Here is a 55,371-nt window from a genome sequence, read left to right on the forward strand (position 1 = left end):
TGCTTGGGCAAACAATGTTCGATAAGGGCGAATTGCTCGGGTGTGATCTCCATGGTCAGCAGTGTCATTCATCCGAACCATTCATTCAATTAGTGTTAATACTCCCTAGTTCGAACTTTCCGTCACATCCGCGCCGCCGTCTCCGGCAGCTCGATCTTGACCTGCAGCACTTCCAGTTCGTCCTGGCGCTCGAAGTGCACCTTGAGGTCGTCGGGGTTGATGTGCACGTACTTGGAGATCACCGCCACCAACTCGCGCTGCAGCGCCGGCAGGTAGTCGGGCTGGCCGGGATTGCGTCCGCTTCTCTCGTGCGCAAGGATGATCTGCAGCCGCTCTTTCGCGACCGAGGCGGTCTTCTTCTTTTCACCCAACAGGAAGGAAAGCAGGGACATGGCAGCTTACCTCCCGCCAAACATGCGCTTGAAAAAGCCCGGCTTCACGGCATCGGTGAAGCGCATCGGCTTGTCCTCGCCGAGGAAGCGCGCGATCACGTCCTTGTAGGCTTCCGACACTTCGGTGCCAGTCAGGTGAATCGCAGGCAAGCCCTGGTTGGAGGCCTGCAGCACGTTCTCGGATTCGGGGATCACGCCGATGAGCTTGATGCGCAGGATGTCCTGGATGTCGGTGAGGCTCAGCATCTGCCCGTCTTCCACGCGATTGGGGTTGTAGCGCGTGATGAGCAGATGCTCCTTGATTGGTTCGCTGCCTTCGATGGCACGTCGGGTCTTGGAAGACAGCATGCCGAGGATGCGGTCCGAATCACGCACGCTGGAGACTTCCGGGTTGGTCACCAGCAGCGCCTCGTCGGCAAAGTGCATCGCCGCAAGCGCGCCGCTTTCAATCCCGGCGGGCGAATCGCAGACGATGTATTCGAAGCCCATTTCGGAGAGGTCCTTCAGCACCTTCTCCACGCCTTCCATCGTCAGCGCCTCTTTGTCGCGCGTCTGGCTGGCGGCGAGGATGAAGAGGTTCTCGAGTTGCTTGTCCTTGATCAGCGCCTGGTTGAGATTGGCCTCGCCCTGGATCACGTTGACGAAGTCATACACCACGCGGCGCTCGCAGCCCATGATGAGGTCCAGGTTGCGCAGGCCGACGTCAAAGTCGATCACGGCCGTCTTGTGTCCGGCGAGCGCCAGGCCGGCGGCGAATGCGGCGCTGGTGGTGGTCTTGCCCACGCCCCCCTTGCCGGAGGTCACGACGACGATTTTGGCCATGGGTATGGTTTCCTTGGATGGTTCAGAGGGGTTCGAAGATCAGCTTTTCGCCGTCAAGGCGCACCTGCGCTGCCTTGCCGCGCACGTCTTCGGGCAATTCGTTCTCGGTCGTGCGGTACATACCGGCAATCGACACCAGCTGCGGCTCCAGGCAGGTGGTGTAGATGCGTGCATTGACGTCGCCACGCGCGCCCGCCATGGCGCGACCGCGCAGCGGGGCATACACGTGGATGCTGCCGTCGGCGATGACCTCGGCGCCAAAGCTCACGATGGCCAGCACCACCAGGTCGCCACGGGCATAGATGCGCTGACCCGAGCGCACGGGCTTGTCGATCACCATGGCGGGCGCGGCAGCGACGGGCACCTCGCGCACGACTTCCACTTCATGCACCACTTCCTGCGCAGCCGGCGTGGCGCGGCGCAGGACTTCAGGGGGCGCCTGCACCAGCCCGCACTCCAGCGCCGCCTGCATCTGCGCCGGATTGCCGCCACGCACGGCCACCGGCCGGGTGCGGTGTTCGCGCAGCAGGGCGAGGAGAGAGGCGAAGTCGATCGGCTGCTCATCCTGCGCCACGGCAGCGAGGTCTATCAGCACCAGGTCGTCGTCGAAAAACGATTGGTCGTCCTTGCGCTGGCGTTCCAGCTCGGCGGCCAGCTGGGCGCCGTCCGTGCTCTTGAGCACCACCGCGACGACGGAGAGCTGGGCACTCTTGAGCTCAAAGCTGGTGCGGGTAGGGCCCGCGGATTCGACGGCCATGTAGCAGGGGGAACTGGGTGCAAAAAGCAAACCCGTGAAGTGTACTGTGCAGCCGTACGGCTGCTGCCTTGGAGACCGGCAACGGGCGGCATGCACACGCATAATCACCCGATGCCTGTTGCACGCAAAGAAAATCTGGACACCCTTGCCACCACGCTGCTGCTCGGTTGCTGTCTCTACTGGGGATTTCAGCAGGTGCTCTCCAAGGCAACGATCACCGAGGTGGCGCCGCTGTACCAGGCGTTCTGGCGCTTCGGGTTGGGAACGGTTGTGCTGCTGCTGTGGTGCCGCGTGCGCGGCATCTCGCTTTCGGGGGCACAAGAGCCTGCGGGCGCGGCGCGCGCCGGGTTGCTGGCCGGCCTGCTGTTCGCCACGGAGTTCGCCGCGCTGTTCCTCGCGTTCAAGTACACCACCGCCTCGCGCGCCACGATCTTTTTGTATTGCTCGCCGTTCTGGGTGGCGCTGGTGCTGCCGCATTTCGTCAAGAGCGAGCGGCTCAACCGCGTGCAATGGCTGGGGCTGGTCTGCGCCTTCTTCGGTGTGCTGCTGGCGCTGAGCGATGGCTGGCGCACCGATGACGCGGCGCATGCCAACGCCTGGTGGGGCGATGGGCTGGCCTTGCTTGCGGGTCTGGGCTGGGGGTTGACTACCTGCGTGCTGCGCGCCTCTCCGCTGCAGCATGTGCGGCCCGAGAAGCAACTGCTGTGGCAGATGGGCGTGACCACGCTGATGCTGCCCGTGTTGTCGCTGCTGCTGGGCGAGCGCTGGCAGCTGGATTTCAGCGCCTTTGCCTGGAGCTCGCTCCTGATCCAGGGCTTGATCGGCGCGTTTGCGAGCTATCTGGTGTGGATGTGGCTGCTCACGCGCTATCCGGCCACGCGCATGTCGGTATTCGTGTTTCTCACGCCGGTGTTCACGCTGGTCGTCGGCGCTCTCTGGCTGCGCGAGCCGGTGACAGCCACCTTGCTGGCGGCGCTGGCACTGGTGGCGGGCGGCATCGTGCTGGTGAACCGCAAGAGTGGCCCTGTCAAAGCAGCCGCATGAACCGCCACCTGCTGCTGCTCACGCTGTGCCAGGGCCTGTTCCTGGTCAACAACGTCACCTTCATCGCGATCAACGGGCTGGTGGGCTTGCAGCTGGCGCCCCACGGCTGGATGGCGACGCTGCCCATCATGGGCTACGTGGTGGGCGGGGCGCTGGCCACGCCTCTCGTGGCGCGCACGCAAATGCGCTGGGGGCGGGGCGGCTCGTTTCAGATCGGCCTGGTGGTGGCGCTGGGCTCGGCGCTGCTGGCAGCGTATGCAGCGCAGACACGGCACTTCTGGCTGCTCAATCTGGCGACCGTGATCGCTGGCTACTACAACGCCAACGGCCAGCTCTACCGCTTTGCCGCCGCCGAGCTGACGCGCCCCGACTGGCACGAAAAAGCCGTCTCGCTGGTGCTCGCGGGCGGGCTGCTGGGCGCGGTGGTCGGGCCCAACATGGCGGCCTGGACGCGCACGCTGCTGCCTACGCCCTTCGTCGCCGCCTATCTGACGCTGGCGTTGGTGGCCGTGGTGGCGATGGGCGTGATGGCGCTGATCGAATTTCCGCCTGCGCCGGTGGTGCAACGCCACGCGCCGCAGGGTCGGCTGCTCGCCGAGATCATGCGCCAGCCGGTGTTCATCGTCGCCACGCTGGGCGCGGCCATAGGCTATGGCGTGATGAACCTCCTTATGGCTGCGACGCCGCTGGCCATGCAGGTCTGCGGTTTTGAGTTTGCCGCCACAGCCTCGGTGCTGCAGTGGCATGTGATCGGCATGTACGCGCCGGGTTTTTTCACCGGCCACCTGATCCGGCGCTTTGGCACGCTGAATGTCATGGGCGCGGGCGTGCTGTTGAATGCGCTGTGCGTGGCGATTGCACTGTCCGGCGTCGAGCTGCAGCACTTCATGAGCGCGCTGATCCTGCTGGGCGTGGGCTGGAATTTTCTCTTCACCGCCTCGACCACGCTGGCGCTCTCGGCCTATCGCCCCGAGGAAAAAGATCGTGCGCAGGCGGCGATCAATTTCTGTGTATTTGCCACGATGGCAGTGACCTCATTCAGCTCGGGTGCGCTGGTGACGACCCAGGGCTGGGGCTGGCTCAACGTCGGCTCGATACCGGCGCTGGTGCTGATGGCAGTGGCGCTGGCGTGGCTGAAATGGGGACGCGCGGACAGGGCCTGAACGCACGCAGCCAACGGCGCAGTGGGGCAGCCTGAAGTCCGAACCGTTGGCCAGACAGATCGGAAACTCTCGCGGAGCCTGCACCATGATGCGAATCCTGATCTCCCTGCTGCTGTGGATGCAGCTGCCAATGCCCGCCCAGGCGGAGCTTGTCCTCGTGCCCCGCTCGGCCTTGGGCGCATACATGATTGGCCAGCAGATGGGCGACGGCGTGTCGCAGCTGGCGGGTGGGGTCATGGATCTGCAGCGCTATTCGGGCGATTCGCTGGCCGGGTACGCCCAACTTGATGCCTGGCGCAAGGAGCTCGAATCCTGTGGCAACTGCGCCGAGCGAGCCAGCCTGCTGGCCAGGATGCGGCAGTTGCAGGCGCATCTGATCGGTGAGAACGGTCCGTTGTGCACGACCATCGACGTGATGAAAGAGTCGCCCATCACCAAGGACGCCTCTGCCCTGACCGCGATCGGCAATGTGGGCGGCGTGTCGCAGGTGTGCGAGCGCTACAAGCGGGAGCTCGAGATCAACGAGATGCAGGAGGCAACGAAAAAGGCGCGGCAGGATTTCGACCGCAAGATCAAGGCGGGAGATCTGTCCGCCTACGCCGCAATGGGTGACTGGATCGGCGTCGCGTTCGAGAAGAGCCGCGTCATGTCCGATGAAGACCGGCGGTATTTTTCCTGCTGGTATTTTTTCGAGGGGGCGCGCAAGGGCGATGTCGGATCGCTGGTTTCCTTGTCCGGGAAATGTACGTTGGATCGGCAAGAGCACCAGGAAGTGGCGCGCATGCTCGTCGCCTGCGTGCAGAAGGCGGCGACGGACGATCGCTGCGCGGACACGCTCGATACATTCGCCCGCGCGTATGCGAGTGCCCGGCCGGCCCGGCTGCGCTATCCCGTCGACGCCGATGACAAGGAGGCGCTCAGACTGAGGGAGGAGGTGCTGCGCCATTGGGAGCGGCGCGCCGCCGCCCATCCGCAGGATGCCCGCGTGCAGGCAAGTCTGGCAAGCGCACGCCAGCAGGTGCAGGCGCTCAAGAGCGATCGTGCGCCGGCGCCCGCTGCCGGAACACCTGAGCGGGCAGAGATCCATGCGTTCATGCGGCAATGGTGCACGGGCATTGCCGAGCGGGCCGGGCGCAGCGACATGCTGGTCTACGACTGCAGCTGCTTCGTGCGCGAGACCGACAGACACATCACCGAAGGGCGCATCGTCTGGGCCCGGACTCAGCGCGAGGGCATCTTCGACATGGACCTCGTCGACGCCTGCGTCGATCGCGCGGCGACCGCGAGCGCTTGGGTGGGCCAACTCGCGAACTCGTCGCCGGCCGCTGCCGCAGGGCAGGATTACCTCGCGTGCGCGCACCGTGCGATCGCGCAGGACATCCCGCTCGACCGCCTCAAGCAGCGCTACGCGGCCGGCTGGAAAGGCTTTGTCGACCCGCTGTGCAACGCTGCGACACCGGCCGCGACACGGGCGGGGCCCGCCGCGAGCCGGTCGCTGCAGTCACCACCAGGCCAGAGCGCGACGGGCCGCATGCGCCAACCATTGCCCGAGGTTGCCGCGGCGCAGCCACGGACGCCGCGGATCGATCCCGCGCAGCGCAGGTGCGAGATCCTGCTGCACTCGGTGCAGCGCATGGAGGAGGCGAGCGCGGCCCAATCCGCGCGCCGTGCCGGGCGTCTGGAGAGCGCCCGGGCCCAGTATCAGCGTAGCTGCGGGGGGTAGGGAGCCGCCCGCCCCGGGCTTTGGCGTTGCGTTTGCTGCAGCATGCTGATGCGGGCGCGTGCGGCAGGCGGAAGGTTCTTGCAAGCTATTGTTCAAGTAGCTGTCAACGCACACTGGTCAAGCGTCGGAGCCAATTTTCGCTATCAATTCCCCGGCCTGCACTACGCCCCCCACCTGGGCGATGCAGCGCAGCCGCCCGGCGCAAGGGGCGAGCACAGCCGTCTCCATCTTCATCGCTTCCATGGTGGCGATCTGCTCGCCCTGCTGAACCTGATCGCCCTCGGCGCGGTGCCAGCGCACCAGGTTGCCGGTGAGGGGGGCGAGCACGTCGCCAGGCGCGTGTGTTGGCACGGCGACGGCCATGGGTGCGACGGGCGGCATGGCGGCACCCGCGAGCGCCAGCCCCACCGGCAGGCCCAGGCGCATACGCTTGCCGTCCAGCTCGATCCAGGTGCGCGTGAGTGGCGCGTAGTCCTCCGGCTCCGGGCGCGCGGCGGGCTCGAATGGCGCGGCCATTTCGGTTTCTATCCAGCGCGTGTGCACCGCAAAGCCGTGCTCGGCGGTGAAGGCCGGGTCTTCGACAACCGCGCGGTGAAACGGCAGCACGCTGGCGATGCCCTCGATCTGGAACTCGGCCAGCGCCCGGCGCGCGCGCACGAGCGCCTGCTCACGCGTCGCGCCGGTCACGATGAGCTTGGCGATCAGTGAATCGAAGCTGCCGGGCACGGTGCAGCCCTCATGTACACCGCTATCGAGGCGCACCCCCGGGCCACTGGGCGCATCAAAGCGCGTGATGCGCCCGGGCGTCGGCAGGTAGCCGCGGCCGGGGTCTTCGGCGTTGATGCGAAATTCGATCGCGTGGCCGCGCGCGGGCGGGGTGTCGGTGAACGAGAGCGGCAGGCCGTCGGCCACGCGCAGTTGCTCCAGCACCAAATCGATGCCAGTGGTTTCTTCCGTCACCGGGTGCTCGACCTGCAGACGGGTGTTGACTTCGAGGAAGGAGAGTTGCCCGTTCTGGCCGAGCAGGAATTCCACCGTGCCTGCGCTCTCGTAGCCCGCAGCCTGGCAGATGTCGCGCGCAGCGCGGCAGACGGCGGCGTGCTGCGCGTCGGTGAGGAAGGGCGCGGGGGCTTCTTCGACCAGCTTCTGGTTGCGCCGCTGCAGCGAGCAGTCGCGCGTGCCGACGACGACGACGTGGCCATGGCGGTCGGCGAGGATCTGCGCCTCGATGTGGCGCGGCTGATGCAGGAACTGCTCGACGAAACACTCGCCACGGCCAAACGCGGCGGTGGCCTCGCGCACGGCGGAGTCGTAGAGTTCGGCCACTTCTTCGATGCGCCACGCGACTTTCAGCCCGCGCCCGCCGCCGCCAAAAGCCGCCTTGATCGCGATCGGCAGGCCGTGTTGCCGGGCAAAGGCCAGCACCTCGGCGGCGTCCTTGACCGGGCCAGCGGTGCCCGCGACCAGCGGCGCACCCACTTTGAGCGCGATGGCGCGCGCTGCCACCTTGTCGCCGAGCTGGGCCATGGTGACCGGGCGCGGGCCTATCCACGCCAGGCCCGCATCCAGCACCGCCTGGGCGAAGTCGGCGCGCTCGGAGAGGAAGCCGTAGCCGGGGTGCAGCGCATCTGCGCCGCTGCGCCGGGCGATGGCGAGCAGCTTGGCAATGTCGAGATACGTATCCGCCGCGCGCGTGCCTTCGAGTGCCCAGGCTTGATCCGCCGCCTGCACGTGCAGCGCGTCGGCATCGGGGTCGGCATAAACGGCGACTGAGCGTACGCCGTAGTCGCGGCAGGCGCGGGCGATGCGGATGGCTACTTCCCCGCGGTTGGCAATCAAAACCTTGGTGATCATGGGTCAACCCTCTTTAAAAGATGCGATGACGCGAAAACGCAGCAGGCAGCCGACGGGAATTTGCGCGGCCAACGAGCGGTGGTGGCGGGCGAGCACCGCGATGACGGGATAGCCGCCCGTCAACGGGTGATCGGCCAGGAAAAGCACCGGCTGGCCGCTGGCCGGCACCTGGATCGCGCCGATGACCGTGCCTTCGCTGGGCAGCTCGTCGTGGCGGGCGCGGGTGAGCGGCGCTGCGCCCTGCAACCGCATGCCGACGCGGTTGGATTGCGGGGTGACCTGCCAGGGCTGGATTGGCAGCAAGGCGATCGCCTCGGGCGTGAACCAGTCGGTGCGGGGGCCGAGCAGCACGTCGAGCAGCACTTCATCGCCCGCACGCGGGAGCGCAGGGTGCGGCGCTTCGGGCGGCGCGCAGGCGGCGAGGGCGTGGGCAGCGATCGCGTGGCCTGCGAACAGGCGCTGACCGGTGTGCAGCGCGGCAGGGCCGACATGCGCCAGGGTATCGGTGGCGCAACTGCCGAGCACCGCATCGACCTGCCAGCCACCACGCACCGCGAGGTAGCAGCGCACACCCGCGACGGGCGCGCCGATGCGCAGCACGTCGCCCGCATCCAGCGCGATGGCGGCGTGATTCGGCACGGGCCAGGCGCGGCCGTCGAGGGCAGTCAGGTGGAGCGGCGCATCGGCTCCTGCAACGGCCAGCGTGGCGCGGCCCAAGGCGCGCAGCTGCAGGCCGCCGAGCAGGTTTTCCAGCACCGGCGCATCGGGCGGGTTGCCGACAAGGCGGTTGGCCTGGTGCATCGCGGGCCGGTCGAGCGTGCCCGATGCGGAGATGCCCAGGCCCGCGAGGCCGTGGCGGCCCTCGTCCTGGATCAGGGTTTGCAGACCGGGGTTGATAATTTCGATAGCTGACAGCGATTGTTGGGTAAGCTCTGGAGACCGATTTCGCTTGTAAATTTCGGCATCCAACTCCTTCCCCCTCTGGGGGAAGGTCGGGATGGGGGCTGCTGGCGCATCCACAGCCGCGTGCCCATCCAGGCGCTGCTGGCCCTCACCCCTGCCCTCTCCCAGAGGGAGAGGGGGAGAGACCCGGGAGGCGCTTGAGCCGGGGACTCCCTCGCCCCTTTGGGGAGAGGGTTGGGGTGAGGGGTTGCCCCCCGCCACCACCATGCGCCCCGTCTCCACAAACCGCACCTGAAACCCCGGCTGCACCAGCGCGGGTTCGGCGCGCGCCAGGTCCCACAGCGCGCACTCGGTGGTGCCGATCAACTGCCAGCCGCCCGGGCTGGCGCTGGGGTAGATGGCGCTGAAATCCCCCGCCAGCGCGACCGAGCCCGCAGGCACGCGCGTGCGCGGCGTCTTGCGCCGGGGGATCTGGGTGAAGAGCGCATCGCCCCCGGCGAGGTAGACAAAACCCGGCGCAAAACCGGCGAATGCGGCCTGCCAGGGCTGGCCGGTGTGGCGCGCCACCAGTTCACGCGCGCTCACGCCCAGGTGTTCGGCGAGTTCTGCCAGGTCTTCGCCGTCGTAGCGCACGGGAATTTCGACGATGCGCCCGGGCGGCGGCGGCTCGGCGGCGTGCGCGGCAAGCGCACTTGCGGTGCGGCGCAGCGTGGCGATGAGCGCGGGGGGCGCAAGCAGCTCGGGATGGAAATGCACCAGCAACGTGCGCGCGGCGGGCACGAGCTCATGCACATCTGCGATCGGCTGCGTCTGCAGCGCGCGGTAAAGCGCCAGCGTGTGCGCCAGATCCGCCAGCTCCACGAGCAGCGCGGCATCACCTGCAGGCAGAATGCGCATCACCGCCCCGCAGCCGATGCAGAGGCCACGAACGGCGCGAGCGGCACCCCCGCGGCGGTCAGGTGCGCGCGGATGCGCTGGGCCATCGCCACTGCGCCTGGGCTGTCGCCGTGCACGCAGATCGAGTCGGCCTGCAGCCGGATGCGCTTGCCGCTGATGGACGTGATCTCGCCCGTCTGCACCCACTGCAGCATGCGCTCGGCCACCGCATCCGCATCGTGCAGCACCGCGCCGTCCAGTCGGCGCGAGACCAGCGTGCCGTCGTCGTTGTAGGCGCGGTCGGCAAAGGCCTCGGCCACCACGGTGAGGCCGCGCTCACGCGCCCGCTCTATCAAGGGCGAGCCGGCCAGTCCCAGCAACGTGAGCGTGGGGTCGGTCGCCAGCAGCGCGGTGATCACGTCGCCACCCTGGCGCTCGTCGTGCGCAATGGTGTTGTACAGCGCTCCGTGCGGCTTGACATAGGTGATGCGCGTGCCTGCCGCCGCAGCCAGCCCCTGCAGCGCGCCGACCTGGTAGATCACGTCGGCCACCAACTCGGCGCTTGTCGGATCCATATTCCTGCGCCCGAACCCCACCAGATCCGGGTAGGCCACATGCGCGCCAACGCTCACGCCGTGCGCGGCGGCGTTTTTCAAGGTCTGCAGGATGCCCGCCGGATCGCCCGCATGAAAGCCGCAGGCCACGTTGGCGCTGGTGACGATGGCCAGCATCGCCGCATCGTCGCCCATGCGCCAGGCGCCGTAGCTCTCGCCGAGATCGCTGTTGATGTCCATGGTTTTCCCCAATGCGTGTGTCGCGCATTTTTACCCGTTTGCGCCGCCGCACCGCTACCATCGGTCATCTTTCAACGACAACCGGGAGACAACGATGAAACGTCGCGACTTTTGCACCACCGGCGCTGCACTGGCTGCCGCTGGGCTTGGCTTGCCCACGCTGGCGCAGGCCGAAACCAAATGGGATTTCGCCACCGCCTACCCGGCGATCAATTTCCACTCCAAGAACAACCAGCAGTTCGTCGATGACGTTGCCGCCGCAACCAAGGGCGCGCTCAAGATTCAGCCGCACTTTGGCGCGTCGCTGTTCAAGATGCCCGAGATCAAGCGCGCGGTGCAGACCGGCAACGCGCAGATGGGCGAGTTCTTCCTCGTGAGTTTCCAGAACGAGTCACAGATCTTCGGCGCCGACGGCCTGCCCTTTCTCGCCAAGGATTACGACGATGCCTTCAAGCTCTACCAGGCCCAAAAGCCGTTTCTCGAAGCCGCGCTGGACAAGGCCAACCAGGTACTGCTGTACTCGGTGGCCTGGCCGCCGCAAAACATCTACAGCACCAAGCCGATCAACTCCGCCGCTGACCTCAAGGGCCTGAAGTGGCGCGTGTATTCGCCCACCACCGCACGCATCGGCGAACTGGTGGGCGCAACGCCGGTCACGATCCAGGAGGCGGAACTGGCGCAGGCGCTGGCTACCGGCGTGATCGAGGGCTTGATCACGTCCAGCGCCACCGGCGCGGACAACAAGCTCTACGAGCACCTGAAGTACTTCTACGAGGTGCAGGCCTGGATCCCGAAGAACGCCGTCACGGTGAACAAGAAGGCCTTCAGTGCCTTGCCCAAGGCTGAGCAGGACGCGGTGCGCCAGGCGGCCGCGGCAGCGGAAAAGCGCGGCTGGGAGTCGTCGCGCGAAGTCAACACGCGCTCCATCGAAACGCTGAAAAAGGGCGGCATGCAGGTGCTCGCGCCGTCCGACCAGCTCAAGGCCGATCTGGTCAAGGTGGGCGAGGTCGTGACCAAGGAGTGGGTGGAGAAGGCCGGCGCCGACGGCAAGGCACTGCTGGACGCCTACAACAAGAGCAAGTAAAGCCGCGGGCGGGCGCGCACCCACGGCCCGCCACTGCGCCCTGCCCCTGAATTGGAAAGCTGCCGATGCGCAAATGGCTTGATCGCCTCTACCTGGCCAGCGCCTGGCTTGCGGGGCTGTGCATGGTTGGCGTGCTGGCAATGGTGGCGCTCACCATCGCCAGCCGCTTCTTCGGCTTTTCCGCCGCGGGCAGCGACGCCTATGCGGGCTATGCCACGGCGGGCGCGGGTTTCATGGCGCTCGCCAGCACGCTGAAAAAAGGCGAACACATCCGCGTGACGCTGCTGCTGGGCGCGCTCAGGGGCGGGGCGCACAAGGCGCTCGAAGTGCTGGCACTCGCGATCGCCACGCTGCTCGCGGGCTTTCTCGCGTGGTATTCGGCCTACCTCGTCTGGCAGTCGTGGGAGATCAACGACATCTCGGTCGGCATCGACGCCACGCCGCTGTGGATCCCGCAGATTCCGATGGCGCTGGGCACGCTGATCTTCTTCATCGCCTTCTGCGACGAGCTGGTGCTGGAGTTGCGGGGCAAGCGCGTGGCGGCAAGCCAGGAGGATGCGCACCATGAGTGAAATCGCCGCCAGCGCCACGCTGCTCGCGGTGCTGTTCGCGCTGCTCGCGGGCGGCGTCTGGGTGGGCCTGACGCTGGCAGGCGTGGCCTGGTTCGGCATGGCCTTCTTCACCGCGCGCGCGGCGGGCGACGCGATGGCCGTGACCATCTGGGGCTCGAGCAGCAGCTGGACGCTCACCGCGCTGCCGCTGTTCGTCTGGATGGGCGAGATCCTCTACCGCACCAACCTCTCGGCCAACATGTTTCGCGGCCTGGCGCCCTGGGTCAACAAGCTGCCCGGGCGGCTGCTGCACGCCAACGTGGCCGGCTGCACCATCTTCGCGGCGGTCTCGGGCTCGTCGGCCGCGACCTGCGTGACGGTGGGCAAGATGAACCTGCCCGAGCTGCTCAGGCGCGGCTACCCCGAGGCGCAGGTCATAGGCACGCTGGGCGGTCCGGCCACGCTGGGGCTGCTCATTCCGCCATCGATCATCCTCATCATCTACGGCGTCTCGGCCGAGCTCTCGATCGCCAAGCTGTTCATGGCCGGCGTGCTGCCGGGGCTGCTGCTGGCGGCCCTGTTCAGCGGCTGGATCATGCTCTGGGCGCTGCGCCACCCCGATCAGGTGCCCAAGGCGGATGCGGAACTCACGTTCATGCAAAAGCTGGCCGAGGCGCGCCACCTGATTCCGGTGGTGCTGCTCATCGTTGCGGTGATCGCGTCGATGTACACCGGCATCGCCACCGCCACCGAGGCGGCCGCGATCGGCGTGCTGGGCGCGCTCGCGCTCTCGGCGTGGCAGCGCTCGCTCACCTGGCAGAACTTCCGCGATGCGCTCATGGGCGCAACGCGCCTGTACTGCATGATTGCGCTGATCCTGGCGGGCGCGGCGTTTCTGACGCTCGCCATGGGCTACATGGGCCTGCCGCGCCAGCTCGCCGAGTACGTCGGCAGCCTGCACCTCTCGCCCGCGATGCTGATCGTCGCGCTGGCCATCTTCTACATCGTGCTGGGCTGTTTTCTCGACGGCATCTCCACCATCGTGCTGACCATGGGCGTGGTGCTGCCTATCATCCAGGCCGCAGGAATCGACCCGCTGTGGTTCGGCATCTTCCTCGTGATCACGGTGGAGTCGGCGCAGATCACGCCGCCGGTGGGCTTCAACCTCTTCGTGCTGCAGGGCATGACCGGCAAGCAGATCACCTGGATCGCGCGCGTATGCCTGCCCTACTTCTTCCTGATGGTGCTGATGCTCGTCATCCTGTGGTACTTCCCGAGCCTGGCGACGGCGCTTCCGGGCAAGATGTAGCCCGCCTGCGCCACTTGCGGGCGACAGCGCCATCCGCCCGCCTGGCCCACAATCGCGGCCTTTCCTCGCACCTTGCCCGATGCTGCGCTACCTGAACACCATACGCCTGCGCGCCACGCGCATGTTCCTCACCGTCGCCGCCATCATGGTGCCGGTGATGGTGCTCGTGTATGTGGCCGAGCGCCTGGGGCTGGTGCGGCTGGCGGGCGAGCTGCTGGCCCCGGCCATGGCGCTGATGCAACTGCCGGCCGAGGCGGGCATCGTCTGGGCCACCACGGTCATCACCAATATTTACGGCGGCATCGCCGTGCTGGCGGCGCTTTCGGGCGAGCTGCAATTGAACGGCGCGCAGATGAGCGCGCTGGGCTCGATGATGCTGTTCGCGCACAACCTGCCGACCGAACAGGCGGTGGTGCGCGGCGCCGGGGCCAGCGCCTTGTTCACGGGCGGTCTGCGCCTGCTGGTGGGCGCGGCCTATGGCGCGGCGGTGGCCTGGGTCTGCCACCTTGGCGGCTGGCTGCAGGAGCCCGTCTCGCTCGCCTGGCTGGCCAGCGACGGCGCGGTGCGCTCCGGCCCGCCCGATGTGCTGCCCTGGGTGCTCTCCACCGCGCGCTCGCTGCTCTTGATCTGGCTCATCATCTGTGTGCTGGTGGTGATGCTGGATGCGCTGGAGCGTCTGGGGGTCACGCGCTGGCTCACGCGCAAGCTTGCGCCGGTGCTGCGCCTCACCGGCCTGAGCGAGGCGGCGGCGCCGCTCACCACCATAGGCATGCTGATGGGTCTGGCCTACGGCGGGGCGCTGCTCATCGAGGCGAGCGAACGCGAAGGGCACGACCGGCGCACGCTGCTGCTGGCGCTGTGCTGGCTGTCACTCTTTCACGCGGTGCTGGAAGACACGATCCTGATCGCCGCGCTGGGCGCCAATCTGTGGGTCATCCTGGTGCTGCGCGGGCTGGTGGTGCTGGCCATCATGATGGCGCTGGCGTTTGCGACGCGCCCCGGCACGCGCTGGGGGCGCAGGCTGGCCGCAGCGGGCTAGTCCACTGCCGGACGCAGCACGATCTCGGTGATTTCCGAAGGCGTGCCCAGGCGCAAGATGAGCCCGTGCCAGAGCCCGGTGCCACGGCTCACGTACAGCGGCATGCGACCCACCTGGTACAGCCCCGCCAGGAAGCCGTGGTTGGCCCATTTCGTCAGCAGGTTCACGCCCCAGATCTGCCCGCCATGCGTATGGCCCGAGAGCTGCAAGGCGACCCCGGCAGCCGCATGCTCGGGCGCGGCGCCGGGGCGGTGCGCCAGCACCAGCACAGGCACGCCTGCGGGCGCGCCCGAGAGCGCCGCCTTCAGGTCGGGCGGCGCCTGGCCGAAGGCGCTCGCCTGCGGATCGGTCAGGCCCGCCACCACCAGGCGCGCGCCGCCATGCTGAATCACCACATGGCGGTTTTCCAGCATCGGCAGGCCCATGGCCTTGAACGCCGCCATCCAGCCGGGGTAGTCGACGTAATACTCATGGTTGCCTGGCACGGCGAGCACGCCATCCCTGGCATGAAAACCCGCGAACGGCGCAACATCCGCCGCCCGCTCACGCGGCGCGCCGTCCTGCAGGTCGCCGGTGATGACGATCAGATCGGTCTGGAGCGCATTGGTCTTGTCCACCACCGCCTGCTGCCATGCGGCGGGCAGCAGTGGCGTGGCGTGCAAGTCCGACAGTTGTGCGATGCGATAGCCGTCAAACGCGGCGGGGAGGCCCGGCACGGCGATCTCCACGCGCTTGACCTCGGGCAGTTTCAAGCCCTGCCAGCTGCCCCAGGTGGCGAGCAGCAAGGCCACGGCGCCCAGCGCCATCGAAACGCGCGCACTGGTGAGCCAGCGCCGTCCTTGTGTGCGTAAGGCGATGGAGAGCACGCCGCCCAGCCCATCGCGCGCCAGCAGCAGCAAGGCCAGCAGCAGAAAGCCGCCAAAGGCCCAGCCGACGACGACGGTCACCGCGTGCGGCCAGGTGATGTCCGACAGATGGCCCGAGGACCAGACCACGAGCAGGTAGTACTCGGCCAGCGGCAGCAGCGCCAGCGCGGCGGTCACCCGCCCCCGGCGCCCGATGGGGAGATGGCGCACGAAGCGCAGCACCACGTAGAGCCAGGCCAGGCCCATCACCGAAATCACGCCCAAGGCCATGGATTTCCCGTCAAAAAGTCAAAACGCGCAAGGATAGTGCGCATCACGCCGACAAACGCCTTGATCCGAATTCGACAGGCTCCAAGGGTATCCATGGTGGCGGATTCACCCGATTTCAACGATGCTGCGAGCGCTTTCCACCCTCACTGTTGAAGGAGATGCAATGGCTGCAGCCAGTGTCGGCGCCTGCCTTTCAGGCGCCTGGGATCTGTTCAAGAAAGACGTCGTCACCCACGTGGTGGTCTGCCTCGCGGTGGCGATCGTGAGCAGCATCAGCGCCGGGCTGCTCGCTGGTCCGATGCTCGTGGGCTATCTGCGCATGATAGCGAGAGCGGAGCGCGGGGAAACGGTGCAGATTACCGATGTCTTTCGCGGATTCGACGATTTCGTGCCCGCCTTCGTGGCCGGTCTGATTAGCCTGCTGGTGCTCTCGGTCGGCTTCATGCTGTGTTTCATCCCCGGCCTGCTGGTCATGGCGCTGCCCACGGTTGCCTTGTTCATCGTGGCGCAAGGCGAGCGCGATGGCGTGGCCGCTTTCAATCGCGCGTGGAAGGTGGTCACGCAGAACCTGGGATCGGCCTTCTGGTGTGCGCTGGTGCTGGGCATCGTCGGCGGCGTGGGCTCGCTGGCCTGCGGCGTGGGGGTATTCCTGACCGTGCCCCTGGCGGTGATCGGTTCGTACTACATGGCGCGTCAACTGGTCGGCGATGTACCCGCACCCATCGCCATCGAGCAGGCCTGAAGCCCCCGCCGTGCAGATCGCCCCCGGACCACGGGCGCTGCGGCTGGGCGCGGCGCTGGCGTGGCCCATGGCGATTGCGGCCACGCCGACGTGGCTGCACAGCGGACCGGAGCTTGGTTGCCCGTTTCGAGCGTTGACGGGGCTGCCATGTCCGCTGTGCGGTGCCACCCATGCCTGCGCCGCGCTGGCGCAAGGGGACTGGGCAGGCGCCTGGGCGGCGAACCCCGGTGCGCTCGGCCTGCTGGCCTTGATCAGCCTGTGGGTCTTGCAAGGGGCCGGCGAAGCCGTGACCGGCCATGTCCGGCCCGTGCGCTGGGGTGGGGCTTGGGCTGTGCGTGCGGTGCTGGCGGGCTTGTGTTTGTCGTGGGTGGCCAGGCTCGGCGGTTGGCTCTGATTGCCGCAGGCCTGCAAGGCAAAATCTTAGTACAGGTTTACTATGCAAAAGATAGCTATGTGCGCTTGCTAAACAAGCGCTGGAGCCGTATTTGTTCAAATTATCGGCTGCGCAATCATGTACGACTCACCTCGCGCAGCGTCACGAATTCTTCCGCGCTGGTCGGATGAATGCCTATCGTTGCGTCGAACTGCGCCTTGGTGGCGCCGCATTTCAATGCGACGGCAAAGCCCTGGATGATTTCGCCCGCCTGGGCGCCGACCATGTGCGCGCCGACCACGCGATCGCTGGCATCGTCCACGACGAGCTTGACCATGGTGCGTTCGCTCCTGCCCGAGAGGCTGTGCTGCAGCGGCCGGAAGTCGCTGCGGTAGATGCGCACTTTGCCGAATTGTTCGCGTGCCGCCTGCTCCGAGAGACCCACGGTGCCAATCGGCGGGTGGATGAATACGGCGGTTGGGATGTTGGAATAGTCCATTGTCCGCGCCGCCTTGCCTGGCAGCGGGCCGTAGAGGTGGTCAACCAGCACCATTGCTTCGGCCAGCGCCACCGGCGTGAGTTCCATGCGGCCCACCACGTCGCCCAGCGCGTAGATACCGGGCGTGCTGGTGGCAAAGTGCGCATCCACGGCGATGGTGCCGCTTTCTGTCTGGCGCACGCCGGCAGCATCCAGGCCCAGGCCTTCGGTGTTGGCGCGCCGGCCGGTGGCGTAGAGCACCACGTCGGCATCCACTGAAGTGCCATCGCGCAGGTGCACGCGGCGCGCATCGCCCGCAGCCTCGATGCGGGCCACGTCGGCATGCACGCGGATGTCGACCCCGGCCTTGCGCATTTCCTCGGCGGCGAAGCTGCGCACCTCGTCATCAAAGCCGCGCAGGATCTGCTCGCCGCGGTACAGCAGCGTCACCTGGCTGCCCATGCCGTGAAAGATGCTGGCGAACTCGCAGGCGATATAGCCGCCGCCCACCACCACCAGCCGCCGGGGAAAGCGCGGCAGGTCAAAGATGTCGTCCGACGTGATGGCCAGCTCGCGCCCGGGCAGCTCGGGCGCCCAGGGCGTGCCACCAGTGGCGATCAGGATGGCGGCGGCGCTGTGCCGTGGCGCACCCGTACCGTGTGCGCATCCGCCAGGCTGGCGTGGCCCTGCATGCGATCGACCTTGGCGCCCGTCATGAGCTTTTCGTAGATGGCGTTGAGATTGGCGATGGATTGGGCGCGGTTGTGCTTGAGCGTGTCCCAGTCCAGCGTGGGCTCGCCCGGAATGCTCCAGCCATAGCCGCGCGCGTCAGCAAAGCCCTCGGCGTATTCGGCGGCGTAGCTGTAGAGCTTCTTGGGAATGCAGCCAACGTTCACGCAGGTGCCGCCCATGCGCTTGCTCTCCGCCATCCCCACACGCATGCCGCGCTGACCGGCAAAGCGTGCGGCGCGCACGCCGCCCGAGCCACCGCCAATCACAAAAAGGTCAAAGTCAAAATCCGCCATCTGCCGGTTTCCTGTGAACTATGGGAACAGTGTAGGGTGTGCGGACAATGCGCGTGGTCCAGAATGGCGGTTGGCCCACAACCTGCGCTGTGCGCGCACCCTGAAGGAGACGAGCATGCACATCATCCGCACCATCATGTCTGTTGCGTTGGCCGCTGCCACTCTGACTGCGGCGCACGCCGCTGACGTGAAATTGCGCCCTGGCCTGTGGGAGCTGCAAAGCACGATGAAAACATCCAGCGGCCAGATGGAAGCCGCGATGGCAAAAATGCAGGAGCAACTGGCCAGCATGCCGCCAGAGCAGCGCAAGCAGATGGAGCAGATGATGGCGCAGCGCGGCATGAGCATGCCCAGCGCCAGCGCGAACGGCGGCGCTGCCACGACGCTGAAGGTCTGCATGACGCAGAAGGATGTGGACATGGACAACATCCCTGCCCAGGAGGGTTGCACGCACAAGGTCACCCGCGCGGGGCCGGGTCGGCTCAAGGTCAGCTTTCGGTGCGAAGGCAAGGCAGGACAGCCGCCATCTTCGGGCGAAGGCTCGATGACGATGGGCGGCCCGACCGCTTTCGACGGTCAGTACCAGATGCACACCCAGGTCGAGGGCAAGCCCGAGCAGATGGACATGACGCAAAAGGGCCGCTGGCTGTCGGCTGACTGCGGGCAGATCAAGCCGCTGCGCCAGGAGTGATGAAGAACCCCTGGTACTTCCCCGGCAGCTACTGGTTTCCCGTGGCGGCGCTGTATGCCGCCATCGCCCTGCCGTGGTCGGTGCTGGGGCAACTGGGCCTGCTGCCCGCGCCGCAGGCACTGCAGACCGGCCTGGACCATGCGCACGAGATGATCTTCGGCTACGCGCTGGCCGTGGTGGCGGGCTACACGCTGGTGCCGGGCAGTGGCAAGAAGTCCTTCGTTCTGCTCGGTGTCTGGCTGGCGGCGCGCCTGGCTTTTCTGCTGGCACCGCTGGGCAGCCTGGCGTTCGTGCTCGATGCGCTGTTCGTGCTCGGCCTGGCAGGCCTGGTGACGCCGATCTACCTCAGGGCGAGCAAATGGAGCAATCGCTCGGTCGGGTTGATCATCGGTGCGCTGGCGGCTGCGGCCTTGGCGTTTCATGCGCTGCCGCCGCTGGCGGTGCATCAGGCGGTGCGTGCTGCCGTGCTGCTGTTGAGCATGCTGATGTTCTTCATGGGCGGGCGCATTCTGGCGCCAGCGGTTGCCGGGCATCTGCGCGCCAAAGGCGCGCCTATCGAGCATGTGGTGCAGCCCGGCCTGGAGGTGGCGGTGCTGGCGCTGCTGGCGGCGGGCATCGTTTGCCTGCTGCTGCCTTGGCCCTGGGCGGCGCGCGCCGGAGTGGTGGCGCTGCTGACGGCGGCGCTGCTCACCCTGGTGCGCATGGTGCGCTGGCACTTCTGGCTGTGCCATGACAAACCCGATCTGGTGGCGCTGTTGGCGGGCTATTTCTGGCTGATCGCGGGGTGGGTACTGGTTGCGTGGGCCGTGCTCGCAGGCCATGCTGTGAGCACGGCCTTGCACGCCATCACCGTTGGCGCGCTGGGCACGCTGACGTTTGGCGTGATGCTGCGCACGCAGATGTTTCGTGCGACGAGCGACACCAATCACCTGCCCTGGGCCTATGCCGCCGTGGCGCTGCTGACGCTGGCGGCGCTGCTGCGCCTGGGCGCCTCGGCCAATGGTGCGCTGCTGGCGCTGGCGGCGGCGTGCTGGGCACTGGCCTATGCGCTGCTGTTCACGCTGTTGCTGTGGCTGATCCGTCGGTCGTTCGGAAGCGCTGGTGACAGCGGCCCGGGCCGTGCGGTGCGCGCAAGCTACCGCCGCACGCGCCAGGACGGGCAGCCGCCGAGCGGCGCGTGATACCCTGCGCCGCATTCCCGGTACGGAACTTGCTATTGCTGTTGATGGCGGCTTGCACAACGCACCGGCTGTCACAACACAGAACAAGAGACAAGGGCGGCGACCCATGAACGCATTGCACACCTGGCGCACTTCGTGGTTCGCCCATCCGCTGCAGGGACAGAGCGAGCGCGACGGCATTGCCGAGCACGAAGTGCTGCTGGCGGTCTGGCTGGCCTTCTTCGGACTGCTGGTGTTTGCCAGCTGGCTGCTCTGGCGCCTGGGCGTGTGGCAGATGCTGGTGGCGGCCGATCCCACGCTGCTCACGATCGTGATCCTGGTGATTTTCACCGCTGCCACGCTCTGGGTGGGGCGGCGCAGCTATCTTTTGTCACGCCAGCACGCCTGGCTGGCCGAGGCCCGTGCGCTGCTGCAGGGGCCGGCGCCCCAGTCCGCCACCCTGCTCACCACGCTGCGGGCGCAGCCGCAATCCTGGGTGCAGTGCTATCTGGCCGATCTGATCGCCAAGGGCCCGGGCCACTGGCGCGGCAATGGCCAGCTCACCGATTTGCTGGCGGAAAAGTCCCACGGCGCGCATGAAAGCGCCTGGTGGTTCAACGCGGCGCTGCTCAAGCTCGGCCTGCTGGGCAAGGTGATCGGCTTTTCCATCATGGCGCTGGCGCTGGGCAGCCTGGATTCGATCGAGGCGACGCAAACCTCCACGCTGCTGAAGAACCTGACGGCCGGCCTGGGCACGGCGCTGCTCACCACGATGACCGGTCTGGTGGGCAACATCTTGCTGGGCCTGCAGCTTTCGCGTCTGGACCGCGTCGCCGATGCCCTCGTCGCCGATGCGCTGGAGCTGGCCGAGAACGGCCTGGCGCGGGTCTTCCCGGACCGCTGAGCCTCAACCGTGGCACTCAAGCGCCGCCCGCGTGAAGCGGAGGTCGATCCGTTCTACGACATCCTGTTCAACATCCTGATCGCGTTCGTGATGTTGTTCATCGTGGCGCTGCTGGCCATCAACCCCAAGGCCAAGAAGGCGGGCGATATCCCGGCCAAGGCGGAATTCATCATCACCGTGAGCTGGGAAGACAACAGCCCCGACGATGTCGATACCTGGGTGCAGGACCCCAAGGGCGATCTGCTCTGGTTTCGCCAGCGCGACATAGGCCTGATGCACCTGGATCGCGACGATCGCGGCGCGGCCAACAACTCCGTCATCGCCAATGGTCGCACCATCACCAATCCCATTCGCCAGGAAATCGCCACGCTGCGCGGCTTCATGCCGGGCGAGTATGTGGTGAATGCGCATTACTACGATTCCAGGGACGGCAAGCCCGTCGATGTTTCGGTCAGCGTCGTCAAGATCAACCCGCGCGCCGAGATCGTTTACTACGGCACGGTGCAGATCCCGAGCAAGGGCGACGAGCGCACGCTGGTGCGCTTCACGCTCGATGGCGCGGGCAAGGTCACCGACGTCAACACCCTACCCAAAACCATTGTGGAGCGACAAGGGCTATGAACCATTCCCTGCTGCTGCTGACCGTGGCCTATGCGCTGCTGGCCTTTCTGCTGCTTTTTCTGTGCGTCTGGACGCGCTGGCATGTGGCCGTGAAGATCGGGTTGGTGGCGCTGGTGACCGTGGCGTATTTCGTCGCCTACGAGGGCTGGCAGGAGAGCCAGGGCTGGCCCGCGCAGGTTGAGCTGCCCCAGCGTTTCGTGCTGCTGGCGGTGGTGACGGAAGAGCCCAGCAGCGAACTCGGTCACAAAGGCAACATCTACCTCTGGGTGAACGCGCTGGAGAACAACAAGCCTGCGGCCCAGCCACGCGCCTACCGCCTGCCCTACGACAAGGATCTGCACAGCCTGTTCAACGATGCGATGAAGAAAAACCGCCAGGGCAATTCGCAAATGGGCACGCTGGAGCCGCCCAACGGGCCCAAGGGCACGGGCTTTTCCTGGATGTTGCCCGGCCCCGGGGAAAAGCCCAGGATCAAGATCAGTGACCTGCCACGTCCGCAACTGCCGGAGAAATGACATGCGGCCACAGCTTGTTTGCGCCATGGTGCTGCTCGCAGCGATGGCCCTGGCGGGGTGCAACAGACCGCCGCCGGACGCGGAGAGTTATTTCCCGCTGCATCTCGGCGCACGCTGGACCTATGCGTTGCGCACCGACATGGCCAAGCCCCCGGTCGAGGCCACGCTGGAGCTCTCGGTCGTGCGCAAGGAAACGCTGGAAGGCGAGCCGGTGACGGTGCGCCGCAGCGCCTCGGGCGTCGAATACTACGTGCGCGAGAATGCCTCGGGCCTGGAGCGCGTGGCCTCGCGCACCGACCTGGAAGAACTGCCGCTGCGCGATGAAACGCCGATCCGCATCCTGCCCGCCAGGCTGCAGCCCGGAGTGGAGTGGATTGGCAGCACCGCGCCTGTAGTGTTGCAGCGCACGCTGGAATTCCCGCACGAGCTCAAGTACGAATACCGCGCCCACATGGTCTATCGCATCGCCGCGATCGACGAGACGCTGGAGGTGCCGGCCGGGCGCTTCAGCCCCTGCGTGCGGGTGGAAGGCAGCGGCAGCTTCAAGATCTACAAGGACGGCCTCACGGGCGTCGCGGACCAGACGATCGCGTCCACCGAGTGGTATTGCAAGGGCGTGGGCCTGGCGCGCTTTGACCGCGACGAGCCTGCCGATTCGCGCATGCTCAAGGGCGGCAAGGTGAGCTACGTGCTGACCGAATACGCGCCCTGAGGCGTCATTTCGCCGTTGCGCGCACCGGCCACAGCACCGATGCAATCGCCATCAGGATCAGCGCCATGGCGGTGAAATCCTGCCAGTGCAGTTGCTCGTCCAGCCACGCGCTGCCAGCGAAGACGCCGATCACCGGGATCATCATCACGCTCAGCGTGCTGGCAAGAGGCGGCAGCGTGCGCGCGAGGAAAAACCATGCCGCCTGGGCAAACCCCAGGGCCAGCACCGCGTTGTAGGCGATGGCCAGCGTGGTGGCCATGCCGGGCAGTTGCCACTGGCTGCGCTCCAGCCACCAGGCGAGTGGCGTGAGTGCGATCAGGCCCGCCAGCGTCATCCAGAAGGTGAGCGCCAGCAGAGGCACCGGCAGGGTGGAGCGCCGCAGCAGCTGCGTGCCCAGCGCCCATGAAACCGCGGCGCCCAGCATCAGCGCGACGCCACTGGCGCTGCCCGAGAGGCGCGCCATTTCATTCCACAGCAGCAAGGTGACGCCCGCCGCGGCTGCGGCCACGCCCAGCCAGCCGCGCGTGCTCAGCCGGTCATGAAAGGCCAACTGCCCGATGACGGCCGAGAAGATCGGCATGGTGTAGCACAGGATGGCAGCGCGGCCGCTGGAGAGCAGCGGGATCGCCAGGATCATCAGCGCGTTCCAGAGCGCCATGTTGAACAGCGCCAGCAAGGCCATGCGGCGCCAGTAGCGGCGCTCGATCACGAAACTGGAGCCTTGCTGCTTGAGTACCAAGGCGTAAACCGGCAGGCTCAGCCACAGGGAGGCGACACGAAAGCTGAGCGGTGGAAAGCCGGTGACGCCGATCTTGAGCACCGGCCAGTTCAGCCCCCAGACGGTGGTGAGCAGTGCCAGCACGATGAGGTGACGGCGGGAGAAGGCGGGCATGGCGCGCGATTGTGCCCGCATCGAGCAATGTGCCTTCAAAAGGCGCCTTCTACAATCGCGCGCATGGACTTCCTCGACCTGCTGCGCCAAGCTGGCGCCCGCAACGATTCCATGCTCTGCGTGGGGCTGGACCCTGATCCGGCGCGCTTTCCGGCACGGTTCAAAAATGATGGCCAGAAGATTTACGATTTCTGCGCCGCCATCGTCGATGCCACCGCCGATCTGGCCTGCGCCTTCAAGCCGCAAATCGCCTACTTCGCCGCGCAGCGCGCCGAAGACCAGTTGGAGCGCCTGATGCAGCACCTGCGCGCCAACGCGCCGCATGTGCCGGTGATCCTGGACGCCAAGCGCGGCGACATCGGCGCCACCGCCGAGCAGTACGCGCGCGAGGCCTTCGAGCGCTACGGCGCCGACGCGGTCACGCTCTCGCCCTTCATGGGTCTCGATTCGGTGCAACCGTATCTGCGCTACCCGGGCAAGGCGGCGTTCCTGTTGTGCCGCACGTCCAACCCCGGCGGCGGCGATTTGCAGGCGCGCCGTCTGGCGGATGTGCCCGGCCAGCCGCTGCTCTATGAACACCTGGCCGGCCTGGTACAGGGCTCATGGAACACCAACGGCCAGCTGGGCCTGGTGGTTGGCGCCACCTACCCGGCGGAGATCGAGCGCGTGCGCCAGATCGCGCCCACGGTGCCGCTCCTGATTCCCGGCGTCGGTGCGCAGGGCGGCGACGCTCTGGCGACGGTGCGCGCGGGTTGGCGTCCCGACGGCCCCATCGTCGTCAACTCCTCGCGCGCCATCCTCTACGCCTCCAGCGGCAGTGATTTCGCGCAGGCCGCGCGCGCGGCAGCGCAGGCCACGCGCGATCTGCTCAACGCGGCCCGGGGATGAGGCATCGGCGTATTCGTTTTGCCGTATATTGAATACGTTGAATGCGTTCGAGAACCGCCATGCCCGCCCATCCCACCACCTTGACTGTTCGCGTGAGCGGCACGCTCGGCGAGTTCGTGGCAGCCAACGTGGGCGAACAGGGGGACTACGAGAGCGTCAGCGAATATCTGCGTGACCTGATCCGCCGCGACAAGGAGCGGATGCAGCAGCAGGCTTTCGAGCGCCTCCAGGCCGAATTGACGCAGGCGTTTGCCGCACCCGATGCGTCGTACCGGCCCTTGAGCGCTGCCGACGTGATCGCTCGCAACCGGCCTTGAGCACGCGCCGTGCCCATCCAGCGCCGCATCCGCGTGTAGCCTGCGGCCTCGTATCGGCTGGATGAGATCTTTCGCTACACGCGTGAACGCTGGGGCCAGCAGCAGGCCGAGCGCTATCTCACGGGCTTGTTTGCCGCTTTTGATGGCTTGCTCGACCACTCCACGCCTTCCAGGCCGATACCGGCCGAGTTGGGCGTCCATGGTTACTTTTTCGCCACCAACACCACTTTGTCTATTGGCGCGAATTGTCAGGTGGCGACATCGGCATCGTGACCGTGCTCCACGAACGCATGCACCAGATCGACCGCCTGCGCGAGGATTTCGGGCCGTAGACGGTCTGGAACGCATCAAGCGCGCAACCGCCGGGGCGAGAGCGCGGCCGCCATCGTGGCATCGATGCCTTGGGCGCGCAGCGGCTCGGACAGCGGCTCTTGCAAAAGCAGGTTGCGCGCCAGCAGCGAATACCCCGCTGCACTCTGGATGCCATAGCCGCCCTGCGCGACGAGCCAGAAAAAGCCTTCCACCGCCTCATCCTCGCCGATCACGAACTCGCCATCGGCGACGAAGGAGCGCAGCCCGGCCCAGACATGCGTCGGGCGGCGGATCGTGAGCGTGGTCACCGCCTCGATGCGCGCGATGCCGGTGGCCACGTCCAGCTCCTCGGCCTGCACGTCGTGCGGCTCGGTCGGGTCGGCGTTGGCGGGAGAGCCGAGCAACTGCCCGGCGTCGGGCTTGAAGTACCAGTTCTCGGCCACGCCGATCGCCGCCGGCCAGCGCCGCACGTCGGTGCCCGCTGGTGCGGGGAAGCTGAAGGCGCTGCGCCGCCTGGGCACCAGACCGACGGGCCGGGCGCTCGCCAGGCGCGCCACCGCATCGGCCCAGGCACCGGCGGCGTTGACCACGCGGCGCGCCTGCACCGGTTCGCCCTCGGCGAGTTGGATCGTCCATGCGTTGCCCGTTCGCGTCAGGCCGACGACCTCGGCGCTGGTCTGTACCCGCCCGCCGCGCTGGCGCAGGCCGCGCAGATAGCCCTGGTGCAGCGCGTGCACATCGATGTCGGTCGCGCCTGGGTCGAGCAGCCCGGCGGCGATCACCTCGGGGCGCAGACAGGGCAGCAGGCGCAGCAGTGCGGCGTGATCGAGATCGGCCAGATCGGGCGCGTGCGGGCGCAGCTCGGCGGCCAGTTGGGCAAGCTCGGGCAGTTCCTCGTGCGTCGCGACATAGGCCACGCCGCGCGGCGTGAGGATGGGCGCGTCGGTGAAGCCCGCAGGCGGCGCCTCGTAGAAACCCCGACTGGCGCGGGTGAGCGCGCGGATCGCCTCGGTGCCATAGGTCTCGATGAACAGCGCCGCCGAGCGCCCGGTGCTGTGGTAGCCAGGCTGTGATTCGCGCTCCAGCAGCAGCACCGAGGTGCCCGCGCCCGCCAATTGCCAGCCGAGCGAGGCCCCGGCCATCCCGGCGCCGATGATCGCGAAGTCGTGCATCGTCATGAAAATTCCTCTATTCTCTATTGATAGCTGCCAACGCTTGCCAGCAAAGCGCTGGAGGCCGATTTGATTCAAATACTGTCCGGCGCGATACTCACAGCCATGAACGATACGACGATCACCCCCGCTGCGGTACTCAGCTTCTGGTTTGACGAAAGCAGCCCTAAGCAATGGTTTGCCAAGGATGATGCCTTTGACGCTGCGATTCGCACGCGCTTTGCCGCGCTGCATGCGTGCGCCGCGCAGGGCGAGCTGTGGCGCTGGCGCACGGATGCCCCCGGGAGACTGGCTGAGATCATCGTGCTCGACCAGTTCTCGCGCAATCTGCACCGGGATAGTCCCGTCGCTTTCGCACAGGACGCGATGGCGCTGGTGCTGGCGCAGGAACTCGTCGCGCAAGGGCTGGACATGAAGCTGCCGGTGGTGCACCGGGCGTTTGCCTACCTGCCCTACATGCACAGCGAATCGCTCGCGGTGCAGCAAGAGTCGCTGCGCCTGTACGTCGCGCTGGCGCAGCCCGGCAACCTCGCTTTCGCGCGCCAGCACGAGGCCATCATTCGCCGCTTTGGCCGCTACCCGCACCGCAACACCGCGCTGGGGCGCACCAGCACGCCCGAGGAGCTTGTATTTTTGCAGCAGCCGGGCAGTTCGTTTTAGTCCGCTCAAACCACTGAATGCCGGCACTTGCTGCCAACACCATCGTGCTCCCGCTCTTGGCGATTAGCCCGTTCGGCTCATTGCGAGGTACGCGTGTGCAATGCATCATGCTGGCGTTACGTGGCAGTCGGTTACATGGACGAAGGAGCGCCGGATGACGACACATTGGACTTTTTCACGAGCCATTGCAAGTGTGGCAATAGGCGCAGCGTTTGCACTGTCTGCTGCAACGGCATCGGCTGCGAGCTGCTCCGCATCCAGTGGCAAGCAAACCATCAACTACGATCTCACGCAAACCATCAGCGGAACACCCGAGGGCTTGTCCGCCATGTATTGCGAGTCCAATAGCAATGACAAGAACACGCTGGACGATCTTGGTTGGACACTGGGGTATTCCACTGACGGAGGTTTTGCCGCGGGGCCCGTTGCCGGATTGAATATTTCAGGCATTGGTGCGACTACAGGGCCCGGAGATTGGAGCATCACGTGGAGTAATCCCTCTGTGAGCTATGGCAACCTCTTGCTCACCATCGTCCAGGCCAATTCATTTGCGGGCTATCTGCTGGATCTGGCGGGGTTGCCAACACTCAGCGGAACGTGGGAAACGAGCGGGCCGGGCGGCGCCCACAACTCCATATCACATTTTTCAGTTTGGTACCAGCCGGGAGAGATTCCCCCGGTGTCGACCGTGCCGCTTCCCGGTGCTGCCCCGCTGCTCTTGGGGGCGTTGAGCAGTTTGGGCGGGCTCGCCGCCCTGCGTCGGCGCAAGGCCAAGAAGGATTGAGCCCCGCCGGGCTTGGCCGATGACGCATGCACGAGGGCCACTGGATGGCCCTTTTTTGCGTGAACGTGAGCTGTCTAGCCGCCGTCCGACGCCTCAATCACCCCGCCGCCCAGGCACACCTCGCCGTCATAGAGCACGGCGGACTGCCCCGGCGTGACGGCCCATTGCGCCTCGGGGAATGCCAAGGCAAAGCTCTTTTGCTCTGTATTTGAGAGCGTGCAGCGCGCATCCTGCTGGCGATAGCGCGTCTTTGCGCTGTAATCGCCGCGGGCGGGCGCGTGGCCCGCGATCCAGCTTGCATCTTGCGCGGCAAGCTGATGCGAGAGCAACCAGGGGTGCTCGTGCCCCTGCACCACGATGAGCGCGTTGCGCTGCAAATCCTTGCGTGCGACGAACCAGGGCGCGTGATCACCTCCGCCGCGCGGCGCGTTTTTCTCTTTCACCCCGCCTATGCCCAGGCCCTGGCGCTGGCCCAGCGTGTAGAACGACAGCCCCATGTGCCGCCCCAACTGGCGCCCTCGGTCGTCGATGATGGGGCCGGGCTCGCGTGCGATGTAGCGGTTCAGGAAGTCACGAAACGGCCGCTCGCCGATGAAGCAGATGCCGGTGGAATCCTTCTTTTTGGCGTTTGGCAGCCCGATTTCGGCAGCGATGCGCCGCACTTCGCTCTTGCGCAGCTCGCCCACCGGGAACAGCGTGCGCGAGAGCTGGGCCTGGTTCAGGCGGTGCAAAAAATAGCTCTGGTCCTTGGTTTCATCCAGCCCCTTGAGCAGTTCGTGCAGGTCGGTGGTTTCATTGAAGCGCACGCGCGCGTAATGGCCGGTGGCGATTTTCTCGGCGCCCAGGCGCATCGCGTGATCCAGGAAGGCCTTGAACTTGATCTCGGCGTTGCACAGCACGTCGGGATTGGGCGTGCGCCCGGCCTGGTATTCGCGCAGGAACTCGGCAAACACCCTGTCCTTGTATTCGGTGGCGAAGTTCACGTGCTCGATCTCGATGCCGAGCACGTCGGCGACGCTGGCGGCGTCCAAAAAATCCTGGCGGCTGGAGCAGTATTCGCTGTCGTCGTCATCCTCCCAGTTTTTCATGAAGAGGGCGACGACCTCATGGCCTTGTTGCTGGAGCAGGTGGGCCGTGACGGCGGAATCCACCCCGCCCGACAGGCCCACCACGATGCGGTGCTTTTGCATGGTCGCGATTATCCGTGGGCCGTCGCGCGCGCGTCAGGGGCTGCCATGGGCTGTCGCTACGATGCCCCCGATATCGAAGGAGACGACACGCATGCTCAAGCGCATTTTTCAGTTCATCGTCCTCGCGCTGCTGGTGCTGGTGGCAGCCGTTGCCATCAACACCTGGCGCAAGGGCTCGCGCCAGTTGCAGGTGGCGCCGCTGGCGCCGGTGGCGATCGACGAGGCGGCCGCGGCCGAGCGCCTGGCGCAGGCGGTGCGCCTGAAAACCGTCTCATCGGCCACCGATGCCACGCTGAATCAAGACCAGTTCGAGGCGCTGCACGCGCTGCTGCAAAAGCAGTTCCCCAAGCTGCACGCAACGCTCCAGCGCGAAACCGTCAACGGCCTGTCACTGCTCTACACCTGGCCGGGCAAGGACCCCAAGGCCAAGGCCATCCTCCTGATGGCGCACCAGGACGTGGTGCCGATCGCGCCCGGCACCGAGGGTGACTGGCAAGAGCCGCCGTTTGCCGGAGTGGTCAAGGACGGCTACATCTGGGGCCGCGGCTCGTGGGACGACAAGGGCAATCTGCTGTCGCAGATGGAGGCGGTGGAAAACCTGATCGCCAGTGGCTGGCAGCCGCCGCGCACCATCTACCTGGCGTATGGCGCCGACGAGGAAGTGAGCGGGCACCGCGGCGCAGCCAAGATCGCCGAGCTGCTCAAGAGCCGTGGCGTGCAGCTCGATTTCGTACTGGACGAGGGACTGCTGGTGCTGGACGGCGTGATGCCGGGGCTGAAAAAACCGGCGGCGCTGATCGGCGTGGCCGAAAAGGGCTACATGTCGGTGGCGCTTGAAGCCAGCGCCACGCCCGGGCATTCGTCGATGCCGCCGAAAGCGGGCACGAGCGCGATCGCGATGATGGCCGCCGCCTTGAATGCGCTGGAAAACCACCAGATGCCGGCGGCGATCCGCGGCGTCGCGGGCGAGATGTTCGACGTGCTGGCGCCCGAGATGGGGGGCTTTTCGCGCGTGGCGCTGTCCAACCTCTGGCTTTTCGGCCCCATCGTGCAAAAGCAGTTGGAGTCTGCCGACAGCACCAATGCCATGCTGCGCACGACGACGGCGCTGACCATCGTGAATGCCGGCAACAAGGACAACGTGCTGCCCGGACGCGCCGACGCGACGGTGAACTTCCGCATCCTGCCCGGTGATACGCGCGATGGCGTAATGCAGCACGTGAGCTCGGTCGTGGGCCAGGTGGCGCCGCCCGAGCACTTCAAGGTGAGCATGCTGCCCGGTGCCAAGGAAGCATCCAAGGTTGCGCCCACCGGCTCGGCGCAGTACCGCGTGCTGAACCAGACCATCCGCGAGATCTTTCCCGATGCACTGGTCGCCCCCGGCCTGATGGTGGCGGCGACCGATTCGGTGCACTACGAACCCTTGAGCGACCACATCTTCAAGTTCTCGGCGGTGCGTGCCAACAGCGAGGATTTGAAGCGCTTTCACGGCACCAACGAGCGCTTGTCGGTCAAGGGTTATGCCGATGCGATCCGCTTTTATCAGCGGCTGATCACGCAGCTCCAGGCCACGGGCTGATCGCGACGCGCCGATTTCTACAATCGGCGCGTGCCCACCCTCCCGCAGCAACGCACGCAGCAATACCTCCTCGCCCGCCAGCAGCACCCTGCCTGGCTGCTGCTGGCCTCGCGCCGCGGGCCGCTGATGCTGAGTGCGCTCGAATCACTGCTGGAGCACCAACCCGGCGGCGTGCCGCTGGAGCAGGCGGTGCAGGCCCTGGCCGAGCTGCTGGGCGCGCATGCCAACGACAGCAGCTTTGAGATCGACGCTGCCGACCTGCCCGTCCAGGCGCGGCGCGAGCTGCGCGAATGGACACGCCGTGGCCTGATCACCGAGCGCGAAGGGCTGATCCACGAGACCGACGCGCTCAAGACCGCGCTGCGCTTTGTCGCGCAGCTCGATCAGTGCATGATGACTTCCACCGCCTCGCGCCTGGCCGTGGTGCAGCGCGAGATCGACCACCTGGCCGCGCAGCTCGACCCCGACCCGGCCAGCCGCGCCGCGCACCTGCAGCGGCGCATAGACGACTTGCAGTGGCAGCTGGAGGAGGTGCGCGCTGGGCGCGTTGCGCCGCTCAGCGACGCGCAGGCCGTCGAGGGCATCCGCGAGGTCTATGCCCTGGCCACCAGCCTGCGCGCCGACTTTCGCCGCGTGGAGGACTCCTGGCGCGCCGCCGACCGGGCGCTGCGCCAAGCCATCTTGAGCGCCCAGCAGCACCGCGGCAGCGTAGTCGATCAACTGCTGGACGGCCACGCTCAGCTGCTCAGCACCCAGGAGGGGCGGGTGTTCGAGGGCTTTCAGCAGCAGCTGCACCAGCAGGCCGAGCTGGCCCATATGCGCGCACGCATCCGCGCCATCTTGGCGCACCCGGCCACCGCGCAGGCGCTGGACGATTTGCAGCGCAGTGCCCTGCAGGTGCTGACCGGCCAGCTCATCAAAGAGGCCAAGGTGGTGCAGGCCGTGCGCGCGCGCAGCGAGCGCGAAGTCAGCCAGTTCATGAAAATCGGCCAGGCGGCGGAGAACCAGCGCGTGGGCCAATTGCTCAACGACATCCTGCAGCAGGCCCTGCAGGTGGACTGGCAGCGCCAGGCCGTGCGCCGCTCCAGCGCGCCACTGCCACCCCTGGGCGTGGCGTTGGCCAACCTGCCACTGATCGAGCGCCTGCGCGTCAAGTCGCTGGACGGCGGCGCCCAGGCCGAGCTGCTGCTGACCACGCAATACGCCGACCTGGACCAGGTGGAGGGCGAGTTCTGGCAGGCCTTCGAAGGGCTGGATCGGCGCGTGCTGCTGGAGCAGACCTTGCAGGTGCTGGAGCAGGCCAATCAGCCCATGACCCTGGCCGCCCTGGCCCAGGCCCTGCCGCCGGGCGCGCACGACCTGGAAACCCTGGCCCTGTGGTTGGCCCTGGCGCGTGAAGCGGGGGGCGAGTGGGATGTGAGGCAGGTAGAGCAGATCACCACGCAGGATGGGCCGGGCACGTGGTGCTTTACCGTGCCCCGGGCGGTGCTGGAGGCCGAGGCGCTGCGTGGGGTGGATGCGGATTGGTAATCTGCAAAGTCATTCAAGGGTAGGCTTCGTCTTGCTTCAAGAGGATCGCATGACAAATTCCGTTTTCATACAGCGCGTGGTGTTGCGCAGCTATAAAAGCATTGCCAAATGCGATATCCGCCTGCATCCACTCACCTATCTTGTGGGACAAAACGGCGCAGGGAAAAGCAATTTTCTGGATGCATTGCACTTTGTGCGCGATGCACTGACGGGGTCACTGGACAACGCCCTCAGTGAGCGCGGCGGATTGAACGAGGTTCGCCGCCGCTCCAGCGGCCATCCCAACCATATTGGCATTCGCCTGGAGTTCCGCCTCAAGGACGGACGTGAAGGCTGGTACGCCTTTCGCATCGGTGCATTGGCGAGCGGCGGCCATGAAGTGCAGAACGAGGAATGCGTCATCGGCGGAATGGGTAAAGGGCCTTTTTTCCGCATCGCAAAAGGACAGTTGCAAGGCAGCAGCGAAACCACGTTTCCCGCAGTCACCAGTGACCGACTGGCCTTGGTGGCTGTATCGGGCTTGACCGTATTTCGGCCTGTCTTTGATGGCTTGACAGCCATGGGCTTCTACAACCTGAATCCCAAGACCATGCGTGAGCTGCAAAAACCCCAAGATGGCCGCCTGCTCAAACCCGTAGGGGAAAACATTGCCAGTGTGATCAATCATCTGCAACGGGTGGCTCCGGATCGCATGCAGTCCATCAAAGACTATTTGCAATTGGTGGCGCCCATGGTGCAAGGATTGGAGCGCATTGCCATCGGCCCTATGGAAACACTGGAATTCCGCCAGAAAGTAGTTGGCGCACAGCATCCCTGGCGCTTTCTGGCGCAAAACATGTCTGACGGGACTTTGCGTGCCCTGGGTGTATTAACGGCTTTGCTCCAAAACAATGCGGATTATTCGCCGACGGTGATTGGAATTGAAGAGCCTGAAACGGCGCTGCACCCAGCGGCCAGTTCAGCGCTGCGTGAAGTCCTGGGGCAAGCGGCCCTGCACACTCAAGTCTTGGTGACCAGCCACAGCCCAGATCTCCTGGACGACCACGGCATCCCCCCAGATGCGATTCTTGCCGTGGTGTCTGAAGATGGAGAAACAAAGATAGCCCCCTTGGACGCAGCATCGCGACAAATGCTGCGCGAGCATTTGTTTTCTGCCGGGGAATTGCTGCGCCTGAACCAATTGAGCCCTGATCGCAGAATCATTGAGCAACAGGACAAGTCACAGGCTGAGTTGTTTGGAGAGACGCACTCATGATCTCCATCGCAACCATCGTGGAGGGAGATGGAGAAGTGGCCGCCTTGCCCATCGTGCTGCGCCGACTGGCCAATGAATGGGCGCCGGAGACCCTCGTCAATCCATTGCCACCCATCCGGGTGCGACGGGACAGGTTCATTCAAAAGGAGGAGGAGTTTCGCCGTCAATTGCTGCTGGCTGCCGCTAAAAGCGGGGATGACGGATGGATTTTGATTCTGCTCGATGCCGATGACGATTGCCCCGCACGCCTCGGACAAGACCTGTATCAGCGCGCCCTGCAGCATGCACCACACCGACGTGTATCAGTGGTGTTGGCGAATCGCGAATTTGAAGCGTGGTTCATCGCCGCAGCCCTCTCCTTGGATGGCGCAAGGGGCTTCTCGATGACCACCCATCGGGTGATCGAGGCAGAAGTGCCGCGCGATGCGAAAGGATGGATGCGGGAACGGATGGCGGGTGGCATCTACCGCCCCCTGCTCGATCAGCCTGCGTTTGCCGCAAGGTTTGATTTGAAACAGGCCTTTGACAACAGTCGATCCTTCCGCAAGCTGTGCAAGGAGTGGAAACACCATGTCTCGCAGCGCGTCTGAAATGTTCCCTGCCACCCCCGACATCTTCGACCAATGGGCCAGCGCCACACCCGCACCTGAGGCTGCCCCCACCCCCACCAACACCCCACCCGAGCCCACGCCAGAAACCGCCGCCACCCCCCTGGCCCTGCGCCGCGCGGTGCAAGAGCTGCTGAAAATGGGCCTGCTCGAGCAAGCCGCCAAGCCGCTGCTGTTTCGCCAAATCACCAGCGCCACGGCGCGGGTGGATGCGCTGCTGGAGCCGCTGGATTTGCGCGTGCAAGTGGACGACCTGCGCGGCCTGGCCTTTGTCAGCGTGGCGGGCGACTACCAGGGCGAGGGCGACGAGGGCGACGAATGGACGCACCCGCTGGTGCGCCGCCAGCGCCTGACGCTGGAGCAGTCGCTCTTGCTGGCCATCTTGCGGCGCGAGTTTTTGCAGCGCGAACAAGAGGGAGGTCTGGGCGTGCCGGTGTACACCACCGTCGATGCGCTGCTGCCGCAGCTGGAGATTTACCTGGGTGCCACCGGCAGCGACTTGCAAGAACGCAAGCGCCTGCTGAACCTGCTGGAGAACCTGCGCGGCCACGGCGTAGTGTCGGAGGTGGACGGCAGCGAGCGCCTGCTGATCCGCCCCATGATCGTACACTTGGCTAACCCCGAAAACCTGCAAGCGCTGCTGCAGCAGCTGCGCGAAGCCAGCGCCGCAACCCCGGAGGGCAGCGCATGAATGGCTACCGCCTTCACAGCCTGCACCTGTACAACTGGGGCGCTTTTGCTGGCCGCCACCAAGCGCATATCGACGCGGGCAACACGGCGGTCATCGGCCCCACCGGCAGCGGCAAGACCACGCTGATCGACGCGCTGATGACGCTCTTGTGCCAGCATCCGCGCTACAACCTGGCATCGACTGGCGGGCACGAGAGCGACCGCGACCTGGTCAGCTACGTGCGCGGTGCCACTGGCCCGGGCGGCGGCGATGACGGCAGCGAGCACATCGCGCGCAGTGGCCGCTGCGTGACCGGCATTGCGGCGCAGCTGGTGCGCGGCGACAACGCGGCTGATAGCCTGCTCATCGGCGCGATTTTGTGGTTTGACGGCAGCAGCTCCAGCCTGGCCGACATGGGGCGGCGCTGGTGCCTGGCCCAGGGCAGCGGCCACAGCCTGGATCTGTGGCTGGAGGAGCACCACAGCGGCGGCGCACGCGCCTTGGCGCGGCTGGAGAAAAACACCGACGGCCTGAGCTTCTACAACAGCAAGTCCGCCTACCTGGCGCGGCTGCAGCGCTTTTTCGAGGTCGGCCCCAACGCCTTCACCCTGCTCAACCGCGCCGCCGGGCTCAAGCAGCTCAACAGCATCGACGAGATCTTTCGCGAGCTGGTGCTCGACGACCACAGCGCCTTTGACGATGCGTTGCAGGTAGCGGCCAGCTTTGACGAACTGGCCGCCATCCACGCCGAGCTGGAGTTGGCCAACCGCCAATACCTGGCCCTGCTGCCGCTGCGCGAACTGGCGGCGCAAGAGGCCGCGCAGCACCGCCAGCTAAAGCAGCAGCGCGCCCTGCACGCCGCGCTGCCGCACTGGTTTGCCACGCAGGGCGCGCAGCTGTGGGGCACGCGCCTGGCCGAGTTGAATGCCGCCCTGGCCAGCGCCGAGCGCCAAATCACCGACGCCGAGGCTGCGCAGCAAGCGGCCGAGAGCGCCGCACACATCCTGCTCGAGGCCTATCTGCGCTGCGGCGGCGGCGATGTGCAGCTGCTGCAAGGCCACACGGCCCAGCTGCACCAGCTGCTGGCGCAGCGCCAGACGGCGCAGGCCAGCTACCGCCTGCTGGCGCGCAACCTGGGCTTGGGCGAGGTGGCCGCGCCCAGCGCGCAGCTCTTGGCCGAGCACCAGCAGCAGGCTGCGCCCGCGCTGGCGCAGCTGGCCGACGAGCAGCGCGCCCTGCAAGAGGCCACCGAGCAGGCCGTGACCGACGAGCGCAACGCCCACGCCGCGCTGCAGGCCCTGCACGCCGAGCAGCAGGCCGTGCGCCAACGCCCGGGCTCGAATCTGCCGCTCGAGTTCACGCAGTTTCGCGCCGACCTGGCCGCGCAGCTGCAACTGCCGGCCGAGGCCCTGCCCTTCGTCGCCGAGCTGGTCGAAGTGCCGCCCAGTGAGCGCGCCTGGCGCGGCGCCATCGAACGCGCCCTGGGCAGCCAGCGTCTGCGCCTGCTGGTGCCACACGCCGCCATGGGCGACGCACTGGCCTGGGTGAACGCACGCCACAACCGGCTGCATGTGCGCCTGCTGGAGGTGCGCGAGGTGGCCGCGCCCGCCAGCTTTTGGGCCGACGGCTTTGCGCGCAAGCTGCGCCTCAAGCCCCACGCCCACAGCAGCGCGCTGCGCCAGCTGCTGGCCGAGGTGGACCGCCACTGCGTGGGAAGCCCCGAGACCCTGCGCGCAACGCCTCACGCCATGACACGCGAGGGCCTGATGTCTGGCCGCGCCCAGCACTTTGACAAACAGGACCAGCGCCGCATCGACCAGGACTGGATGACTGGCTTTGACAACCGCCACCGCCTGGCGCAGTTGCAGCAAAGCATTACCAGCAGCGAAACTGCCTGGCAAATACTACAAAAACAGAAGCAAACATCTCAATCTACACAAGCGCTATCGGTACAAAAACACCAACTTTGGCAGCAGCTGCAAGCGCTGCAATGGCAAGACCTGGACGCCGCCAGCGCCAGCGCCCAACTGGCGCAGTCGCAGCAGCGCCTGGCCGCGCTGCTGGACCCGCAGTCCGACGCCGCCCAGGCCAAGGCACGCTACGAGGCCGCGCAGCAGCACAGCCAGGCCGCCGCCCAGGCGCTGCGCATCCTGCAAGCCGAGCAGGCCGCGCTGCACGAGCGCCAGCGCAGCGCCCAGGCGCGCCAGACCGATTGCGCCGAGCGCCTGGCGCAGCTCGATACCGACAGCACGCCCTGGCAGGACGCCATCGCCGCGCTCTTGCCCGAGCCGCCCAGCTGCGAGCACATCGAGCGCCAGGAGCGCCAGATCGAAGCCGCCACGCGCCAGACGCTGGAGCAGCAAGGCCAGCGCCTGGCCGAGCTGCAAAAAGACATCATCCGCCAGATGGCGCGTGCGCAAAAAGAAGACCGCGGCGCACTCGCCGAGCTGCTGCAAGAGGTGGAGGCCATGCCGCCCTACCTGGCGCGCCTGCAAACCCTGGAAGAAGAAGCCCTGCCGGACAAACGCCAGCGCTTTCAGGACTACCTGAACAACGCCAGCGACCAGGGCGTAAGCACGCTGCTGTCGGGCATAGACGCGCAGGTGACCGAAATCAGCGAGCGCATAGACCAGCTCAACCACACCCTGGCGCGGGTGGATTTTCAGCCCGGGCGCTACCTGCAACTGGCGCCGCAGGCCGTTCTGCATCCCAGCCTGCAACAGCTCACCCAAGCCATGGCGCGGCTGCGCAGCGAGCGCCTGCAAAGCAGCGACGAGGACGGCGGTCAGCGCCACTACCAGGCGCTGCAAACCCTGGTGGAGCTGCTGCGCGAACACGCCAGCAACCGCCGCACCAAGGCCGCGCAGGCGCTGCTGGACGCACGCTACCGCCTGCAATTTGCCGTGCATGTGCTCGACCGCGCCAGCGGTCAGGTGCTGGAACGCCGCACCGGTTCGCAGGGCGGCAGCGGCGGCGAGAAGGAAATCATCGCCAGCTACGTACTTACCGCCTCGCTCAGCTACGCCCTGTGCCCGCCCGGGCGCAGTCAGCCGCTGTTTGCCAGCATCGTGCTCGACGAGGCTTTCTCCAAAAGCTCACAAACCGTGGCCGCACGCATCATCCAGGCGCTGCGCGAATTCGGCCTGCACGCACTCTTCGTCACGCCCAACAAAGAGCTGCGCCTGCTGCGCAACCACACCCGCAGCGCCGTGGTGGTGCACCGCACGGGGCAGCGGGCCACGCTGGCGTCGCTCAGTTGGGAGGAGTTGGGGGAGAGGGCGCGGAGGATGCAAAGCACCCGCTGAACCTTGTCGGACCGTAGCCTTTTGGCTACAATTGCACCATGTACACCGTCCTGGAAACCGAGGCCTTTGTCCAGTGGGTGAATGCCATCAAGGACATGCCCACGCGCATCCGCCTGCGCCGCCGGGTCAACAAGGCTCGTCTCGGCAATCTGGGAGACGTGAGACCCCTGGGCAATGGTGTTTGGGAGATGCGCGAGTTTTTTGGCCCAGGCTGGCGCATGTACTACTTGCAACGCGGTCAGGTGTTGATCGTCATGCTCGGTGGTGGCGACAAATCCAGCCAGCAGCACGACATCGTCGCCGCCAAAGCCATTGCCGCCACCCTTGCCAAGGAGCTTGCCCCATGAGTCGCACACAGACCCGCCCCTTCGACATGGCCAATCACCTGGCCAGCGAAGAAGAAATTGCCGAATACCTGCGTCAGGTACTCGAAGATGGTGACCCTGCCGAGCTCGCCGGCGCACTGGGCGACATTGCCCGCGCCCGTGGCATGACGCAGCTGGCGCGCGACACTGGCTTGTCGCGCGAGAGCCTGTACAAAAGCCTTTCCGGCGAGCGTGCGCCCAACTCGGACACGCTGTTCAAGGTCCTGCACGCCATGGGTCTCAAGCTGACGCTGGCAAAGGTCTGAGGATGGCCGCGGAGAAAAATTTGATGAAATCAGGCAATAGCGCCCAACCACCAAGCGCCACCAGCTCCACTTCCAATAGTAAATGAAATCCCCCGCCGCCCTGGCCCGGCAGCTGGCGCGCCAATGGCAGCAGGCCGATTGGCGCGAGCGCTATCTGCTCAACGCCCAAGGGGCCTGGCCGCTGCGCTTGACCATTGGCCTGCCCAGCGCGCACCACTTCCAGCACGACAGCGCGCAGCTGCGCCAGCATGTGCAGCAGTGGCGCGCCGTGGTCGCAGAAGAGCTGGGCGAGGTGCAGTGGGAAAGCCGCAGCTACCGTGGCGGCAGCCAGCCGGTGGAGCTGCCCACGCACTGGCTGCTGCCTCGGCCGTCGGCGGCGCTGGCGGCCATCGTTCAGTACTGCGGGGCCGAGGGCGCTCAGCTACGGATCGAGCATCAGGCCCTGGCCGCCGTGCTGGCGGCGGTGGATGCGCGTTTTCACCGCCTGCTGCTGCGCCGTCTGGCGCTGTGGCGCGGCACGCCGGTGCAGGTGGTCATTCAGGCCGCGCACATCGCCCTGCAGCTGCGGCCGGGCTGCGCCCACGGCCTGCCGCTGCGCGCCCTGACGGTGGCGGGCAACGACAGCAAGTTTTTTGAGCGCCACGACGCGCTCATCACCGCGCTGCTCGACGTGTTGTTTGACGAGGCGGCAAGCAGGCAGGGGCTGGTGGCCTTTCTGGGTGCCAGCGCCGAGGATGAGCACTGGCTGCTGGTCGCCCCGCTGGCCCCCGGTCTGCTGCCCTTTGTGCGCCAGCGCGTGCCCACCACCGAGCTGGCGCGCCAGCCGCTGCCCGGCACGCATGTCCTGCTGGTGGAAAACGAACGCTGCCTGCACCTGCTGCCCCAAGCTTTGGCGGGCTGCGTGGCCATTCTGGGCGCGGGGCTGGACCTGGCCTGGCTGGCCTCTGCGCCCTGGCTGCAGCAGCGCCGTGTGGCCTACTGGGGCGACATCGACACTTGGGGCCTGCACATGCTGGCCAGCGCACGCGGCCATGTGCCGCAGCTGCAGGCGCTGCTGATGGACCGCGCCACCTTTGACGCCCACCCGGGCTGCACCGTGGCCGAGCCGCAGCCGGCGCCAGAGCCAGAGCCCGGCACCGGAACCCTGCTGCCAGAGGAGATGACACTGGATGCACATCTGCGCAGCCTTGTGCATGGCCGACTGGAGCAGGAGTTTTTGCGGTCCGCGCTTGTCATGCAGACCGTGCGGACTTGGGGGTGTCCTGCATGACCCCGTGGTCTGTGGCGTATGGCGTCGGGCGGTCTGTCATCACCGCACGCGCATGACCAGCGCGATGCCCAGCAGCAGCCAGGGCGCGCCGATGACGCTGGTGAACAGGCTTTTGCCGTAGAGCGCGCTCCAGGTGTGGATGCGCGCCAGTGACGGATGGCCGACATCAAAAACCACCTTCACGCTGGAGCCGACGGGGCGCTCCTTGGGCGAGGGGTTGCACCAGTCGTCGGTGAATCGATGCGTCGAGCCCGCGTGCGAAAACTCGACAACGGCACACAGGCGCCGCCCCACCTTGCCGAAATACCCTTGGCGTTCGTACGTGACGATGGTGCCCGGCGCGGTCGATCCCTTGCTCGCCAGGTGCATGGCATCGGCGGCCAGCTTCGCGCCATAGCCCGTGATGAACAGCCCCGGGAGGCAAAACACGAGAAAGAAGATGATCCTCAGTCTGGATTTCATCGCCATGGCCGACCTCTTCGTGCGACAGATCAAGTCTGCGCGATTGTGCCTGCCGACCCGGACCCGGCAGCTTCGTTGCGTGACCCCGCGGGCTCAGCGCATCACGCTGGCATCGACATGCATGAGCGAGAGCGCAAACCGCTGCCCCGCCAGGTAATCTTCCATGCTCTTGAGCAGCAGCGGGCTGCGGTGGCGCTCCCGGCAGGCACGGATTTCCTGCGGCGTCATCCACACCGTGCGCACGATGCCGGTATCCAGCTGGCGCCAGGCGTGGTGCGACAGCAGCCGCCCGCAGAAGGCAAAGCGCAGGTAGGTGATGTCCTCGCCGGTGCGCGTCTTGGTGAAGCGGTTGAGATAAACGCCTACCAGCGCCTCGGGCGCGAAATCCCAGGCGGCCTCTTCCAGCACCTCGCGCGCGCAGCCCTGTGCGGGAGATTCACCCGGCTCCAGGTGGCCCGCCGGGTTGTTGAGCTTGAGGCCGTCGCTGGTTTCTTCCTCCACCAGCAGAAAGCGGCCGCCCTGCTCCAGCACCGCCGCGACGGTGACATGTGGTTTCCAGCGGTCAATCGCCCCCGATGGCATGCCTGCCCCTCAAAAATTCAGCGGAACTTGGGCAGGTGAAACTGCGGCGGCACGCCCAGGCGGGTGTTGATGACCCACTGCTGCGCGATCGACAGCAGGTTGTTGGTGAGCCAGTACAGCACCAGGCCGGCCGGGAACATGAAGAACATGAAGCTGAACGCCAGCGGCATGATCCACATCATCTTGGCCTGCATCGGGTCGGGCGGCGCGGGGTTCAGCGCCGTCTGCAGCAGCGTGGAAAGCGTCATGAGGATGGGCAGGATGAAGTACGGGTCCTTGGTGGACAGGTCCGTCACCCAGCCGATCCAGGGCGCATGGCGCATCTCGACGGTGGACAGCAGCACCCAGTACAGCGCAATGAACACCGGGATCTGGATCGCGATTGGCAGGCAGCCGCCCAGCGGATTGACCTTTTCCTCGCGGTAGATGGCCATCATTTCCTGCTGCATCTGCTGCGGCTTGTCCTTTAGACGCGTGCGCATCTCCTGGATGCGCGGGTTCAGCGCCTTCATCTTGGCCATGCTCGAATACGCCTTGGCGTTGAGCCAGTAGAACATCAGCTTGAGCAGCACCACCAGGCCGACGATGGACCAGCCCCAGTTGCCCAGCACGCTGTGGATCTTGTCCAGCAGCCAGTACAGCGGTTTGGCGAGGATGGTCAGGTAGCCGTAGTCCTTGATCAGCTCCAGGCCCGGCGCCAGGTTCTCCAGCACCTTCTCCACCTGCGGGCCGACGAACAGGCGCGCATCGATGGCTTTGGTCTGGCCGGGAGCGAGCTCGCCAAACGGCGTGATTTCCTGCACGCGGTAGCAGCAGTCGGGCGCCGGCGCGCCGATGTCGGCAGCGTCCACGCGCAGTTCGCGCGGTGTGCCGTCGGGCAGCAGCCAGGCGGTGGCAAAGTAATGCTGCACCATGGCGATGTAGCCATCGGTGGACTCCGCCGGAATGGCGACCTTCTTTTCCTTGATTTCCTTGAACGTGATCTTCTGGTACTTCTTGGCGCCGGTATAGATCGCCGGGCCAGTGAAGGTGGAATAGAAGGGTACCGTGCCGTCGGGCTGGTTGCCGTCGCGCACCAGCTGCAGGTACAGCTTGGGGGCTACGGGCGCCGCGCCGGTGTTGACGATCTCGTGGCGCACGCCGATGGCGTACTCGCCGCGCTTGAGGGTGTAGGTCTTGACCAGCTTCACGCCACCCAGGTCGGGCGATTCAAAGCGCACGGTGAGCTCGTTGTCACCGGCCTTGAGCTCGCGCGGGCCGGGCGCGATGTGCATGAAGGTCTTGTGCGTGGGAAAAGCGCCGCCGATCAGGCCGGTCTGCGCCACGTAGACATGCTTGCTGTCGTCTTCCAGCAGTACAAAGGGTTTGGGGTCGTCCTGGCTGCCCTTGTGGTGCAGCAGCTCGCCTCCGACCAGCGAACCACCCTGGTTGTCAAAGGTCAGCTTGAGCAGATCGGTGGTGACGGTGACTTGTTCATGCGCGACTGCGGGCTCGTTACTGGCGGGCGCGACAGCCGGGGCGGCGCCGGCGGAGGGCTGCGCGGCCGGGGTGACGCTGGCGGTACTGGTGGGTGCTGCAGGCGTGGGCGCCGCCGTGCCGGCCACGGTCTGCGTGGTGGGCGAGGGGAAGAAGGTGGCCTGCCTGCCGTTGAAGACCTGCCACTTGTCCCACAGCAGGACCATGGAGAAGCCGAAGATGACCCACAGGATGGTGCGGCGGATGTCGTTCATGGATAGGGATGTGTCAGGTGTGGGGGGCGTCTTTGGCGCCTGTCCAGCGGGAAAACAGTCGCAGCTCGCGCGGCAGCTCGGCGGGCACCGGGTCGTGGCCGCCGTCGCACCAGGGGTGGCAGCGCGCGATGCGCCTGAGCGTGAGGTAGCTGCCCGCGGCGGCGCCGTGCTGTTGTAGTGCCTGCAGCGAATAGTTGGAACAGGTCGGCTCGAACCGGCAGCTGCCGCCCAGCCAGGGGCTGAGCAAGAGCTGGTAGCCGCGCACCAGCGCCATGAGCAGCCGGCGCATCATGGTTTGGCAGCACGCACCAGCGTGCGGGCAAACAGCTGCTGCAGCTCGGCGCGCAGTGCACGCTTGAGCGCCACCGAGGTGGCGCTCACGAAAGTCGTGCGATCGAACGCCGAGCGCAGGCGCACCACATAGGCGGCCTGCGGCAAACGCGCATCCCACTGCCGGGCCAGGGCGTAGATCTGGCGCCGGATGGTGTTGCGCGTCACGGCACGGCGCGCCCAGCGTTTGGGCACCAGGGCGCCCAAGCTGGCGCCTTCCGGTGCAAACAGCGGATGCGGCGATTCCAGCGCCAGGCAATGCAGCGCGAAATGCGCCGTACGGGCGATGGTGCCAGCCGCCATGGTGGCCTGGAACTGGGGGCGCGTCTTCAGCCGGTGCATGCGGCAACGGCCTGAATGGGCGCTGCGTGGGCAACCTGCCTCATACGGTTTCGCCTTCAAACGTATGACTGTGCGGGTTCGCCTTGTCGTGCGACAGCACTGTCCGCGGCTTCCCGCCGTGTTCTACGCTTGAATGCAAAGCCGTATCAGACGGCCAGGCGCTTGCGGCCCTTGGCGCGGCGGGCGTTGATCACGGCGCGGCCGCCCTTGGTCTTCATGCGCACGAGAAAACCGTGGGTACGGGCGCGGCGCGTCTTCGATGGCTGGTAGGTACGTTTCATGGTCTGTCCTTGGAAGTTCAGTGGCGCTTGGCTTGGCCTCTTGACCCGCGCTTGGCAAGCCACGCCGACCCAGGCGCGCAAAGAGGCGCCTGGCGCCCTCTACTTGGGTAACCCCTGAACATTCAGGGAAAACGGGAGATTATCGCAGCTCGCTCGCCGGCGCGCAAATATTTTTGCCGCGGCGCGCTGGTGCCCGGCTGCAACCGGACGCTTTCGGCTTGTGGATAACTCGGTCGGAGGCGCTAGAATGACCGGTCTTGCTTCCCGCTTTCAGACAACTAGAAGAACTGCCCCGATGTACGAGGGACTCCCGCTTTCCCCATCCTCCCAGAAGCCGTCCGCAAAGCCTGCGGCGGATGCTGGCGAGCGCCTTTGGCAGGCATGTCTTGCCTTGCTGGCACAGCAATTGCCCGAGCAGCAGTTCAACACCTGGATCAGGCCGCTCAAGGCGCAGGTGGCGCCCGATCTTTCTCGCGTCACCTTGTTCGTGGCGAACCGCTTCAAGCTCGACTGGGTGCGCGCCCAGCATGCCGGCCAGATCGCCGCGGTGCTGCAGGAGACGTATGGCGGGCCGGTGCAGCTGGAGCTGGCGGTGGCGCCGCACCGCGGCGGCGCTGCCAAGCGCAGTGCGGCGCGTGCCGAGCCGCCAGCGCAGGAAACCGTGCCCGAGCCGCAGGAAGAAGCCGCGCCGCCCACGGGTGCGGGCTCGGGATCGCGCCTGAACCCGCAGCTCACCTTTGCCACGCTGGTCGAGGGCACGGCCAACCGCATGGCGCGCTCGGCGGCGATGCATGTCGCGGCGCAGCCGGGGCAGATGTACAACCCGCTCTTCATCTACGGCGGCGTGGGCCTGGGCAAGACGCATTTGATGCATGCCGTGGGCAACCAGTTGCTGCACGACCGCCCGGGCGCCCGGGTGCGCTACATCCACGCCGAGCAGTTCGTCTCGGACGTGGTGCGGGCGGTGCGCCACAACGCTTTTGACGCGTTCAAGCAGGGCTACCACTCGCTCGATCTGCTCTTGATCGACGACGTGCAGTTCTTCGCCAACAAGGAGCGCACGCAAGAGGAATTTTTCAACGCCTTCGAGGCGCTGCTGGCCAAGAAGAGCCACATCGTGATGACGTCGGACACCTACCCCAAGGGCCTGACCAACATCCATGAGCGCCTGGTCTCGCGTTTTGACGCCGGCCTGTCGGTGGCGATCGAGCCGCCCGAGCTGGAAATGCGCGTGGCCATTCTCATCAACAAGGCGCAGGCCGAAGGCGCGCAGATGCCCGAGGAGGTGGCGTTTTTCGTTGCCAAGAACGTGCGCTCCAACGTGCGTGAACTGGAGGGTGCGCTGCGCAAGGTGCTGGCCTATGCGCGCTTCAACCAGAAAGCGATTTCCATCGACGTGGCGCGCGAGGCGCTGCGCGATTTGCTCAGCATCCAGAACCGCCAGATCAGCGTCGAGAACATCCAGAAAACGGTCGCCGACTACTACAAGATCAAGGTCGCCGACATGTACAGCAAAAAGCGCCCGGCCAGCATTGCCCGCCCGCGCCAGATCGCGATGTACCTGGCCAAGGAACTGACGCAGAAAAGCCTGCCCGAAATCGGCGAGCTGTTTGGCGGGCGCGACCACACCACGGTGTTGCACGCGGTACGCAAGATCGGCGGCGAGCGCCAGCAATTCACCGAACTCAACCAGGAGCTGCACGTGCTCGAGCAGACCCTCAAGGGTTGACGGATTTCCCCTCCACCATTCGTTTCACCGAGGTTTACCCGATGATTGTCCTGAAGAGCACCCAAGACAAATTCCTGTCCGTCCTGCAGGCGGTCTCCGGCATCGTCGAGCGCCGCCATACGGTGCCGATTCTTGCCAACGTGCTCATTCAGAAAACCGGCAACGCGCTGCAGTTCACCACCAGCGACCAGGAAATCCAGATCCGCACCACGGCCGATCTCGGCGGGGATACCGGCGAGTTCGCCACCACGGTGGGCGCACGCAAGTTGATCGACATCCTGAAGACCCTGCCGGGCGACCAGACGGTGAGCCTGGATTCCGGCCCGTCCAAACTGGTGCTCAAGGGCGGCAAGAGCCGCTTCACCATGCACACGCTGCCGGCCGAGGATTTCCCGCTGGTGCAGGAATCGGCGAATTTCGGCCCCGTCTTCAGCGTGCCGCAGAAGGTGCTCAAGGAATTGCTCGCGCAGGTCTCGTTTGCGATGGCGGTGCAGGACATCCGCTATTACCTCAACGGCATCCTCTTCGTCGCCGAGGGCAAGACGCTTTCGCTCGTGGCGACCGACGGCCACCGCCTGGCGTTCACCGCCGCCGATCTGGAGGTGGAAGTGCCCAAGCAGGAGGTGATCCTGCCGCGCAAGACCGTGCTCGAGCTGCAGCGCCTGCTGTCGGACGCCGATGGCGCGATCCAGATGCAGTTTGCCGGCAACCAGGCGCGCTTCACTTTTGGCGGTATGGAGTTCGTCACCAAACTGGTCGAAGGCAAATTCCCCGATTACAACCGCGTGATTCCGCGCAATTACCAGAGCTCGATCACGCTCGGCCGCGCACCGCTGCTGGCCAGCCTGCAGCGCTCGGCCATCATGACGAGCGAGAAGTTCAAGGGCGTGCGCCTGAACATCGAGCCCGGCTCGCTGCGCGTGTCCAGCAACAACGCCGAGCAGGAAGAAGCGCAGGACGAGCTCGATATCGACTACGGCGGCGAGCCGATCGAGATCGGCTTCAACGTGACCTACCTCATCGATGCCCTGGTCAGCATGGGGCAGGAGATGGTGCGCATCGACATGCTCGACGGCAACAGCTCCGTGGTGTTCCAGATTCCGGGCAACGAGCATTTCAAATATGTCGTGATGCCCATGAGAATTTGATAGCTGTTCGCGCTTATTGGACAAGCGCTGGAACCATATTTGATTGATATTTGATGGGATGTGCAGACATTCCCGAAAAACCGTCGCATGACTGAAGAGAACCACAACGAGCCGCACCACGAGGCACCCAACGGCCCCGGCAATGCCAGCGGCTACGGCGAATCCGCGATCCAGATCCTCGAAGGCCTGGAGGCGGTGCGCAAGCGCCCCGGCATGTACATCGGCGACACGTCCGACGGCACAGGGCTGCACCATTTGGTGTTCGAGGTGGTGGACAACTCCATCGACGAGGCGCTGGCCGGGTATTGCGACGACATCGCCGTCACCATCCACGCCGACGGTTCCTTGAGCGTGACCGACAACGGCCGCGGCATCCCCACCGGCGTGAAGATGGACGACAAGCACGAGCCCAAGCGCTCGGCCGCCGAAATCGCGCTGACGGAATTGCACGCGGGTGGCAAGTTCAACCAGAACAGCTACAAGGTCTCGGGCGGGCTGCACGGCGTCGGCGTCTCCTGCGTCAACGCCCTCAGCAAATGGCTGCGTCTGACGGTGCGCCGCGAAGGCCAGGTGCACCAGATCGAATTCGCGCGCGGCTTCGTGCAAAACCGCGCGATCGAGGTGGTGGACGGCTTCGAGACCTCGCCGATGAAGATCACCGGCATCACCGAAGACCGCGGCACGGCGGTGCGCTTTCTGCCCGACGTGGAAATCTTCGGCGACAACCACGATTTCCATTACGACACGCTGGCCAAGCGCCTGCGCGAACTCTCGTTCCTCAACAACGGCGTGCGCATCCGCCTGATCGATGAGCGCACCGGCAAGGAAGACGATTTTTCTGGCGCCGGCGGCGTGCTCGGCTTCGTCAAATTCATCAGCACTGGCAAGAAGGTGCTGCACCCGACGCCATTTCACGCCAGCGGCACGCGCGCGGCCGAGACCTACGGCGGCATCCCCGGCACCGAGATTGGCGTCGAGGTCGCGATGCAGTGGAACGACGGCTACAACGAGCAGGTGCTGTGTTTCACCAACAACATCCCGCAGCGTGATGGCGGCACCCACCTGACCGGCCTGCGCGCGGCGATGACGCGCGTGATCGGCAAGTACATCGCCGACAACGAACTGGCCAAGAAGGCCAAGGTGGACGTGACCGGTGACGACATGCGCGAAGGCCTGTGCTGCGTGCTCTCCGTGAAAGTGCCCGAGCCCAAGTTCAGCAGCCAGACCAAGGACAAGCTGGTTTCCAGCGAAGTGCGCGCGCCGGTCGAGGACATCGTCGGCAAGCTGCTGACCGACTACCTCGAAGAAAAACCCAACGACGCGAAAATTTTGTGCGGCAAAATCGTCGAAGCCGCCCGCGCCCGCGAAGCCGCGCGCAAGGCGCGCGAGATGACGCGGCGCAAGGGCGTCTTGGACGGCATGGGTATGCCCGGCAAGCTGGCGGATTGCCAGGAGAAAGACCCGGCGCTGTGCGAGATCTACATCGTCGAGGGTGATTCCGCCGGCGGCAGCGCCAAGCAGGGGCGCGACCGCAAGTTCCAGGCCATCCTGCCGCTGCGCGGCAAGATTTTGAACGTGGAAAAGGCGCGCTATGAAAAGCTCCTGTCCAGCCAGGAAATCATCACCCTGATCACGGCGCTTGGCACCGGCATAGGCCGCGCCGCCAGCGACGACGAGAACGGCAACGGCAAGAGCAGCGGCGCCGACGATTTCGACATCGCCAAGCTGCGCTACCACCGCGTGATCCTGATGACCGACGCCGACGTGGACGGCGCGCACATCCGCACGCTGCTGCTCACGTTTTTCTACCGCCAGATGCCCGAGCTGGTCGAGCGCGGCCATGTCTACATCGCCCAGCCGCCGCTGTACAAGGTGAAGAACGGCAAGGAAGAGCTGTACCTGAAAGACGGCCCGGCGCTCGATCAATTCCTGCTGCGCGTGGCGCTGGTGGGCGCCAGCGTGAGCACCGGTGGCGACGCGCCCCGCGTGCTCGCGGGCACCGAACTGGCCGATCTGGCGCGCGAGCACCAGCGCATGGAAGCCATCATCGAGCGCCTCTCGGCCTACATGGATGCAGAAGCCCTGCGCGCCGTGGCCGACGGCGTGGCGCTCGACCTCTCCAGCATGGAAGCCGCGCAGGCCAGCGCCCAGCGCCTGCAGGACAAGCTGCGCGAGCTTGACAACGCCGGTACCGAGGCGACGGTGAGCGCCGAAACCGATCCGCGCCACGGTGGCCTGCTGCTGCGCATCAGCCGCCACCACCACGGCAACATCAAGAGCAGCGTGCTGCCCCACGACTTCGTCACCGGCAGCGACTACGAAGCGCTGGCCGACGGCGCGCGGCACTTTCACGGCCTGCTTGCCGAAGGCGCCAAGGTGATGCGCGGCGAGGGTGACAAGAAAAAAGAAGAAAAAGTGTCAGATTTCAGGCAGGCCATGCGCTGGCTGCTATCTGAAGCAGAGCGCACCACCAGCCGCCAGCGCTACAAAGGCTTGGGCGAAATGAACCCCGAGCAACTCTGGGACACGACGATGGACCCGGCCACGCGCCGCATGCTGCGCGTGCAGGTGACCGACGCGGTCGAGGCCGACCAGGTCTTCACCATGCTGATGGGCGACGACGTCGAGCCGCGGCGCGAGTTCATCGAAACCAACGCGCTGCACGCGGGCAATATCGACGTGTGAGAGTACTTGTAGAGAGACGCATATGGTGAGAAAGTGAACCCCAAAAGCTGAGAAAGCTCGGGTTCATGCTCATGCACCTGCTCTGTGCTGAAGCCCTGGTCGGGAACACCCGTCCGGGGCTTTTTTATACTTGGCGTCCTCTCTTGAAGGCATCGGCTTCCGTGGTGGCATCGGGCACGCGTTCGCGACCCAGGTCAATGCCCACAAAGCGGCGCAGACTGGCGCTGTCATACAGGGCCTCCTCGCACGCCAGATCGGCCAGGTTGAACCAGTGTTGCAGGAAATGGATGCGCAGCATCCGCTCCAGGCCAATGGGCGGGCGGCCATTGCCTGCCTTGGGGTAGTGCGGCTCTATCACCTGGCACAGCGCGGCCCACGGCACGATGGCATCCATGGCTTGCAAAAACTCTTCGCGTCGGGTGGGCTTGCGCGGTTGCTCGAATCCGCTGTCTTGATCTGCGGCCATTGCCAAGGTCTGCTGCTTCATGTGCAGATAACGGTTTAAACCCCACAACGGTGGACCTTAATCAGCATTGCCTTAACAACGCTCTCCACCGCATATGGATATAGAGCGGCGAGCCAACTCTGCGCGCTACGAATGTCATACGAAGTGATCCAGCGGTCATCGCTTTCGATGACCGCCGCTTTTTGTCCTACCCAGCCCTCGAAGTCTGCGAAGGCGGATACTTAGGAACTAGATTTGCGAGAGTGGGGCCCTCTTAGTCAACCTCGAAGCTTTGCATACTGGTATGTGGCCCTTTCCATCTCAAGGAAGCCTGCGACCGATGTCGGATCCGCGAACGGAAAAATTTGGGTTGCCCAATATCCACCGACACCATTCTTCCGATCAATCCAATAGTAGAGGTTTGCAAGACCAGCCCACGCTAGCGATCCTGCGGGCCTCCCGGTTGGTGCAGGCTCCTCATTGATCATGAATGTGAGTGCCCAGGTCTTGGGCATACCTGGGAAAAACTCAGCGTCGTTAGACAATCGCGGCTTTGACACTGGAAGGATCGACTTCGCTGTGTTGGTTGCGCCCACGCCAGGCAACATCTTGATGTGCATTCCCTTAGGCAGATGATTGCGGGATGCCATCTCAACGGTCTCAGGCCGCAAAATCTGCTCGCCGCTATCGCTGCGGCCGTCATTGAGCCACATGCGGATGAATTTCACATAATCTGTCGCAGTACCGTAAAGGCCGTGTCCTCCCATGTGGAGCTCCGGCTCCTGGGGCAATGTCACCCCGTCAAGCGGAATGAGTGATCCATCGCCATCTTCGCGAGCGTGGATCGTTGCCTGCCTAGCCTTCATAGATGGAGTCATCGTAAAAGCTGTGTCATTCATCCCGAGAGGGCCCAGGATCCTTGTCTGCATCACTTCACCGAGGCGCCTGCCAGTGATGGCCTCGACCACCATACCAGCCCAGTCGATGCTGGTACCGTACTCCCACTGCTCTCCTGGATCAAACAGCAACGGCGTCTTGATGGACTTCCATGACGCGTCTACCACCCAGGGCTGGCCTTGTCCGTTTGCGAGACGTGTGTACGTCTCATTGAAGAAATCGTAGGCAAAGCCGGCCGTGTGCGTTAGCAAATGACGCGTCGTCACGTCACGTCGAGGAGCGCGCAATTTCGGCTTCCCCTCGCTATCGAAGCCCTCAATCACCTGAATGTCTCCGAGTTGAGACACGTATTCTTTGGCAGGAGCGTCAAGATCGAGAAGACCGTCCTCCACCAACTGCAGGCAAGCTGTACCAGCAATAGCCTTGGTAGTCGAGAAGATTGCACACACTGTGTCAGGTTCGAATGGTTCACCTGTCCCTGTATTCCGTACACCGCGAGAACCTTGATAGATGGTGCCTAGGCGGTCGGTCACGGCTGCGGATACTCCTGGCACGCGAGTTGTACCCGTCGTTACCCCGTCTAGAACAGCATCAATCGCTTTCGTAAAGTCTGTCATTTTTGTCTCCTCCGGCCTTTCAAGTCACCGCCAAGATTCAGGTGCCGGTCTTCAAGACTCGTGGCGCACCTCAGGCAAAATTCCTGAGGTGCAATCAGCGTAACAATCTAAAGGTGCGTCGATAACCGCCGAGCGGCGCCCTGTGGCGGTGTTATCCCCCGCCATTTGGCGGTTTGCGCTAGCGGTCGCCAGGGGCGGGAAGATCAAGCACGGTTGAGTGCCGAACGCGCCATGCTAGAAATGCAAGGCCGATACGGGTGCGACCAATGCCGTCTGTTGGGTCAAACGAGAGCAGATCCCGCATAACATCGATACGCGCTTGCATCGTGCTGTGATGGACGTCGGCAACGCGCGATGCATCGCGTATTGATGCCGAACGAAGGAGGGCATCGAGAGTGCGTGCAGCCCACGGGTACTCCATAACGGCTTCCAGTTCCTCGACGTCAATCAGTGGTTGATCGACCGAGCATTGGGAGAGAATTTCGACCAACCCACCGTAGTCGTCTGCCAGGACAAGGGGGACCTCGGGGGGCTGGCACAGGCGCAGGCTGACTAGCGCAGTAGAGAACGATCTATGAAGATTGTCGATTCCCATCGCCACCCCGATCCCGCAGGGACTTGCGCCGATGTGCGTAGCATCTGCGCGCAGCACGCAAACATGCAGTGGACCTAGGCTCGAGGACACGACATCTTCCAGAAGCACTGGGTGCTGATTCCAGGTCGCGAATAGTGGCAAGGTAGCCACGCGATACCGCTGGGTCGTTGCCAAACCAAACCTTGCAGCAGTTGCCCGGCGTTGCTTTGGGTCGACAGCGGCATCTAACAGATCGCCGAGACGAGGCAAAGACTCCTCCATCCTCCGGCCTGTGCGTGTTGCCAGTGCTAAAGCCAAACGCTCAAGAACTATTGCGTCGTTGACATGGGCGCCCCCCTCCCGCTCTAGCCAGACTGTCAGGCCATCTGTCTCAAGGGCACTCGCCCACACCGGCATCCCCCCCTCACCGAGCAGATGCCCGCTCGGCGAAACTCGCATCTTGCGAGCGGACTCCTGATCAAAGCAGCCAGCAACACAACCCGAGAGAGAAGCGGCAGCCCCCAGTAGTCCATGTATGTTTACTCTGCCCCGGACCAATTCGTCGAAACACGCGACAACCCTTAACGCCAGGCTAGCGTTTGGATCGAGGGTCCTCAATCGAGCAAGAAGTTCCTGCATATGCCCCCTAATCTCCCAGGATGCGCGACATCCACGCCCGGCGTGTTTCGATCATGCCACGGGACAAAGCGGTATGGGGTGCGAAGATGTCGAACGCGTGAAAACCGCCGGGCCACACATGAAGCTCGGCCTGACCACCAGCGTTCCAGAGAGCGTCTGCATACGCGACTGTCTCATCTCGAAAGATTTCTGCACTACCAACATCAAGAAACGCGGGTGGCAGGTCATGCAAATCGGTCGCACGTGCAGGCGCGGCGTATGGCGAAACATCTGGACCGCCTCGCGCTTCGCCAAGGAGTGCCGTCCAGCCAGTCTCGTTGCTTACACGATCCCATACGCCCATCCCGTCAAACTGGAGGGTGGACTTTGTTAATCCTCGATCATCTAGCATCGGGTAGTCTAGTAACTGACCGCAAAGTCGAGGTCCGTCACGATCTCGCGCAGCAAGGGCTGCACCAGCGGCCAACCCGCCGCCGGCGCTGGCTCCCGCAATCATCAGTCGGTCGCTCCGCACACCTAGAGATTCCGCGTGGGATGCCATCCACTCCAGTGCCGCATACACATCTTCTCGTGGATAAGGATCACTATGCTCTGGAGCGAGTCGATACTCAATCGATACAAGAATGACTCCTAGCAGCTCTACAAAGTCAATCATTCGATCCAGCCCGCTGAATCGATCGCCAAACATAAGCCCCCCGGAATGCACAAATAGAAGGCCAGGACGCCGTCCGGAAGCCCTCTTATGGCGAAAGACTGACGCCGTCAGACCGTACCCCCCATACCCGTCAAATACTCGATCCTCGTACTGGATGGGGCGGTCCGCAATCAGCGCGTCAGGAGGCAGACCTGCGTATGACAAGCGCATAAAGTCGATCAGGTCAGGAGTGATGGTCGGCGGAAACATACCCCCTACGACCGCCAAGCTCGCTCGAAGCTCCGGATCAAAAGCTGGTCGGTCGATGTGAGCCCGTCGGTCCAGACGCCGGATCATCACCATTGTGTGCTCGCTCATCTCCTGTCCTCGAAGCTGGCTATATGAATCGCCTCGGCTTTCGAGGAGGCCGATTGGTTTAAGTTGACACTTCTGTCGAGGTGTCGCTGGCGGCGAGTTGCCTCCAGTAGTTTGCCTCAGCTTCTGCCGGAGGGATGCCCCCAATCGGCGTGAGCAGTCGGACGTGGTTGAACCAGTGTACTCATTGCAGGGTGGCCAGTTTCACGGATTCCCTGGTCTTCCAAGGTCCCCGGCGGTGAATCAACTCGGCCTTGTACAGAGATGGTCTCGGCCAGCGCGTTGTCATAGCTGTCTCCCCTGCTGCCCACCGAAGGTTGTATGCCCGTCTGGTCCAAGCGTTCGGTGTAGCGTATGGAAACGTACTGACTGCCCCTGTCGGAATGGTGCGTCAATGCATGAGCCGCAGGCTGACGGTCGTACAAGGCCTGCTCCAGGGCATCGAGCACGAAGTCCGTTTGCATGCTGCGGCTGACCCGCCAGCCCACGATGCGCCGGGCGTACACGTCCACCACGAAGGCCACGTACAGCCAGCCCTGCCAGGTGGAGACGTAGGTGAAGTCCGACACCCACAGCTCGTTGGGGCGGCTGGCATGGATGTGCCGGTTGACGTGGTCCAGCGGGCACCGCGCCGATGTGCCCGGCGTGGTGGTGCGCACCGTCTTGCCGCGGCGTGCCCCTTGCAAGCCCATGGCACGCATCAGTCGCTCGACCGTGCAGCGCGCCACCGGGATGCCCTCGCGGCTCATCTGCAGCCAGACCTTGTCGGCCCCGTAGACCTGCCAGTTGGCGTGCCACACGCGCTGGATGTCGGCCTTCAAGCCCTCGTCACGCTGGGCGCGTTGACTGCGCAGTTGCGGGTTGCGTTGTCGGGCTGCGTGGCGCCAATAACACGACGGGGCCATCTGCAGCACCCGGCAGATGGGCTCGACCCCGTAGTCATCACGGTGGCGGTCGATGTAGGCCTTCACGATTTGAGTCGGCGGTCGAGCTCCGCCTGCGCGAAAAATGGGCGTCTGCCGTGGTGGTGCCGGGGCGCTGGCCGCTGTCGACCTCGGCCTTCTTGACCCAGTCGTTCAAGGTCTGCGGCACGCAGCCAATCTTGGGGGCAATCGATTCAATCGCTGCCCACAGCGACGGGTAGTCGGCTCGGTGCTCCTGCACCGGGCGTGTCCGAATTTTTGTGTAAACGGGTCGGACTTCAATTGACGGAGATGCGGTCTCCGAACTGAATGGTAAAGCGGGTCAGCGCGGCCTTCCAATCCCGGATGGGCATGGTCCACTTCTGGCTGATGTTGCGCAGCGCCAGGTAGAACAGCTTGGTCAGCGCCTCGTCGCTGGGGAACGAGCCCCGGTTCTTGGTCAGCTTCCTCAGGCTCATGTTCACCGACTCGATGGCATTGGTGGTGTAGATGACCTTGCGGATTTCCGGCGGGTAGTCAAAGAACGGGGTCAAGCGGCTCCAGTTCCTGCGCCAGGACTGGCCGATGGGCAGGTACTCGTCATCCCAGCGGGCCTCGAATTCACCGAGCATCAGCTCGGCCTCTTCGGCGGTGGTGGCCGTGTAGATGCGGCGCAGGTCGGCCGCCACCTCTTTGCGGCGCTTCCATGAGACGTAGTTCAGGCTGTGGCGCACCATGTGAACGATGCACAGTTGCACAACCGCCTGGGGGAAGACGGCCTCGATGGCGTCAGGAAAGCCCTTGAGCCCATCGACGTAGGCGATGAAGATGTCCTGCACGCCCCGGTTGCGCAACTCGGTGACCACCTGCAGCCAGAACTTGGCGCCCTCGGTCTGGGCCAGCCACAGGCCCAGCACCTCCTTGTCGCCCGTCATGGTGATGCCGATGGCCAGGTACACCGCCTTGACCCGCACCGCGCCCTCGCGCACCTTCACATGGATGCAGTCCAGATAGACGATGGGATAAATCGGCTCCAGCGGTCGGGCCTGCCAGGCCTTGACCTCGTCGGCCACGGCATCTGTCACCGAGGAAATCAGGCTGGGTGAGACCTCGGTGCCGTACATCTCTTCGAGGTGGGCCTGTATCTCGCGCACCGTCATGCCACGGGCGTACAGCGAGATGATTTTGTCGTCGAAGCCGGCCCAGCGGGTCTGGTGCTTGGGGATGAGCTGAGGCTCGAAGCTGCCATGGCGGTCGCGTGGCACTTC

General features: G+C 65.4%; 52 protein-coding genes, 3 pseudogenes and 1 other annotated feature. Of the genes and pseudogenes, 32 read left to right on the plus strand and 23 right to left on the minus strand.

Annotated elements, in window-relative coordinates; translation table 11 throughout:
* Window positions 1-122 precede the first annotated feature (122 nt).
* The 3 genes from minE to minC are packed head-to-tail and all read right to left on the minus strand — an operon-like array spanning window position 123 to window position 1,971.
* Entirely contained in the window at window positions 123-392 is a 270-nt protein-coding gene (gene minE, locus ABS45_RS11530; protein ID WP_291555675.1) for a cell division topological specificity factor MinE, read from the minus strand.
* A 6-nt stretch (window positions 393-398) separates the two neighbouring features.
* Entirely contained in the window at window positions 399-1,214 is an 816-nt protein-coding gene (gene minD, locus ABS45_RS11535; protein WP_291555676.1) for a septum site-determining protein MinD, read from the minus strand.
* 22 nt (window positions 1,215-1,236) lie between these two features.
* Window positions 1,237-1,971 (minus strand): septum site-determining protein MinC, encoded by a 735-nt coding sequence (gene minC, locus ABS45_RS11540; RefSeq protein WP_291555677.1) that lies wholly within the window; start codon window positions 1,969-1,971, stop codon window positions 1,237-1,239.
* Window positions 1,972-2,082: 111 nt separating this feature from the next.
* Here minC and ABS45_RS11545 point away from each other — a divergent pair, with 111 nt between their 5' ends.
* The 3 genes from ABS45_RS11545 to ABS45_RS11555 all read left to right on the plus strand — a co-directional run bounded on the left by ABS45_RS11545 (window position 2,083) and on the right by ABS45_RS11555 (window position 5,901).
* The gene (locus ABS45_RS11545) at window positions 2,083-3,015 is read left to right on the plus strand and encodes a DMT family transporter (protein ID WP_291555678.1); all 933 of its coding nucleotides are present in this window, start codon (window positions 2,083-2,085) and stop codon (window positions 3,013-3,015) included.
* Entirely contained in the window at window positions 3,012-4,178 is a 1,167-nt protein-coding gene (locus ABS45_RS11550; protein ID WP_291555679.1) for an MFS transporter, read from the plus strand. Before ABS45_RS11545 ends, ABS45_RS11550 begins: the two co-directional genes overlap by 4 nt.
* Before the next feature lie 85 nt (window positions 4,179-4,263).
* On the plus strand, window positions 4,264-5,901 hold the full coding sequence (locus tag ABS45_RS11555; RefSeq protein WP_291555680.1) for a hypothetical protein: 1,638 nt from the start codon (window positions 4,264-4,266) through the stop codon (window positions 5,899-5,901).
* 117 nt (window positions 5,902-6,018) lie between these two features.
* On the opposite strand, the gene ABS45_RS11560 is transcribed toward ABS45_RS11555, so the two are convergent.
* The 3 genes from ABS45_RS11560 to ABS45_RS11570 are packed head-to-tail and all read right to left on the minus strand — an operon-like array spanning window position 6,019 to window position 10,328.
* Complete coding sequence (locus ABS45_RS11560; protein WP_291555724.1) at window positions 6,019-7,752, minus strand: biotin carboxylase N-terminal domain-containing protein; 1,734 nt, start codon at window positions 7,750-7,752, stop codon at window positions 6,019-6,021.
* A 6-nt stretch (window positions 7,753-7,758) separates the two neighbouring features.
* Window positions 7,759-9,555 carry a 5-oxoprolinase/urea amidolyase family protein gene (locus tag ABS45_RS11565; protein ID WP_291555681.1) on the minus strand — a complete coding sequence of 599 codons (1,797 nt, stop codon included), beginning with the start codon at window positions 9,553-9,555 and terminating at the stop codon, window positions 7,759-7,761.
* Entirely contained in the window at window positions 9,555-10,328 is a 774-nt protein-coding gene (locus ABS45_RS11570) for a 5-oxoprolinase subunit PxpA (RefSeq protein WP_291555682.1), read from the minus strand. The genes ABS45_RS11565 and ABS45_RS11570 overlap by 1 nt, the downstream gene beginning before the upstream one ends.
* 94 nt (window positions 10,329-10,422) lie before the next feature.
* Here ABS45_RS11570 and ABS45_RS11575 point away from each other — a divergent pair, with 94 nt between their 5' ends.
* The 4 genes from ABS45_RS11575 to ABS45_RS11590 all read left to right on the plus strand — a co-directional run bounded on the left by ABS45_RS11575 (window position 10,423) and on the right by ABS45_RS11590 (window position 14,311).
* Window positions 10,423-11,412 (plus strand): TRAP transporter substrate-binding protein, encoded by a 990-nt coding sequence (locus ABS45_RS11575; protein WP_291555683.1) that lies wholly within the window; start codon window positions 10,423-10,425, stop codon window positions 11,410-11,412.
* A gap of 65 nt (window positions 11,413-11,477) precedes the next feature.
* Window positions 11,478-11,984: a TRAP transporter small permease subunit gene (locus tag ABS45_RS11580; RefSeq protein WP_291555684.1), complete on the plus strand. Its 507-nt coding sequence runs from the start codon at window positions 11,478-11,480 to the stop codon at window positions 11,982-11,984.
* A complete protein-coding gene (locus tag ABS45_RS11585) occupies window positions 11,977-13,272 on the plus strand; it encodes a TRAP transporter large permease subunit (RefSeq protein WP_291555685.1) in 1,296 nt (431 codons plus the stop codon). Before ABS45_RS11580 ends, ABS45_RS11585 begins: the two co-directional genes overlap by 8 nt.
* Window positions 13,273-13,351: 79 nt before the next feature.
* Entirely contained in the window at window positions 13,352-14,311 is a 960-nt protein-coding gene (locus tag ABS45_RS11590; protein ID WP_291555686.1) for a hypothetical protein, read from the plus strand.
* Here ABS45_RS11590 and ABS45_RS11595 read toward each other — a convergent pair.
* Window positions 14,308-15,447 carry a metallophosphoesterase gene (locus ABS45_RS11595; RefSeq protein ID WP_291555687.1) on the minus strand — a complete coding sequence of 380 codons (1,140 nt, stop codon included), beginning with the start codon at window positions 15,445-15,447 and terminating at the stop codon, window positions 14,308-14,310. The genes ABS45_RS11590 and ABS45_RS11595 overlap by 4 nt on opposite strands.
* A gap of 163 nt (window positions 15,448-15,610) precedes the next feature.
* Here ABS45_RS11595 and ABS45_RS11600 point away from each other — a divergent pair, with 163 nt between their 5' ends.
* Together ABS45_RS11600 and ABS45_RS11605 are read left to right on the plus strand one after the other, a co-directional pair.
* Window positions 15,611-16,189 (plus strand): hypothetical protein, encoded by a 579-nt coding sequence (locus tag ABS45_RS11600; RefSeq protein ID WP_291555688.1) that lies wholly within the window; start codon window positions 15,611-15,613, stop codon window positions 16,187-16,189.
* A 10-nt stretch (window positions 16,190-16,199) separates the two neighbouring features.
* Window positions 16,200-16,583, plus strand: coding sequence for a DUF2752 domain-containing protein (locus ABS45_RS11605; protein ID WP_291555689.1), 384 nt, complete (start codon window positions 16,200-16,202; stop codon window positions 16,581-16,583).
* Between the two features lie 115 nt (window positions 16,584-16,698).
* Here the strand turns inward: ABS45_RS11605 and gorA are convergent.
* Window positions 16,699-18,065: pseudogene (gene gorA, locus ABS45_RS11610) on the minus strand (glutathione-disulfide reductase).
* Window positions 18,066-18,180: 115 nt separating this feature from the next.
* Between gorA and ABS45_RS11615 the strand changes: the two are divergent.
* The 6 genes from ABS45_RS11615 (at window position 18,181) to ABS45_RS11640 (ending at window position 22,668) form a co-directional block, all read left to right on the plus strand.
* On the plus strand, window positions 18,181-18,756 hold the full coding sequence (locus ABS45_RS11615; protein ID WP_291555690.1) for a DUF3617 domain-containing protein: 576 nt from the start codon (window positions 18,181-18,183) through the stop codon (window positions 18,754-18,756).
* A complete protein-coding gene (locus tag ABS45_RS11620) occupies window positions 18,756-19,937 on the plus strand; it encodes an NnrS family protein (protein WP_291555691.1) in 1,182 nt (393 codons plus the stop codon). The genes ABS45_RS11615 and ABS45_RS11620 overlap by 1 nt, the downstream gene beginning before the upstream one ends.
* A gap of 106 nt (window positions 19,938-20,043) precedes the next feature.
* Entirely contained in the window at window positions 20,044-20,820 is a 777-nt protein-coding gene (locus ABS45_RS11625; protein ID WP_291555692.1) for a hypothetical protein, read from the plus strand.
* 9 nt (window positions 20,821-20,829) lie between these two features.
* The gene (locus tag ABS45_RS11630; RefSeq protein ID WP_291555693.1) at window positions 20,830-21,441 is read left to right on the plus strand and encodes a hypothetical protein; all 612 of its coding nucleotides are present in this window, start codon (window positions 20,830-20,832) and stop codon (window positions 21,439-21,441) included.
* On the plus strand, window positions 21,438-21,956 hold the full coding sequence (locus ABS45_RS11635) for a hypothetical protein (protein ID WP_291555694.1): 519 nt from the start codon (window positions 21,438-21,440) through the stop codon (window positions 21,954-21,956). The genes ABS45_RS11630 and ABS45_RS11635 overlap by 4 nt, the downstream gene beginning before the upstream one ends.
* Before the next feature lies 1 nt (window position 21,957).
* Entirely contained in the window at window positions 21,958-22,668 is a 711-nt protein-coding gene (locus tag ABS45_RS11640) for a hypothetical protein (protein ID WP_291555695.1), read from the plus strand.
* A 4-nt stretch (window positions 22,669-22,672) separates the two neighbouring features.
* On the opposite strand, the gene ABS45_RS11645 is transcribed toward ABS45_RS11640, so the two are convergent.
* The gene (locus tag ABS45_RS11645; RefSeq protein ID WP_291555696.1) at window positions 22,673-23,560 is read right to left on the minus strand and encodes a DMT family transporter; all 888 of its coding nucleotides are present in this window, start codon (window positions 23,558-23,560) and stop codon (window positions 22,673-22,675) included.
* A gap of 63 nt (window positions 23,561-23,623) precedes the next feature.
* Between ABS45_RS11645 and pyrF the strand changes: the two genes are divergently transcribed.
* From pyrF to ABS45_RS11660, 3 genes are all read left to right on the plus strand, one after another.
* Window positions 23,624-24,448 carry an orotidine-5'-phosphate decarboxylase gene (pyrF, locus tag ABS45_RS11650; RefSeq protein WP_291555697.1) on the plus strand — a complete coding sequence of 275 codons (825 nt, stop codon included), beginning with the start codon at window positions 23,624-23,626 and terminating at the stop codon, window positions 24,446-24,448.
* 41 nt (window positions 24,449-24,489) lie between these two features.
* Window positions 24,490-24,765: an addiction module antitoxin gene (locus ABS45_RS11655; RefSeq protein ID WP_291555698.1), complete on the plus strand. Its 276-nt coding sequence runs from the start codon at window positions 24,490-24,492 to the stop codon at window positions 24,763-24,765.
* A 66-nt stretch (window positions 24,766-24,831) separates the two neighbouring features.
* The gene (locus ABS45_RS11660; RefSeq protein WP_291555725.1) at window positions 24,832-25,038 is read left to right on the plus strand and encodes a type II toxin-antitoxin system RelE/ParE family toxin; all 207 of its coding nucleotides are present in this window, start codon (window positions 24,832-24,834) and stop codon (window positions 25,036-25,038) included.
* A gap of 74 nt (window positions 25,039-25,112) precedes the next feature.
* On the opposite strand, the gene ABS45_RS11665 is transcribed toward ABS45_RS11660, so the two are convergent.
* Window positions 25,113-26,255, minus strand: coding sequence for an FAD-binding oxidoreductase (locus ABS45_RS11665; protein ID WP_291555699.1), 1,143 nt, complete (start codon window positions 26,253-26,255; stop codon window positions 25,113-25,115).
* Between the two features lie 99 nt (window positions 26,256-26,354).
* Between ABS45_RS11665 and ABS45_RS11670 the strand changes: the two genes are divergently transcribed.
* Both ABS45_RS11670 and ABS45_RS11675 read left to right on the plus strand, forming a co-directional pair.
* Window positions 26,355-26,909 carry a DUF924 family protein gene (locus tag ABS45_RS11670; protein WP_291555700.1) on the plus strand — a complete coding sequence of 185 codons (555 nt, stop codon included), beginning with the start codon at window positions 26,355-26,357 and terminating at the stop codon, window positions 26,907-26,909.
* 154 nt (window positions 26,910-27,063) lie between these two features.
* Window positions 27,064-27,693, plus strand: coding sequence for a hypothetical protein (locus ABS45_RS11675; RefSeq protein WP_291555701.1), 630 nt, complete (start codon window positions 27,064-27,066; stop codon window positions 27,691-27,693).
* 74 nt (window positions 27,694-27,767) lie between these two features.
* Here ABS45_RS11675 and mnmA read toward each other — a convergent pair whose 3' ends face one another.
* Window positions 27,768-28,883, minus strand: a complete 1,116-nt coding sequence (gene mnmA, locus ABS45_RS11680) for a tRNA 2-thiouridine(34) synthase MnmA (RefSeq protein ID WP_291555702.1) — start codon at window positions 28,881-28,883, stop codon at window positions 27,768-27,770.
* 61 nt (window positions 28,884-28,944) lie between these two features.
* Here mnmA and ABS45_RS11685 point away from each other — a divergent pair, with 61 nt between their 5' ends.
* From ABS45_RS11685 to ABS45_RS11725, 9 genes are all read left to right on the plus strand, one after another.
* Window positions 28,945-30,462, plus strand: a complete 1,518-nt coding sequence (locus ABS45_RS11685) for a M20 family peptidase (RefSeq protein ID WP_291555703.1) — start codon at window positions 28,945-28,947, stop codon at window positions 30,460-30,462.
* A gap of 30 nt (window positions 30,463-30,492) precedes the next feature.
* A complete protein-coding gene (locus tag ABS45_RS11690) occupies window positions 30,493-31,992 on the plus strand; it encodes a DUF3375 domain-containing protein (protein WP_291555704.1) in 1,500 nt (499 codons plus the stop codon).
* 49 nt (window positions 31,993-32,041) lie between these two features.
* Entirely contained in the window at window positions 32,042-33,247 is a 1,206-nt protein-coding gene (locus ABS45_RS11695; protein WP_291555705.1) for an AAA family ATPase, read from the plus strand.
* Window positions 33,244-33,837, plus strand: a complete 594-nt coding sequence (locus ABS45_RS11700) for a DUF4276 family protein (RefSeq protein ID WP_291555706.1) — start codon at window positions 33,244-33,246, stop codon at window positions 33,835-33,837. The genes ABS45_RS11695 and ABS45_RS11700 overlap by 4 nt, the downstream gene beginning before the upstream one ends.
* Window positions 33,818-34,546, plus strand: coding sequence for a DUF4194 domain-containing protein (locus ABS45_RS11705; protein WP_291555707.1), 729 nt, complete (start codon window positions 33,818-33,820; stop codon window positions 34,544-34,546). The genes ABS45_RS11700 and ABS45_RS11705 overlap by 20 nt, the downstream gene beginning before the upstream one ends.
* Window positions 34,543-37,830 (plus strand): ATP-binding protein, encoded by a 3,288-nt coding sequence (locus tag ABS45_RS11710; protein WP_291555708.1) that lies wholly within the window; start codon window positions 34,543-34,545, stop codon window positions 37,828-37,830. The genes ABS45_RS11705 and ABS45_RS11710 overlap by 4 nt, the downstream gene beginning before the upstream one ends.
* Window positions 37,831-37,868: 38 nt before the next feature.
* Window positions 37,869-38,177: a type II toxin-antitoxin system RelE/ParE family toxin gene (locus tag ABS45_RS11715; RefSeq protein WP_291555709.1), complete on the plus strand. Its 309-nt coding sequence runs from the start codon at window positions 37,869-37,871 to the stop codon at window positions 38,175-38,177.
* Window positions 38,174-38,461 (plus strand): addiction module antidote protein, encoded by a 288-nt coding sequence (locus ABS45_RS11720; protein WP_291555710.1) that lies wholly within the window; start codon window positions 38,174-38,176, stop codon window positions 38,459-38,461. Before ABS45_RS11715 ends, ABS45_RS11720 begins: the two co-directional genes overlap by 4 nt.
* Before the next feature lie 82 nt (window positions 38,462-38,543).
* On the plus strand, window positions 38,544-39,731 hold the full coding sequence (locus ABS45_RS11725; RefSeq protein WP_291555711.1) for a Wadjet anti-phage system protein JetD domain-containing protein: 1,188 nt from the start codon (window positions 38,544-38,546) through the stop codon (window positions 39,729-39,731).
* A 39-nt stretch (window positions 39,732-39,770) separates the two neighbouring features.
* On the opposite strand, the gene ABS45_RS11730 is transcribed toward ABS45_RS11725, so the two are convergent.
* The 6 genes from ABS45_RS11730 to rpmH all read right to left on the minus strand — a co-directional run bounded on the left by ABS45_RS11730 (window position 39,771) and on the right by rpmH (window position 43,458).
* Window positions 39,771-40,199: a DUF3592 domain-containing protein gene (locus ABS45_RS11730; RefSeq protein ID WP_291555712.1), complete on the minus strand. Its 429-nt coding sequence runs from the start codon at window positions 40,197-40,199 to the stop codon at window positions 39,771-39,773.
* A gap of 87 nt (window positions 40,200-40,286) precedes the next feature.
* Complete coding sequence (locus ABS45_RS11735) at window positions 40,287-40,775, minus strand: NUDIX hydrolase (protein WP_291555713.1); 489 nt, start codon at window positions 40,773-40,775, stop codon at window positions 40,287-40,289.
* Window positions 40,776-40,792: 17 nt separating this feature from the next.
* Window positions 40,793-42,505, minus strand: a complete 1,713-nt coding sequence (yidC, locus tag ABS45_RS11740; protein WP_291555714.1) for a membrane protein insertase YidC — start codon at window positions 42,503-42,505, stop codon at window positions 40,793-40,795.
* A gap of 13 nt (window positions 42,506-42,518) precedes the next feature.
* A complete protein-coding gene (yidD, locus tag ABS45_RS11745) occupies window positions 42,519-42,797 on the minus strand; it encodes a membrane protein insertion efficiency factor YidD (RefSeq protein WP_291555715.1) in 279 nt (92 codons plus the stop codon).
* Window positions 42,794-43,177 (minus strand): ribonuclease P protein component, encoded by a 384-nt coding sequence (locus ABS45_RS11750; protein WP_291555716.1) that lies wholly within the window; start codon window positions 43,175-43,177, stop codon window positions 42,794-42,796. The genes yidD and ABS45_RS11750 overlap by 4 nt, the downstream gene beginning before the upstream one ends.
* A 146-nt stretch (window positions 43,178-43,323) precedes the next feature.
* The gene (gene rpmH, locus ABS45_RS11755) at window positions 43,324-43,458 is read right to left on the minus strand and encodes a 50S ribosomal protein L34 (protein ID WP_012207856.1); all 135 of its coding nucleotides are present in this window, start codon (window positions 43,456-43,458) and stop codon (window positions 43,324-43,326) included.
* Window positions 43,459-43,753: 295 nt separating this feature from the next.
* Here rpmH and dnaA point away from each other — a divergent pair, with 295 nt between their 5' ends.
* From dnaA to gyrB, 3 genes are all read left to right on the plus strand, one after another.
* On the plus strand, window positions 43,754-45,187 hold the full coding sequence (gene dnaA / locus ABS45_RS11760; protein WP_291555717.1) for a chromosomal replication initiator protein DnaA: 1,434 nt from the start codon (window positions 43,754-43,756) through the stop codon (window positions 45,185-45,187).
* Window positions 45,188-45,228: 41 nt separating this feature from the next.
* The gene (gene dnaN, locus ABS45_RS11765; RefSeq protein ID WP_291555718.1) at window positions 45,229-46,335 is read left to right on the plus strand and encodes a DNA polymerase III subunit beta; all 1,107 of its coding nucleotides are present in this window, start codon (window positions 45,229-45,231) and stop codon (window positions 46,333-46,335) included.
* An 87-nt stretch (window positions 46,336-46,422) separates the two neighbouring features.
* The gene (gene gyrB / locus ABS45_RS11770; RefSeq protein ID WP_291555719.1) at window positions 46,423-49,020 is read left to right on the plus strand and encodes a DNA topoisomerase (ATP-hydrolyzing) subunit B; all 2,598 of its coding nucleotides are present in this window, start codon (window positions 46,423-46,425) and stop codon (window positions 49,018-49,020) included.
* 160 nt (window positions 49,021-49,180) lie between these two features.
* Here the strand turns inward: gyrB and ABS45_RS11775 are convergent.
* From ABS45_RS11775 to ABS45_RS11800, 6 genes and pseudogenes are all read right to left on the minus strand, one after another.
* A pseudogene (locus ABS45_RS11775) lies at window positions 49,181-49,507 on the minus strand (transposase); the annotation flags it as partial.
* A gap of 236 nt (window positions 49,508-49,743) precedes the next feature.
* Window positions 49,744-50,979, minus strand: coding sequence for a serine hydrolase domain-containing protein (locus tag ABS45_RS11780; protein WP_291555720.1), 1,236 nt, complete (start codon window positions 50,977-50,979; stop codon window positions 49,744-49,746).
* A 178-nt stretch (window positions 50,980-51,157) separates the two neighbouring features.
* Window positions 51,158-51,631, minus strand: a complete 474-nt coding sequence (locus ABS45_RS11785; protein ID WP_291555721.1) for a helix-turn-helix domain-containing protein — start codon at window positions 51,629-51,631, stop codon at window positions 51,158-51,160.
* Window positions 51,632-52,199: 568 nt separating this feature from the next.
* Window positions 52,200-53,204, minus strand: a complete 1,005-nt coding sequence (locus ABS45_RS11790; RefSeq protein ID WP_291555722.1) for an alpha/beta hydrolase — start codon at window positions 53,202-53,204, stop codon at window positions 52,200-52,202.
* A gap of 58 nt (window positions 53,205-53,262) precedes the next feature.
* Window positions 53,263-54,407, minus strand: a pseudogene (locus ABS45_RS11795) (IS3 family transposase).
* Window positions 54,098-54,214: a sequence feature (AL1L pseudoknot), on the minus strand. (Overlaps the previous pseudogene by 117 nt.)
* The coding region (locus tag ABS45_RS11800; protein ID WP_291555723.1) for an IS256 family transposase at window positions 54,403-55,371 on the minus strand (969 nt) is incomplete at its 5' end. The gene ABS45_RS11800 and the pseudogene ABS45_RS11795, both read right to left, overlap by 5 nt.

Source organism: Comamonas sp. SCN 65-56 (assembly GCF_001724135.1).
Classification (GTDB): Bacteria; Pseudomonadota; Gammaproteobacteria; order Burkholderiales; family Burkholderiaceae_C; genus Comamonas_C.

Bases quoted from the DNA above. Each gene is read 5' to 3' on its own strand.
- ABS45_RS11580 (WP_291555684.1), top strand. From the start codon at position 11,478: ATGCGCAAATGGCTTGATCGCCTCTACCTGGCCAGCGCCTGGCTTGCG.
- ABS45_RS11645 (WP_291555696.1), bottom strand. From the start codon at position 23,560: ATGCCCGCCTTCTCCCGCCGTCACCTCATCGTGCTGGCACTGCTCACC.
- ABS45_RS11545 (WP_291555678.1), top strand. From the start codon at position 2,083: ATGCCTGTTGCACGCAAAGAAAATCTGGACACCCTTGCCACCACGCTG.
- pyrF (WP_291555697.1), top strand. From the start codon at position 23,624: ATGGACTTCCTCGACCTGCTGCGCCAAGCTGGCGCCCGCAACGATTCC.
- ABS45_RS11675 (WP_291555701.1), top strand. From the start codon at position 27,064: ATGACGACACATTGGACTTTTTCACGAGCCATTGCAAGTGTGGCAATA.
- ABS45_RS11720 (WP_291555710.1), top strand. From the start codon at position 38,174: ATGAGTCGCACACAGACCCGCCCCTTCGACATGGCCAATCACCTGGCC.
- ABS45_RS11620 (WP_291555691.1), top strand. From the start codon at position 18,756: ATGAAGAACCCCTGGTACTTCCCCGGCAGCTACTGGTTTCCCGTGGCG.
- ABS45_RS11750 (WP_291555716.1), bottom strand. From the start codon at position 43,177: ATGCACCGGCTGAAGACGCGCCCCCAGTTCCAGGCCACCATGGCGGCT.
- ABS45_RS11625 (WP_291555692.1), top strand. From the start codon at position 20,044: ATGAACGCATTGCACACCTGGCGCACTTCGTGGTTCGCCCATCCGCTG.
- ABS45_RS11670 (WP_291555700.1), top strand. From the start codon at position 26,355: ATGAACGATACGACGATCACCCCCGCTGCGGTACTCAGCTTCTGGTTT.
- ABS45_RS11595 (WP_291555687.1), bottom strand. From the start codon at position 15,447: ATGGCCTTGGGCGTGATTTCGGTGATGGGCCTGGCCTGGCTCTACGTG.
- dnaA (WP_291555717.1), top strand. From the start codon at position 43,754: ATGTACGAGGGACTCCCGCTTTCCCCATCCTCCCAGAAGCCGTCCGCA.
- ABS45_RS11665 (WP_291555699.1), bottom strand. From the start codon at position 26,255: ATGACGATGCACGACTTCGCGATCATCGGCGCCGGGATGGCCGGGGCC.
- ABS45_RS11590 (WP_291555686.1), top strand. From the start codon at position 13,352: ATGCTGCGCTACCTGAACACCATACGCCTGCGCGCCACGCGCATGTTC.
- mnmA (WP_291555702.1), bottom strand. From the start codon at position 28,883: ATGCAAAAGCACCGCATCGTGGTGGGCCTGTCGGGCGGGGTGGATTCC.
- ABS45_RS11700 (WP_291555706.1), top strand. From the start codon at position 33,244: ATGATCTCCATCGCAACCATCGTGGAGGGAGATGGAGAAGTGGCCGCC.
- ABS45_RS11705 (WP_291555707.1), top strand. From the start codon at position 33,818: ATGTCTCGCAGCGCGTCTGAAATGTTCCCTGCCACCCCCGACATCTTC.
- minC (WP_291555677.1), bottom strand. From the start codon at position 1,971: ATGGCCGTCGAATCCGCGGGCCCTACCCGCACCAGCTTTGAGCTCAAG.
- ABS45_RS11725 (WP_291555711.1), top strand. From the start codon at position 38,544: ATGAAATCCCCCGCCGCCCTGGCCCGGCAGCTGGCGCGCCAATGGCAG.
- ABS45_RS11710 (WP_291555708.1), top strand. From the start codon at position 34,543: ATGAATGGCTACCGCCTTCACAGCCTGCACCTGTACAACTGGGGCGCT.
- ABS45_RS11615 (WP_291555690.1), top strand. From the start codon at position 18,181: ATGCACATCATCCGCACCATCATGTCTGTTGCGTTGGCCGCTGCCACT.
- ABS45_RS11735 (WP_291555713.1), bottom strand. From the start codon at position 40,775: ATGCCATCGGGGGCGATTGACCGCTGGAAACCACATGTCACCGTCGCG.
- dnaN (WP_291555718.1), top strand. From the start codon at position 45,229: ATGATTGTCCTGAAGAGCACCCAAGACAAATTCCTGTCCGTCCTGCAG.
- ABS45_RS11640 (WP_291555695.1), top strand. From the start codon at position 21,958: ATGCGGCCACAGCTTGTTTGCGCCATGGTGCTGCTCGCAGCGATGGCC.
- ABS45_RS11565 (WP_291555681.1), bottom strand. From the start codon at position 9,555: ATGCGCATTCTGCCTGCAGGTGATGCCGCGCTGCTCGTGGAGCTGGCG.
- ABS45_RS11780 (WP_291555720.1), bottom strand. From the start codon at position 50,979: ATGACAGACTTTACGAAAGCGATTGATGCTGTTCTAGACGGGGTAACG.
- ABS45_RS11655 (WP_291555698.1), top strand. From the start codon at position 24,490: ATGCGTTCGAGAACCGCCATGCCCGCCCATCCCACCACCTTGACTGTT.
- ABS45_RS11715 (WP_291555709.1), top strand. From the start codon at position 37,869: ATGTACACCGTCCTGGAAACCGAGGCCTTTGTCCAGTGGGTGAATGCC.
- ABS45_RS11730 (WP_291555712.1), bottom strand. From the start codon at position 40,199: ATGGCGATGAAATCCAGACTGAGGATCATCTTCTTTCTCGTGTTTTGC.
- ABS45_RS11685 (WP_291555703.1), top strand. From the start codon at position 28,945: ATGCCCCCGATATCGAAGGAGACGACACGCATGCTCAAGCGCATTTTT.
- ABS45_RS11695 (WP_291555705.1), top strand. From the start codon at position 32,042: ATGACAAATTCCGTTTTCATACAGCGCGTGGTGTTGCGCAGCTATAAA.
- minD (WP_291555676.1), bottom strand. From the start codon at position 1,214: ATGGCCAAAATCGTCGTCGTGACCTCCGGCAAGGGGGGCGTGGGCAAG.
- ABS45_RS11570 (WP_291555682.1), bottom strand. From the start codon at position 10,328: ATGGACATCAACAGCGATCTCGGCGAGAGCTACGGCGCCTGGCGCATG.
- ABS45_RS11550 (WP_291555679.1), top strand. From the start codon at position 3,012: ATGAACCGCCACCTGCTGCTGCTCACGCTGTGCCAGGGCCTGTTCCTG.
- ABS45_RS11575 (WP_291555683.1), top strand. From the start codon at position 10,423: ATGAAACGTCGCGACTTTTGCACCACCGGCGCTGCACTGGCTGCCGCT.
- minE (WP_291555675.1), bottom strand. From the start codon at position 392: ATGTCCCTGCTTTCCTTCCTGTTGGGTGAAAAGAAGAAGACCGCCTCG.
- yidC (WP_291555714.1), bottom strand. From the start codon at position 42,505: ATGAACGACATCCGCCGCACCATCCTGTGGGTCATCTTCGGCTTCTCC.
- ABS45_RS11600 (WP_291555688.1), top strand. From the start codon at position 15,611: ATGGCTGCAGCCAGTGTCGGCGCCTGCCTTTCAGGCGCCTGGGATCTG.
- ABS45_RS11585 (WP_291555685.1), top strand. From the start codon at position 11,977: ATGAGTGAAATCGCCGCCAGCGCCACGCTGCTCGCGGTGCTGTTCGCG.
- gyrB (WP_291555719.1), top strand. From the start codon at position 46,423: ATGACTGAAGAGAACCACAACGAGCCGCACCACGAGGCACCCAACGGC.
- ABS45_RS11635 (WP_291555694.1), top strand. From the start codon at position 21,438: ATGAACCATTCCCTGCTGCTGCTGACCGTGGCCTATGCGCTGCTGGCC.
- ABS45_RS11790 (WP_291555722.1), bottom strand. From the start codon at position 53,204: ATGAGCGAGCACACAATGGTGATGATCCGGCGTCTGGACCGACGGGCT.
- yidD (WP_291555715.1), bottom strand. From the start codon at position 42,797: ATGATGCGCCGGCTGCTCATGGCGCTGGTGCGCGGCTACCAGCTCTTG.
- ABS45_RS11555 (WP_291555680.1), top strand. From the start codon at position 4,264: ATGATGCGAATCCTGATCTCCCTGCTGCTGTGGATGCAGCTGCCAATG.
- rpmH (WP_012207856.1), bottom strand. From the start codon at position 43,458: ATGAAACGTACCTACCAGCCATCGAAGACGCGCCGCGCCCGTACCCAC.